At 44.2% G+C, this 41,398-nt stretch carries 41 protein-coding genes and 1 pseudogene (1 of these 42 running past the window's edge); 29 read left to right on the forward strand and 13 right to left on the reverse strand.

What is annotated here, in order from left to right; all coding sequences use genetic code 11:
- A pseudogene (gene cpdB, locus ACFFUV_RS19990) lies at window positions 1-480 on the reverse strand (2',3'-cyclic-nucleotide 2'-phosphodiesterase); it reaches 1,481 nt to the left of the window's first position.
- A gap of 263 nt (window positions 481-743) precedes the next feature.
- On the opposite strand from cpdB, the gene cobA reads away from it, so the two are divergent.
- Genes cobA through cysC form a run of 5 tightly spaced genes read left to right on the forward strand, consistent with a single transcriptional unit; the run spans window position 744 to window position 6,434 of the window.
- Window positions 744-1,607: a uroporphyrinogen-III C-methyltransferase gene (gene cobA / locus ACFFUV_RS19995; protein ID WP_390196560.1), complete on the forward strand. Its 864-nt coding sequence runs from the start codon at window positions 744-746 to the stop codon at window positions 1,605-1,607.
- A complete protein-coding gene (cysD, locus tag ACFFUV_RS20000; RefSeq protein WP_390196562.1) occupies window positions 1,562-2,581 on the forward strand; it encodes a sulfate adenylyltransferase subunit CysD in 1,020 nt (339 codons plus the stop codon). The genes cobA and cysD overlap by 46 nt, the downstream gene beginning before the upstream one ends.
- 18 nt (window positions 2,582-2,599) lie before the next feature.
- Window positions 2,600-4,027: a sulfate adenylyltransferase subunit CysN gene (cysN, locus tag ACFFUV_RS20005; protein ID WP_390196565.1), complete on the forward strand. Its 1,428-nt coding sequence runs from the start codon at window positions 2,600-2,602 to the stop codon at window positions 4,025-4,027.
- 59 nt (window positions 4,028-4,086) lie between these two features.
- Window positions 4,087-5,811, forward strand: a complete 1,725-nt coding sequence (locus ACFFUV_RS20010) for an SLC13 family permease (protein ID WP_390196568.1) — start codon at window positions 4,087-4,089, stop codon at window positions 5,809-5,811.
- 14 nt (window positions 5,812-5,825) lie between these two features.
- Complete coding sequence (cysC, locus tag ACFFUV_RS20015) at window positions 5,826-6,434, forward strand: adenylyl-sulfate kinase (RefSeq protein WP_390196572.1); 609 nt, start codon at window positions 5,826-5,828, stop codon at window positions 6,432-6,434.
- 82 nt (window positions 6,435-6,516) lie between these two features.
- Here cysC and ACFFUV_RS20020 read toward each other — a convergent pair whose 3' ends face one another.
- On the reverse strand, window positions 6,517-6,978 hold the full coding sequence (locus ACFFUV_RS20020) for a chemotaxis protein CheX (protein WP_390196576.1): 462 nt from the start codon (window positions 6,976-6,978) through the stop codon (window positions 6,517-6,519).
- Window positions 6,979-6,996: 18 nt separating this feature from the next.
- Window positions 6,997-7,455 carry a zinc uptake transcriptional repressor Zur gene (gene zur, locus ACFFUV_RS20025; RefSeq protein ID WP_390196579.1) on the reverse strand — a complete coding sequence of 153 codons (459 nt, stop codon included), beginning with the start codon at window positions 7,453-7,455 and terminating at the stop codon, window positions 6,997-6,999.
- Between the two features lie 881 nt (window positions 7,456-8,336).
- Between zur and repA the strand changes: the two genes are divergently transcribed.
- Both repA and ACFFUV_RS20035 read left to right on the forward strand, forming a co-directional pair.
- Window positions 8,337-9,305 carry a plasmid replication initiator RepA gene (repA, locus tag ACFFUV_RS20030; protein ID WP_103270986.1) on the forward strand — a complete coding sequence of 323 codons (969 nt, stop codon included), beginning with the start codon at window positions 8,337-8,339 and terminating at the stop codon, window positions 9,303-9,305.
- A gap of 663 nt (window positions 9,306-9,968) precedes the next feature.
- The gene (locus ACFFUV_RS20035; RefSeq protein ID WP_000351061.1) at window positions 9,969-10,214 is read left to right on the forward strand and encodes a pyocin activator PrtN family protein; all 246 of its coding nucleotides are present in this window, start codon (window positions 9,969-9,971) and stop codon (window positions 10,212-10,214) included.
- A gap of 1,201 nt (window positions 10,215-11,415) precedes the next feature.
- On the opposite strand, the gene ACFFUV_RS20040 is transcribed toward ACFFUV_RS20035, so the two are convergent.
- Window positions 11,416-11,985 carry a competence protein CoiA family protein gene (locus tag ACFFUV_RS20040; RefSeq protein WP_017788929.1) on the reverse strand — a complete coding sequence of 190 codons (570 nt, stop codon included), beginning with the start codon at window positions 11,983-11,985 and terminating at the stop codon, window positions 11,416-11,418.
- Between the two features lie 764 nt (window positions 11,986-12,749).
- Between ACFFUV_RS20040 and ACFFUV_RS20045 the strand changes: the two genes are divergently transcribed.
- Both ACFFUV_RS20045 and ACFFUV_RS20050 read left to right on the forward strand, forming a co-directional pair.
- On the forward strand, window positions 12,750-12,878 hold the full coding sequence (locus tag ACFFUV_RS20045; protein ID WP_017788943.1) for a hypothetical protein: 129 nt from the start codon (window positions 12,750-12,752) through the stop codon (window positions 12,876-12,878).
- Between the two features lie 116 nt (window positions 12,879-12,994).
- Window positions 12,995-13,960, forward strand: coding sequence for an integrase domain-containing protein (locus ACFFUV_RS20050; RefSeq protein ID WP_001203214.1), 966 nt, complete (start codon window positions 12,995-12,997; stop codon window positions 13,958-13,960).
- A 299-nt stretch (window positions 13,961-14,259) separates the two neighbouring features.
- On the opposite strand, the gene ACFFUV_RS20055 is transcribed toward ACFFUV_RS20050, so the two are convergent.
- On the reverse strand, window positions 14,260-14,736 hold the full coding sequence (locus ACFFUV_RS20055; RefSeq protein ID WP_017788946.1) for a hypothetical protein: 477 nt from the start codon (window positions 14,734-14,736) through the stop codon (window positions 14,260-14,262).
- A 362-nt stretch (window positions 14,737-15,098) separates the two neighbouring features.
- On the opposite strand from ACFFUV_RS20055, the gene ACFFUV_RS20060 reads away from it, so the two are divergent.
- The 3 genes from ACFFUV_RS20060 to ACFFUV_RS20070 all read left to right on the forward strand — a co-directional run bounded on the left by ACFFUV_RS20060 (window position 15,099) and on the right by ACFFUV_RS20070 (window position 16,011).
- On the forward strand, window positions 15,099-15,407 hold the full coding sequence (locus ACFFUV_RS20060; protein WP_017788947.1) for a hypothetical protein: 309 nt from the start codon (window positions 15,099-15,101) through the stop codon (window positions 15,405-15,407).
- Complete coding sequence (locus ACFFUV_RS20065) at window positions 15,407-15,661, forward strand: hypothetical protein (protein ID WP_017788948.1); 255 nt, start codon at window positions 15,407-15,409, stop codon at window positions 15,659-15,661. The genes ACFFUV_RS20060 and ACFFUV_RS20065 overlap by 1 nt, the downstream gene beginning before the upstream one ends.
- A 68-nt stretch (window positions 15,662-15,729) precedes the next feature.
- Window positions 15,730-16,011 (forward strand): hypothetical protein, encoded by a 282-nt coding sequence (locus ACFFUV_RS20070; RefSeq protein WP_017788949.1) that lies wholly within the window; start codon window positions 15,730-15,732, stop codon window positions 16,009-16,011.
- A gap of 42 nt (window positions 16,012-16,053) precedes the next feature.
- On the opposite strand, the gene ACFFUV_RS20075 is transcribed toward ACFFUV_RS20070, so the two are convergent.
- Window positions 16,054-16,767, reverse strand: coding sequence for a hypothetical protein (locus ACFFUV_RS20075; protein WP_039549270.1), 714 nt, complete (start codon window positions 16,765-16,767; stop codon window positions 16,054-16,056).
- Window positions 16,768-16,830: 63 nt separating this feature from the next.
- Window positions 16,831-17,688 (reverse strand): hypothetical protein, encoded by an 858-nt coding sequence (locus tag ACFFUV_RS20080; protein WP_017788951.1) that lies wholly within the window; start codon window positions 17,686-17,688, stop codon window positions 16,831-16,833.
- 222 nt (window positions 17,689-17,910) lie between these two features.
- On the opposite strand from ACFFUV_RS20080, the gene ACFFUV_RS20085 reads away from it, so the two are divergent.
- The gene (locus ACFFUV_RS20085) at window positions 17,911-19,281 is read left to right on the forward strand and encodes a conjugal transfer protein TraH (protein ID WP_390196589.1); all 1,371 of its coding nucleotides are present in this window, start codon (window positions 17,911-17,913) and stop codon (window positions 19,279-19,281) included.
- Window positions 19,278-22,736 (forward strand): conjugal transfer protein TraG N-terminal domain-containing protein, encoded by a 3,459-nt coding sequence (locus ACFFUV_RS20090; RefSeq protein ID WP_390196592.1) that lies wholly within the window; start codon window positions 19,278-19,280, stop codon window positions 22,734-22,736. The genes ACFFUV_RS20085 and ACFFUV_RS20090 overlap by 4 nt, the downstream gene beginning before the upstream one ends.
- On the opposite strand, the gene ACFFUV_RS20095 is transcribed toward ACFFUV_RS20090, so the two are convergent.
- Window positions 22,730-23,014, reverse strand: coding sequence for a hypothetical protein (locus ACFFUV_RS20095; RefSeq protein ID WP_023622879.1), 285 nt, complete (start codon window positions 23,012-23,014; stop codon window positions 22,730-22,732). The genes ACFFUV_RS20090 and ACFFUV_RS20095 overlap by 7 nt on opposite strands.
- An 83-nt stretch (window positions 23,015-23,097) precedes the next feature.
- Between ACFFUV_RS20095 and ACFFUV_RS20100 the strand changes: the two genes are divergently transcribed.
- The 7 genes from ACFFUV_RS20100 to ACFFUV_RS20130 all read left to right on the forward strand — a co-directional run bounded on the left by ACFFUV_RS20100 (window position 23,098) and on the right by ACFFUV_RS20130 (window position 29,042).
- Window positions 23,098-23,439: a hypothetical protein gene (locus tag ACFFUV_RS20100; protein ID WP_039549275.1), complete on the forward strand. Its 342-nt coding sequence runs from the start codon at window positions 23,098-23,100 to the stop codon at window positions 23,437-23,439.
- A 90-nt stretch (window positions 23,440-23,529) separates the two neighbouring features.
- Window positions 23,530-23,778 (forward strand): hypothetical protein, encoded by a 249-nt coding sequence (locus tag ACFFUV_RS20105; protein ID WP_077672958.1) that lies wholly within the window; start codon window positions 23,530-23,532, stop codon window positions 23,776-23,778.
- Window positions 23,779-23,928: 150 nt separating this feature from the next.
- Window positions 23,929-24,549, forward strand: coding sequence for a hypothetical protein (locus ACFFUV_RS20110; RefSeq protein WP_000128321.1), 621 nt, complete (start codon window positions 23,929-23,931; stop codon window positions 24,547-24,549).
- On the forward strand, window positions 24,539-25,096 hold the full coding sequence (locus ACFFUV_RS20115; RefSeq protein ID WP_001277754.1) for a FlhC family transcriptional regulator: 558 nt from the start codon (window positions 24,539-24,541) through the stop codon (window positions 25,094-25,096). Before ACFFUV_RS20110 ends, ACFFUV_RS20115 begins: the two co-directional genes overlap by 11 nt.
- A 90-nt stretch (window positions 25,097-25,186) precedes the next feature.
- Window positions 25,187-27,967, forward strand: coding sequence for a conjugal transfer mating pair stabilization protein TraN (traN, locus tag ACFFUV_RS20120; protein WP_017788967.1), 2,781 nt, complete (start codon window positions 25,187-25,189; stop codon window positions 27,965-27,967).
- Between the two features lie 18 nt (window positions 27,968-27,985).
- The gene (locus tag ACFFUV_RS20125; RefSeq protein ID WP_017788968.1) at window positions 27,986-28,285 is read left to right on the forward strand and encodes a hypothetical protein; all 300 of its coding nucleotides are present in this window, start codon (window positions 27,986-27,988) and stop codon (window positions 28,283-28,285) included.
- A 121-nt stretch (window positions 28,286-28,406) separates the two neighbouring features.
- Complete coding sequence (locus tag ACFFUV_RS20130) at window positions 28,407-29,042, forward strand: recombinase family protein (RefSeq protein ID WP_017788969.1); 636 nt, start codon at window positions 28,407-28,409, stop codon at window positions 29,040-29,042.
- A 50-nt stretch (window positions 29,043-29,092) separates the two neighbouring features.
- Here ACFFUV_RS20130 and ACFFUV_RS20135 read toward each other — a convergent pair whose 3' ends face one another.
- From ACFFUV_RS20135 to ACFFUV_RS20150, 4 genes are all read right to left on the reverse strand, one after another.
- Window positions 29,093-29,800, reverse strand: coding sequence for a PIN domain-containing protein (locus ACFFUV_RS20135; protein WP_023622873.1), 708 nt, complete (start codon window positions 29,798-29,800; stop codon window positions 29,093-29,095).
- Between the two features lie 3 nt (window positions 29,801-29,803).
- The gene (locus ACFFUV_RS20140; protein WP_023622872.1) at window positions 29,804-30,436 is read right to left on the reverse strand and encodes a hypothetical protein; all 633 of its coding nucleotides are present in this window, start codon (window positions 30,434-30,436) and stop codon (window positions 29,804-29,806) included.
- Between the two features lie 450 nt (window positions 30,437-30,886).
- Complete coding sequence (locus ACFFUV_RS20145) at window positions 30,887-31,135, reverse strand: hypothetical protein (protein ID WP_017789773.1); 249 nt, start codon at window positions 31,133-31,135, stop codon at window positions 30,887-30,889.
- 3 nt (window positions 31,136-31,138) lie between these two features.
- On the reverse strand, window positions 31,139-31,765 hold the full coding sequence (locus ACFFUV_RS20150) for a DUF8087 domain-containing protein (RefSeq protein WP_390196603.1): 627 nt from the start codon (window positions 31,763-31,765) through the stop codon (window positions 31,139-31,141).
- Window positions 31,766-32,170: 405 nt separating this feature from the next.
- Here ACFFUV_RS20150 and ACFFUV_RS20155 point away from each other — a divergent pair, with 405 nt between their 5' ends.
- Complete coding sequence (locus ACFFUV_RS20155; protein WP_390196605.1) at window positions 32,171-32,620, forward strand: hypothetical protein; 450 nt, start codon at window positions 32,171-32,173, stop codon at window positions 32,618-32,620.
- 65 nt (window positions 32,621-32,685) lie between these two features.
- On the opposite strand, the gene ACFFUV_RS20160 is transcribed toward ACFFUV_RS20155, so the two are convergent.
- Complete coding sequence (locus ACFFUV_RS20160) at window positions 32,686-33,783, reverse strand: tyrosine-type recombinase/integrase (RefSeq protein WP_023622870.1); 1,098 nt, start codon at window positions 33,781-33,783, stop codon at window positions 32,686-32,688.
- 97 nt (window positions 33,784-33,880) lie between these two features.
- Between ACFFUV_RS20160 and dusA the strand changes: the two genes are divergently transcribed.
- The 7 genes from dusA to ACFFUV_RS20195 all read left to right on the forward strand — a co-directional run bounded on the left by dusA (window position 33,881) and on the right by ACFFUV_RS20195 (window position 40,896).
- Window positions 33,881-34,924 carry a tRNA dihydrouridine(20/20a) synthase DusA gene (dusA, locus tag ACFFUV_RS20165; protein ID WP_390196608.1) on the forward strand — a complete coding sequence of 348 codons (1,044 nt, stop codon included), beginning with the start codon at window positions 33,881-33,883 and terminating at the stop codon, window positions 34,922-34,924.
- 164 nt (window positions 34,925-35,088) lie between these two features.
- Complete coding sequence (pspG, locus tag ACFFUV_RS20170; RefSeq protein ID WP_390196612.1) at window positions 35,089-35,301, forward strand: envelope stress response protein PspG; 213 nt, start codon at window positions 35,089-35,091, stop codon at window positions 35,299-35,301.
- A 97-nt stretch (window positions 35,302-35,398) separates the two neighbouring features.
- A complete protein-coding gene (locus ACFFUV_RS20175) occupies window positions 35,399-36,061 on the forward strand; it encodes a TIGR04219 family outer membrane beta-barrel protein (protein ID WP_390196614.1) in 663 nt (220 codons plus the stop codon).
- Window positions 36,062-36,216: 155 nt separating this feature from the next.
- The gene (locus ACFFUV_RS20180) at window positions 36,217-36,447 is read left to right on the forward strand and encodes a hypothetical protein (protein WP_390196617.1); all 231 of its coding nucleotides are present in this window, start codon (window positions 36,217-36,219) and stop codon (window positions 36,445-36,447) included.
- Window positions 36,448-36,570: 123 nt separating this feature from the next.
- Window positions 36,571-38,409, forward strand: coding sequence for an assimilatory sulfite reductase (NADPH) flavoprotein subunit (locus ACFFUV_RS20185; protein WP_390196619.1), 1,839 nt, complete (start codon window positions 36,571-36,573; stop codon window positions 38,407-38,409).
- Window positions 38,409-40,127, forward strand: a complete 1,719-nt coding sequence (gene cysI / locus ACFFUV_RS20190; RefSeq protein WP_390196622.1) for an assimilatory sulfite reductase (NADPH) hemoprotein subunit — start codon at window positions 38,409-38,411, stop codon at window positions 40,125-40,127. The genes ACFFUV_RS20185 and cysI overlap by 1 nt, the downstream gene beginning before the upstream one ends.
- Window positions 40,120-40,896, forward strand: a complete 777-nt coding sequence (locus tag ACFFUV_RS20195; RefSeq protein WP_390196625.1) for a phosphoadenylyl-sulfate reductase — start codon at window positions 40,120-40,122, stop codon at window positions 40,894-40,896. The genes cysI and ACFFUV_RS20195 overlap by 8 nt, the downstream gene beginning before the upstream one ends.
- Window positions 40,897-41,398 lie beyond the last annotated feature (502 nt).

Consider the following 41,398-nt stretch of genomic DNA (forward strand, 5'->3'; position numbering starts at 1 on the left):
AGGGCGTGAAATAGTGTTGACGGCTTTGCTGATCATAAACGTTAGCGTTCACATAGGGAAAATTGGCATCGTTTAGTGTTTCTTTAAGAAAATTTAAGCCGTAATTAAATTCGTGATTACCGATATTGCCGACGTCATAACCCAGTTGATTCATGGCTTTATAGACTGGATGAACATCGCCTGGCTGAATCCCTTTTGCCGCCATGTAGTCACCCATTGGGCTGCCTTGAATGAGATCGCCATTGTCCACCAAGACACTATTATCGACTTCCCCTTGTGCTTGTTTGACCAGTGTGGCAGCGCGGGTTAGGCCAATTTTTTTTGAGGCTTGATCCTTGTAGTAGTCATAGTCCATGACATTGGTTGGATGTCGGTGGTTTCGATGACTCGCAGTTTTAAAGTCTGCGCCATAAGACCGCTGGACATCGTCAACATAGAGCTGATGATCGCCAAAGTGAGTGGTTTCACTGCCAATTTCATTAGTTAACTCCGTTTTTTGTAAAACTCTGCTGCGAGTAATTTAACAAACTGCATGGAAATGCTAGTTTAATTAGACGGTGAACTGTGAGCTATTCCTCTCTTAATACCGATTATTCCTTTGTATATCTCAATTCTGCATTCGTTATTCCTCTTTGGTCTTTCCGTGCTTATCAGTATTTCGAATAAAAAATGAAATTTTAGAATTTCAGGTAATATGTTGTCAGCGCCATAATGCTTGCAAGCATTTGGGTTGGATCACACTAATGATAAGCAAGGACACTATCTCTCAATTCCCAACTGATCGTCAGAGCCAAGCTCGTTTGACGCCAGTTTCAGGCCCATTGAGACAAGGAACACAGCTAAATCGCGGCGAAGTTGCGCTGATTGGAGCAGGCCCGGGCGACCCGGATCTACTCACGGTGAAAGCCTTGCGTTACTTACAGCAAGCTGATGTTGTGCTTTATGACTACTTAGTGTCTGAAGACATCATGTCTTTAGTGCCATCCGATACCATTTTAGTGTGCGTTGGCAAGCGAGCGGGTCACCATAGTGTGCCGCAAGAAAAAACCAATCAACTCTTGGTGGACTTTGCGAAGCAAGGTCATCGAGTTGTGCGCATGAAAGGTGGCGATCCGTTTATTTTCGGACGTGGTGGGGAAGAACTGGAAGAGTTGTTTGATGCAGGCGTTTCTTTTCAAGTGGTTCCAGGAATCACTGCCGCCGCCGGGGCAACGGCTTACGCGGGGATTCCTCTCACGCATCGCGATCATGCGCAATCAGCGATGTTTATCACCGGCCACCTTAAAGCCGAAAGCGATGACCTCGATTGGTCGACGCTGGCTCGTGGTCAGCAAACATTAGTGATTTATATGGGGCTGATGAAGTCTGAGTACATTCAGCAACAGTTGATTGAACATGGACGCCACGCTTCAACTCCGATTGCGATCATTGAACGCGGTACCCAAAGCACACAGAAAGTTTTTAAAGGTCAGCTCTCACAACTGTCTGAACTGGCGAAAGATGCACAATCACCTTCATTGATTGTGGTCGGGGAAGTGGTTGCGCTGTCCGACAAATTGCAATGGTTTGGTGTCGAACCTCAAGATGCATCGCGCCAATACGCTTAACAAAATTGATAACGGTTAGCCAGCAGGCTCAGTGTTCTGAGTCAGAGCAGCAAAGGAAGCAAACAATGGATCAACAACGCTTAACGCACTTGAAAAAGCTCGAAGCGGAAAGTATTCACATTATTCGTGAAGTCGCTGCCGAGTTTGGTAATCCAGTCATGATGTACTCCATCGGTAAAGATTCATCGGTGATGCTGCACTTGGCTCGCAAAGCCTTTTACCCTGGAAAAATCCCTTTTCCACTTCTCCATGTCGATACCAACTGGAAATTCAAAGAGATGATTGAATTCCGTGATCGGACAGCAGAGAAATACGGCTTTGAGCTTTTGGTTCACAAGAACCCAGAAGGTCTGGCGATGGGGATTAATCCATTTGTTCACGGCTCATCAAAACATACCGACATCATGAAAACTCAAGGCTTGAAGCAAGCGTTGAATCAATACGGATTTGATGCAGCCTTTGGTGGTGCGCGTCGTGATGAAGAGAAGTCGCGCGCAAAAGAACGTGTCTACTCATTCCGTGACAAAAACCATACTTGGGATCCTAAAAACCAACGTCCAGAGCTTTGGCACACTTACAACAGCCAAATTAATAAAGGTGAGAGCATTCGTGTCTTCCCACTTTCAAACTGGACCGAGTTGGATATTTGGCAATACATCTATCTAGAGAATATTGAAATTGTACCGCTCTATCTCGCAGAAAAACGCCCTGTCGTTGAGCGTGATGGCATGCTGATTATGGTTGATGATGATCGCATGGAGTTACAGCCAGGTGAGAAAATCGAAGAGAAAAGCGTGCGTTTCCGTACTTTGGGTTGTTATCCATTAACGGGAGCGATCGAGTCAGAAGCCAATACGCTGACCGGCATCATTGAAGAGATGCTGATTGCAACATCGAGTGAACGTCAAGGTCGTGCGATCGACCATGATCAGTCCGGATCGATGGAATTGAAAAAGCGTCAAGGTTACTTCTAAGGATCGAAGGAAAGCAAAATGAATAGTGCAGTTGAAGCGCAACTGAATGAGTTGGGCATTGAAGGTTACTTGAAACAGCATCAATACAAATCGTTGCTTAGATTCTTAACCTGTGGGTCAGTTGATGACGGTAAAAGTACGTTAATCGGTCGTTTGCTCCATGACTCCAAACAAATTTATGAAGACCAACTAGCGGCCGTTCACTCTGACAGCCAGCGAGTGGGCACCACAGGCGAGCGCCCTGACTTAGCGCTACTGGTTGATGGTTTGCAAGCAGAACGCGAGCAAGGTATCACCATCGATGTGGCTTACCGTTATTTCTCCACTCAGAAACGTAAGTTCATCATTGCAGATACACCAGGACATGAGCAGTACACACGCAACATGGCGACGGGTGCCTCGACCTGTGACTTAGCGGTTATTTTGATTGATGCGCGTAAAGGTGTGCTGGATCAAACTCGCCGTCACTCATTTATTTCAGATCTACTGGGCATCAAACACTTTGTGGTTGCCGTCAACAAGATGGATTTGGTCGATTATTCTCAGCAACGCTTTGAAGAAATTCGTACTGAGTACCAAGAGTTTGCGAAAAACCTGCAAGGTGATATCAACATTCAAATCATCCCAATCTCTGCATTGGAAGGTGACAACGTGGTTGAACCAAGCCAAAAAATGGCATGGTTCCAAGGTTCGCCGCTGCTTGAAATGTTAGAAGATGTTGATGTTGACCAATTGCGTGGCACTGGCGAATTGCGTTTCCCTGTGCAATATGTGAATCGACCTAATCTCGACTTCCGTGGCTTTGCCGGTACGTTGGCATCCGGCGTAGTGAAAGTGGGCGACAGCATTAAAGCACTGCCTTCAGGTAAAACGTCAAAAGTAGCGCGTATCGTGACGTTTGATGGTGATCTTGAACAGGCTCAATCAGGTCAGGCGGTTACCATCACGTTGGAAGATGAAATCGATATTAGCCGCGGTGATTTAATTATTCACCAACAGGCCAATGTTGAAATCAGTAATCACGTACTCGCCGATGTGGTTTGGATGACCGAACAGCCATTGCAACCGGGGCGTGACTACGATATCAAAGTGGCAGGTAAGAAAACGGTAGGTCGTATCGAAGCCGTACGTCATCAATATGACATCAACAACCTATCGAGCTTTGACGCCAGTGAATTGCCGCTTAATGGGATTGGTTTATGTGAGTGGTCACTTAATGAATCGATTGCGGTAGATAAGTACACAGACTGTGCTGATACCGGTGGCTTTATCATTATTGACCGTTTAACCAATGTCACGGTTGGTGCTGGCTTGATTCGCGAAAGCCTCGCACAAGTGGCGCAGCAAACCGGTGATTTCTCGGCATTTGAATTAGAACTCAATGCGCTCGTGCGCAAGCACTTCCCTCACTGGGAAGCAAAAGATCTGAGTCAATTACTTAAGTAGATTGATTTTCAATCGGTCGAGGCGAGGGGGCGAAGGCCCCCTTTTATTAGGATTCGCATATGTGGCAGCAAGGTTTTGTGTTAGCGATTTTACTTGGTGTAATCGCAATGTTAGTGACGACTCGCATTAAACCAAGTTTCATTTTTGCTGGCGCGGCATTTATCGCTTTTTTGGGCGGCATGATTGAGCTCAATGAGGTTGCCACAAACTTTACTAACTCGTCATTACTGACCTTAGTGTTATTAATACTGGCATCGAGTGCACTAGAAAAAACGCGTCTTATCAGCTGGATCAGCCGCAGTTTATCCAGTGGACGATTAGCCAGTGTCGTTGCCAAGCTCGGGTTTTCAACCGCGCTTCTCTCGTCATTTACCAACAATACCGCAGTCGTGGTATCGTTAATTGGCGCAATCAAACGCAATCAAACTCATGCACCTTCCCGTTTGTTGATTCCATTGTCATACGCCGCTATTTTGGGCGGAACGTTGACTCTAATCGGAACCTCCACCAACTTGATCATCAACAGTTTCGTTGAAGATGCAGGTTTGCCAAGTTTGAACTTTTTTACCCCGACCTTAATCGGATTATCGGTGCTGGTGGGTGGAATGGCGATTCTTATTCCGCTCAGTTACTGGCTGCCCAACCATGAAGATGCAGGCCAAGAAGATTTGCCTTATTTTTTGGAAGCTCGCGTCGAGCCAGGTTCTCCGTTGGTTGGAAAAAGTATTGCCGAAAATAACCTGCGTGCCTTACGTAAGCTATTCCTCGCTGAAGTGATTCGGGAAGGACAAACGGTACCGTCGGTCAAACCAGACTTTGAACTGCAAGCGCGTGATCGACTTCTGTTTTGTGGTGACATAGAAAGTGTTGCGACCTTACAAGAGATCAAAGGCTTAACCCTGTTTGGCCAGCACCATTTAAATGGCCAGCATTTGATTGAAGTGGTGGTGAGCTCATCTGCCAGCATTTGTAACAGCACCTTGAAGTCTAGCCATTTTCGTGAACGCTTTGATGCGGTAGTGGTGGCAATCAGACGAGGACATGAACGCTTAGAGGGCGGTTTAGGTAACGTTGTCCTTAACGCTGGTGATACGCTGGTGTTGGTTCCGGGGAAGCGTTTTAATACCGAGCGCCGTGTCCATCGTAAAGAGTTTGTCCAAGTTAATGATTTAGACTCCAGCGCGAAATTAGACAGTCAAAAATCGATGGCAGTCATTGCGGGATTCATCGGAGTGATCGCCCTGTCGCTGCTGGATATCTTCCCTTTGATTAAAGGGTTATCGATTTATCTTATTGCTCTGCTTTTTACTGGAGTGGTGCAACTAAGCGAGCTCAGACGCCGCTTCCCTGTTGATATCGTTGTGATTGTAGGCTCGGCGTTATCCATTGCTCAACTGATGCTATCAACAGGCTTATCTGCGCGATTAGGCCAACTGTTTATGGAGACGTTCAACGGTTGGGGGGTGTATGGCGCACTATTAGCCACTTACTTACTGACCTTGATTCTAACTGAACTGATTACTAACAACGCGGCGGCGGCGCTAGCGTTCCCGATTGGATACAGTATGTCAATCAGCTACGGCGTTGATCCAATGCCGTTTATTATGGCGGTACTGTTTGGCGCCAGTGCGAGCTTTATTTCACCTTATGGCTATCAAACCAATTTGCTGGTTTTTAGCGTAGGAAATTACCAATTAAAAGATTATTTACGCATGGGGATTCCACTGTCGGTGGTGTATTCCGTCTTGGTAATGGCCTTGATTCCCCAGTTTTTCCCGTTTTAAAAGGATGAAGTGTTATGACATCTGAGAAAGATGAAAACGTCGTATGGCATCAGCATGTTATCGACAAAACCTATCGAGCGAAACTCAAGCATCAGCGACCCGCTGTGTTGTGGTTCACTGGTTTATCTGGCGCGGGAAAATCAACCATTGCTGGTGCGCTTGAGAATAAGCTTGCCGAAATGGGTTATCACACCTATTTACTGGATGGCGACAATGTGCGTCACGGCTTATGTAGTGATCTTGGCTTTTCAGAGCAAGACCGTCGTGAGAACATTCGCCGCATTGGTGAATTATCCAAACTGATGGCGGATGCGGGCCTAATTGTACTTTCAGCGTTTATTTCCCCGCATCGTGAAGAGCGAGCACTGGTTCGGAATATGTTGCCACAAGGCGAGTTCTTAGAAGTGTTTGTTAATACCTCGCTGGATGTCTGTGAGCAACGTGATCCGAAAGGTTTGTACAAAAAAGCGCGAGCAGGAGAAATCCCGAACTTTACCGGTATCGACTCTGAATATCAGGCTCCTCTTGAGCCTGAATTGGACCTTCCTGCGGGGCAAGCAAGCGTTGATGAACTTGTTGAGCTATGCTTGGTCGATCTTAAACAGCGTGGCATCATCAAATAAAATAATAACAACGTACGTTGGCTAAAATAAAAAAGCTTCCATGAAGGAAGCTTTTTTATTGGTCTCGGCTGAGAAAGCAGGTTTATTCGAAACAGATTTCAATAAACGCATTTCCCCACTGAGAGTTAAACGGCATGATGATAATCGCCCCTTCACATTTGTGGCGAATCGTATGGCCCTTACCAGAAACAACAACTGGGGTCGCCATATCGAAATCAAACCCACTTTCTGCGAGGATACGTTTGGCTCCACCTGTCACCATATTGGTAATTTCACCGACCATATCAGTGACTTCGTCATTCAGACCATTTGGTCTTTCACCCAACATGTTCTCCATGATTTCCAGCGCCAGGCTTTCATCAAAGGTAATCGACATCGACCCTTTGGTCTGTGGGCCAACTAAACCAATTAAGCCAGACACATCACCGCGGGCGATCTCATCTTTTTTGACTCTTGGTTTCTGTGGCTTCAAATCAAGAGAAGCCATGGTTTTTAGCACATTCATCAAAGAAGCTAAAAATGGGTTTACAAATTCAGCGCGCATAAATCTTCTTCTTTAGCTTTATTGTGTTTTCTCGGCGGAGCAGGTGGCACAGATGCCGTGAGATTCAATCACATGGTTGGTGATTTGAAATTGATGCTTCTCCGCATTTTCTTCTAGCAAGGCTACTAAGCTATCATTTTGTAGCTCAATTACGTTTGCACAGCGATCACAGATCAGTAAGTGCGAGTAATGCTTATGTGCATTACATGAACAGCAAGAGATAAAACTATTGGTTGATTCTACTCTATGAATAAACCCTTGCTCCATCAAAAAATCAAGTGCTCGATAAACCGTTGGTGGCTTAGCTTGAGGTTCACTCAATTTTAGCTCATCCAAAAGTTCGTAGGCACTAGAGGCTTTTTTGCTTGCGCATATCAGCTCAAAAACGCGTTTTCGTTGCGGTGTAAGCCGTACACCTCGTGCAACGCAGATATCTTCAATTTGCTTTATTAGCTGTTGGTCCAAACTAATCACCATCACCATTGGACTGCATTAATCATATACTATTTTCGAATGACAAGAGGTTTTGCCCATGTAATCAGTCACCAAAACCGCCATCCATCCCTACTGTACGCTAAAGCACCTTGCCTATCCAATACTATAAGCCACCAAAGCGTGATCGGAAACGAGTCACTGCTTTTTTGTTGTTTATTGCACCTATTTTTGTATCTAGGAGCTCAAAATAGTGGCCATACTTCCGAATTGATAGTACCTGAGCCGTTGAGTTTTTCAGGCAACCCAATGAGCTAAAAAACGAGAAGATGCTGTGTGTCTTAGTACTGCTATTTTTAATATTGCTTTTGACGTGCTACATGTATTGCGACCACTTTGCTTCATTCAAAAAATGTCATCGATGCGGCTTTGTTTTAAAACCGTACCTTTATCTGTGTATAATGCGCCCACTCTTTTTACTCTGTCGTTTTACAGCGGAGTTCGCGGCCTATGAGGTTCGCGAATTTTAGGGAAATTCCATGAGATTGACGGCAATAACTGAACAAAAAATATTGAGGTAAACCAGTGTCTAACCCCGATAAAACCAAGCAATTCGAACCTTGCCGCTTTTCCGTTGCACCCATGCTCGATGGGAGTGATTGTTTGATTAAAGCTCTGAAATGATTGTGTTTTTTATTTTTAAGGGACACATAGGGGGGCACGTTCACTTTCACATGTGAAAGTGGGACAGATAGTTACGCTAATCAAAAACTTGATGACAGATAAAACAAAACCCGCTGATAACGGAGTTGGCGCTCCTCGCGGGTTTAGTCTTTCATTCGAGGATTAGTGTAGCAAAATGTGGATTTTTAACAAGTCAAATTTGTTGAGATTGCACTACTTCTCCAGAGCGGAGAAGTGCCAAGGTGTATTCTAATAACGTAAAATTAGCAGGAAGGGGAGCGAGCTCTCACTCCAATGGCTTGTGTTGTAAAAGTACCAAACGCAAGAGAGGAACTCACAGCACCTGTTGCTTAAACCCAAAGCCCGTTTACGTCCGTCCTGCATCTTGGAAGAATTTACCGGGTGAGCTGGGTAAAACGTTCAACTTCTGTCGTAAGCGCGACATTTCCCGTGATCCTCACTTTGTCCACTTGCGTCAGGCCGCAGGCCGTCAGCGTGACTTCAAAGACGTGCGCCGTAACCTCATCAACCCGATGTTTCAAATGCTGCTTTCACGCCATGATCTGGCTACAGGTATCGTGGAACTCGATCTGGAAGATATGGCCGCCGAACTATCCAAAATGTGGGTAACAGACCCGGAAACAGGTGAGCAATACATCACTGAAAGCAAAGTAACCGTAAGCCGGATCAGCCGCTTCATTGATGAAGTCATGATCCCGTTTGGCCTTTGTTACGTTCACGCTGATGGTGATGAAGCCAACCCGAAAAGCGGCATGGTATGGGATCAGGCTAATGGCTTTTGGTTCCCTAAAGTTCTGGTGCTTACTAGCGAGTTTTACCGCCTTGCGGGGGCTGATTTAGATAAACTTTACACTCAGGCTGATGAGCAACTGGCTTTGCGTAATAGCGGACTCACTGAGGCGGGCGAGGTTATCACCCTAAGAGAAGCGCGTAACCGTAAGCGTAAACAAATTTTCAAACGTGCATGGGATGCCCGAAAGCAGAACGCTGGCGCTCAACGCCGCCGCAACAAGCTGGCATCCAAGAGCTTGGACGAACGCAAGCATGAAGTGGCTACGGCCCTTACCAAGTCTATGCCTGCCCATGAGCTTGCCCAGCTAAGCAGTAAGCAGTTCAATAAGCTAGTTTGGGAACGCCTGAACAGCATGGATATAGGCATTAGTCACCCGCCACCTGATACCATTCAATAAATCCAATCGGATTAAACCTAACCGGGCACATGCCCGGCATTTGTCGTTCCTGTAAGCCAAGATCCGGCAAGATCTCCCCACCTTTTAACCTTACCCCCTCTTATTATTGATGCGCTCAGGGGCTTTCTGCGGCCTTCCTTGTGGATTATTTTTGTTATCCACTCTTATCTGCAAGCGGGTAGATTAGTTTATCTGCGACCATAACGAAGTTATGCGCAAAACCCGCTCTTTCATATCTTTCTAATAAATACATATATATTTCTATATCTCACTTTCTGTGAGTTATGAGGAAAAGAAAATAATGCCTGGCCATTTCCTAGCTAAAGCTAGGGGCCAGTGATACCCCCCTCCGCCCCCCAAGGGGGGAACCCCTCGCCGCCGGGGACTCAGGAGGATGGCGCGGCCTTCGGCCTAAAGCCAACCTCCTAAGTCAAGGCTATTACGTTCCAATCCAGTCAAGGGGTGGCCGCTTTAGCTTATAGAGCGCGTTTAGTTCATTTTTCCATAGCAGCGCAAGGCTGGCGCTTTAAAGCCCGGAGAACGGCCACTGGAACCCTTGACAGGCTTTCCACTTAAAAAACGTCTCTAAGTGCCTAGAAAGGGCAGATCCGCGGTATGTCTCGCATGTTGAAATAAACGAAAATGATGGCGTTTAGTTGAGGAATGGATATTGGTCTTTCTATGAATACACTTTTTTTACTGATGGCGGAATTTAATACACCAGTTGTACCTTTAGGACAAATATGTGAGAAATATTTTGGCTTAGCGCCACGTACTGCGAAAGATCGCGCAACGGCAAATCGATTACCTATCCCAGCTTGGCGTGAGTCGCAAAAGGCGGAGTATTTAGTTAGCTTAATTGACTTAGCTAATTACATCGATGAAAAACGGAAAGAGGTAAACATGTGAATACGAAAACTAGATTGAAATTTTCTTTGATTACGAGGGATGAGGCTATTACAGAGACTCCAAATAAACAGTATTTTTCAACAAGCTTTAGTTCACTTTAAGAACTAGATATGTAGTACTTTTGTAAAGTGGTGCTGAATAATGTTGAAAGATGCTCCTGTATTGCATTTTGTTATCGAGAAGAAAAGCCACTCTTAGATGCTCCACATCACAGGTAGTTAGAATCGATCGTAGCCAACCAGCAAGCGAAGTATCTAATAGAGCGTCGCAGTTGGTAAACCAAACCCAAGTCGGTTGTTCATTGTTCCTGATGATATTTAAGATTTGTGACGCATTTCTATAATTCTCGCCTAAGGTAAGAAGGTCAATGTAAACCGTATTTACACCTATTCTATGATTAATTTCATTGTACGTTTCCTGGAGCGTTTCGCCACACTCATTGGTGAACGTATGGAGCCTCATAATGCTCAACAGCCAGCATCCATGTATTAAGCGTTCTGCCGAACCTACAGGCCACATATCAAGATTAGGGGGAAAAGACTGTCGAGTTGCGTTGTATTTCAAGCTATCACCTCTATCAATCATAGCCTGTGTAATAAATAGCAAATGGCTTCAAGGTTTCAATGACCTAAATTTTTATAAAATAGCTCATAATTGAGCTACTTGACTTGCTCTCTAGCTCAAGCTTTACCGTTAAAGAGTAAAGTCTGCGGCTTCATAAGTTATTTTCTTTAAGCATACAGCCCTTATTTTGACTGCATTCAGATTTATGCCCAATGGTATGTTTCTTAGTATTCTTTGGTAGCACTGTTTTCGTTGCTCATTTGTGGCTCCTGGCCAATTTCCTGCATTATAGCCATCAACTATCTTGTACGATGCTGTTTTTCCTTTTCCTTCTTTCGTTAAAAATCCAACACCTTCCCAAGCTCCTAATAGGGCTGCTGCTTGCGCTTGGCTTTTAGGGGTTCCTATCCCATTCATTAATCGCGATTTTTCTATTGACGATGTTGTAGCCCAGCATTGAAGTGTAGCAAATAGTAAGCGGTGAATGAGTGTATAAGAGAGCATTGTTTGATTCGGCATTCTTTGTCTATCCGCAGGGAGCATTGGGTAATTAAATTCGCTAAAATTTTCAATCGATAGCGACCACCAAAAGGAGGTGAAAAATTTAGGTTCAGAGCTTCCATATCTCACAGCTTTTTCACTTGGCTGAATGTTCGACCAGCTTTTCGTAATCAATGGTGTGGCACTCACCCAGTTTTTCGTAGCACCATTGGCGATTTTTCTGGGTATTTGCCTGCTTCCCAAGCCACCAAGTAACGTCAATTCCTGCTTTTCTGTAATCATTCGTTCTCTCCTCTAACTCATTGGGTGTGATCGCACTTAACTGAACTTCATGGGCAACAACCCATCCATTAGGGAAGATAAAAGCAACATCAATGATTCGCTTTATGGATTCAACAGGACATTCGAGCTCTACACGTGCATTGCTATACTCATCAAGATCTTTGGCTAAGTCCCTTGAAAGGAGCTCTTTAAAGAATAAGTGTTCGGGACTTTCTGGATGATGTTTGTATTCTCCTTTGCACTCATTTGATAGGTGCATGAAGTGTATTTTGGGTACGCTTATTCTAGAGTTTCCTCTGATCACCAATTCCTCTTTACAGTATCGACATACTATTTGACCTCGTTTAAATATTGCTCTCGGGTCTTCGTAGTTAAGGATGTTGACACGTTTGTCATTAATCGTGTCATGTCCAATAAACGGCATATGTATTTTCCTTCGCAGCGTAGCTTCATGTTTCTCATGTCAAAATACTATCTCAAGATAGTATTTTGATTAAGGCAACAGGTATGTTTGTATGTGTATGTTTGAGAGCCCTCGAAAAGTTGCTTTTGGATTAACAGTTGTGACGATAGGACTGAAAATTACGTCGAAAAGCAACCTAAAAAGCCTCTTTTGATAGCAGTTGACACACAGACTAACGAAACTATCATAAAAGATGGAATACCGCTCAAAGTCGGTCGTTGATAGCTAGTCATCGTTACCAAGAAATAGCATAAACCACTTCAAAATACTTACAGCCGAATGGCTATACATAGTTAACCCATCTGGGGGATGTGACCCCTGATAGGGCACTCCTCCGCCTGAAATCTAACAGAACGGAGGAAACATCATGTTTCTATTCTTATTGTTTGCAGCGTTGTGCTGCTGCATTGCTGTATGCGTTTTGCGCAGCACAATGCTTCTTACCTGCGATCAACCAAAGGTCTCAGCTTCTAGGCTCCCTCCTGAGCCAGTCAAAAGTGCTCGATCTCCTCCTGAGCAACAACCTGTAACTGATGTTGCTATTGCTGTGGAGCTGATGCTTCGCCCCCGTCTCTGTCTACCGTCAGGGAACAGAGACGGGGGGCTAGCCACCCGACGAAAGCCTTGCGCCTCAATGGCGCTAGGCTTTCGACCCGCGCGGGAAAACGCGCGAAAAATCCCGGCTTCGCCGGGTCCTTTCCAGTATTGGGAAGGAATCAGAGACGATGACATCAGCCGGATCTGCCGTCAGTTTGCCATTTCAGGCAGGCCAGACGGTTGAGAGCAGAGCCCCTGCCATAGCAATGTTTGGTCGTAATAAAGTAGACGTGGGCATCGTCTTATCTGCCCTTTGAAGCGGCGAGAACCGCTTAGCCAGCAGCACGCAGAGCTGCCATCAAAAACTGCATATCACTTAACACCAGTTAGGGGCATGGCTAATGAGGACAGAACAACTAAGAGGGGAGCATCAGTGCGATGTGAACGAACGAATCCGGATGCCAAAAACTTTGGCCTTAAAAGTCGTGACATGGGCTATGCCGGGTTAAATGCGCTGAAAGAAGAGTACAAGTCATTTGAGTCTATTAGCACGATCCATGACCGCTGGAATGTATTTTGCTCCTGGGTCAAAGCTGAACAGGGAATTAAAGATCTTAGAAAAGTTGAAGTTTCACACTTAATGCAGTACGCGGATCATTTAAGAGATCGTTTTGAAAATGGTGAGATAAAAGCATCAACTGCACAAAACTATTTAAGTGCGGTTAATAGAGTAATGGAAATCGCTCGTGGAGATAATAAGGTTCGTGTTGATCCAGTAAAACAAGGTGATTTACCTAAGCGGAGTGGCATTAGTGAAGGGGACAAAAGTATTTCTCAGGAGCGTCACGATAAAGCAACTTACATTGCAACTGAGCGAACTGGAGCATTGTTAAATTTGCAACGAGAACTAGGTCTCAGGTTTGAAGAGTCTGCAAAATTGAATGCAGATAAAGCTCTGGCTCAAGCCCAGAGTAAAGGATGTGTAGAAATAAGAGACGGAACGAAAGGAGGTCGCCCTCGTTTTGTTCCTATTTTTGAGCAATCACAAATTAAAGCGCTAGAACATGCCAGGGATATTCAAAATGGTCGCAGTATGATCCCAGCCGAACAGAGCTATAAAGAGTTTCGGCAGGATGCTTACAAAGAAGCGGCAAGATTGGGTGTTAAATTCCACGGTGAGCGTCATGCGTATGCTCAAAATAGGTATGAGAAATTATCTGGTGTGAAATGTCCAGTCAAAGCGGGAATAAAACATGGCAACGCACATCATAAATATATTTCCAGAGAAAAGGGAATTAGCGTTGAAACAGCAAAGTCTCTTGATCGTGAGGTCAGGATGCAAATAGCAAGAGAACTGGGTCACGGTCGTGTCGACGTGACAAATTCGTACTTGGGGTGAGCGGATATGGAAAAATGGATTAAAGAACGGTCGCATTCATATCTACGCCACGGTGGTAAGCAGACAAGGAGAGCTCAGATCCGGCTGCTGGTAAATGCGTGCAATGACATTGCGGCCAATGAACCAGGGGTGAGTACGCCACCTCAAATCGGTCGGGCACACATCCACCGATACTATGCCAGAAAGTCAGATCTGACACAGAAAACACTGGCGACTCACTTTTATGCTTTTCGTGTGCTCTGGCAGGTGCTGCTAAAGCGCCCCGGAGATCCACCGAGACCTCCGGAACTGTGAATTGATTACATGAAGTAGATGTCACGCTCACGGTTAAATTCACGAAGGATCGATGATGCTTCGGAAGGGTGTTCCATCGGTGTGATCAGAGTTTTCCAGAACTCTTCGTCAAACGAACGCTCCAGGTACAAGTAACGGCAAATCTTGATGAGGTCGACGCGATCCCATTCACTACCATAGCCACCGTGAACGCCTAGCTCATCTTCCAGGGCATAGAAAGTCAGTTCTTCTTTGGCGTCCCATGCTGTACATAAGCGATCAAATAGCCGTTGCACTTTGTCTTTTGGGGTCTTGAAGAACTCGGCATAGGGTTCATGAGGCATCCTGATCACACTGCCATCGGTGTCTTGTAGGAGCGGATAAGTGCCAGACTCCCAAGCGTGCAGGTAAGAGTCAGAAAACTCGTCATGATGCACGCCCAGATTCATGATTTGCAGGCGCTGCTGGATGAACAGTGCTTCCATTACTGTATTGTCGGTCATAGGTACTCCAGAGGTTAATTATCCCTATGTTATATGGAGGGTAAAGTTGCTGATTTCAATGACGGACTGGATTCACTTTCACATGTGAAAGTCGCTGTTCTGACTGAGCTGAGACGTAATTGGTGTTCAAATGGGGTTAATCGCTTTCTTGGGGGAGGGATGCTGAACAGTTTGTCGCCCCAAAAGGGCAGTTGGAGCGATTTGTCTAAGTAGAACAGCCTGTTATCTTGGAAGCTTATTCAGCTCTTGTAGCTGATAAGTGCGATAGCTGGTCGCCAAAAACAAACAGCAAATTAACTTTAAACCCACTCGGGAGCGAATCCCATGTGGGGATAGCTCCCTCAACAATATGAGGTGAAGCTATGTCTGCAACCACTTTCTTCTTAGTCATGATCGTTACCGTCGCACTATTTGCGGCTTCAGCAACCCTGCTTGCTCGCGGAATGCTGTATCTGCTCAAAACTGCGTTAGGTCTTTCTAAGAAGCGGCCTGTAAAGGCCGTCATGCCTACCCAAGTGAGTGACAACTCGGTTGTTGGTGAGTGGCTCAGCCGCGAGCCTAAAACTCACAAAACGCCTAGTGCTTTCATCGAGTCTGCGCCAATCGACGGCCAGATTGGTCGTGAGCCACGCCGCTTATCAGCGTTTAACCGCTGCCTAGAGGTATGCTAATGAGCCTGTTCGATGTGATCACTGAGGAAACTGCTCTGGATATGATGAAAACCACCTATCAACAAGCAACTGGAGACGAGATTGGCGCTTTGTTCAATCAAGTCTCTCCGCTTCCTGATAGTGATGGACGTCTGTTCTTGGGGATTTATGAAGATGAGTACGGCCTGCCTAAGCAGGTCACTGACCGTACTTATGACTCGTATATTGATGCAATGGCCGCTTTTGGCGCGTTGGTCGATAAAGTAATTTATTAAATCAAACAGCACCCTTGCCGGGAAAATCCCGGTGGGGATTCCCGGCCTAACCGTATTAGGAGACTGTTATGTCGGTACAAACTCAATGCGCTACGCGCAACTACGATGTTGTTGGCACCATATTTTACGCTTTCAACACTCACAAACATCAGGAACTGTTTTCAGAGACGATTTCAGCGACATCTCACGATGAAGCTGAAAACCGTTACCGAGAGCTGGTTGCTGAACAATGTGAAATGCGGTCGCTGGAACTGGATCGCATCGAGCTGGAATTCGTTATCGACCTAGATGCTGCTGAAAGTGGTGAATCCTGGGAGAAAGCGTTCGGTGTCGATGAAACTGTTCATTGATCTTGAAAAAGCCGGGGAAACCCGGCTTTTTTCGTTTCTGGTCTAGCGTTTGTAGGCGGTAACGAGTGTTCTGGTGCCCTGATCGTTCAGTACTAGGAAGTGGAACTCACTGCTCGGGTGCCCCCACTCCTCCACGTTATCAGCAGTGCCATATTTCTTGGCTTTACGACGGCGCTCTCGTTCCGCAAGAGGGTAAATGCGAAGCTCCGGGTTCTGGATGCGTTTGACCAGTGACAGCCACGGGGCTTTGGGTTTACCTGAGGTGATCCGTTGACTGTATCGTGATACAGCGTGATCTGTTACCAAGACCGTGCCCATTGCAGGTGTTTCGATAGCATCAAAGGTGCCTGCGTAGCGTTTACGTTCAGCAAGCAGTTGCTCTGTTGCCTCCTTTTCGGTGTCGGCCATGAACTCCGTTTTAGTAGAGACCTCGATCAGCACTCCAGCCAAGCGAGATTGCAGGAAGGCGGCAAACTTTTGGGCGTACTTCTTGTCGGATCTTCCTCGTGCCAGCTTTTTAATTGCACCTTTTGATACAACCAGTTTGTAGCCCTTTCCTGTACCTGGCACACGGCCAAACACTTGGCTCTCAATTAGTAAGTGGCGGATAGCACATAGCTCGCAGAGTAAGGCGCTATCGTCGTTTTCAAAATCGAGGGTGACATTGAGTATGCCTTTTCGTTGGGTACCCACACGCCAAAATACTCGGCTCTGGGTACTACTGAGTTGTTCTGATACGGTCGTTAATGTCATCATAGTTTTGTTTCCATCGAGGAACTGGTATGCATCGTCGCCAGTTCCGCCCTTATATGGTTTCAGTTAGCTTTGAGGAGTTACGAACATAAGCTGTTGACCATGTTCATAAAGCACCGGGTAAGGTAGTGTTTGCCCATCCTTAAAGACGGTATTGGGAGGAAAGTACATAGCTGACCATGCAGGGAGGCTGGCACTTAACTGCCGATAGAATTCATCGACCGGAAAGGAAACCTTTTCAGTTGTCTGCTGGAAAATAATTCGGCTGTATTGACTAGGGTGATTAGAATCTAGAATAAAACTTGCACCTGGCCCAGAAGTGATAAATTCAGGTGTTTGCCAATCATTTATCCGAGCAACGTGAGTTGCAATTACGCAATGCTCAGGTTTGCAGCCGAACTGAGGCGCATCCACTGTCCATATATTGATATCCCAGCCATTCAGTTTTGGCATCGTAATACCTTTGTCGGCCAGTTTTTCAACGATTATTCCCATATTCTGGGCTGTATTTATTAGGCTTGCATCCACAAGTTCCTCGAATTTGATACGTGCATTATCTTTATTACTAGCTTCTGTTTTGGGCATCCAGGCCATTAACGATGGGCGAGCGGACGGGTTATCAGGTGTCGCCATGATATTTCCTGCATTGAATGCTAGAGTCTGAGCGCCAGTCATCCCAGACAATGGCGCATCGAGTGAAGTTAGTAGGGCTGTTGCATTTAGTGCGCGAAGCAAAAGTGATTTTTTGTAGGAGTTAGTACCATCTGAGGAGTCTTGTAAATCTTGATCGTAAATCCCGCCAGCTCTAGCAATGTTTAGTGCTCTACTCTGTTGTGTATCGTATTGCTTTGGTGATACAGCGCAGCCGTTTAAAAAAAGGCTGCAAATGATAGTTGATAATAACAGTGTCAATTTTTGGTTCATTCGTCATTCTCCATTTGGTGAGATTTGTTTCATATATAACATCTCATGGAAAACCATAAACGCAAGTCTAAGAAAGTGGCTTTTTCAAATGTTTTTAACCTGTCACGAAAGAACAATTTAAAGTTAATCCCGATTACTCCCAAAGTGGGCAATTAGAGCGCTAAGGAATAGCGCTAATGATTGAGAAAATAGAAACTCAAAGTCGGATGGAGAGTTTCTATTATGCGGAAAACAATTTTGGCGGCGATTATCGCTGCATCGACAGTAACCGCCCCGGTTTCCGCCGGGGGACTACAGTCTGAAATGGATCGCTTATTCAATGAAATGAGCAATACCACTTTGCCTGGTGTTCATGAGTCACAGCGTCGCGGAGTCTTCACTGGGGGGCGCTATACAGTTAAGTCACGCATCTATGAGCAGAACCTTGTTTCCTTTACTCCACCATCCTGGAAGGCGGGATGTGGTGGGGTTGATATGTTTGGCGGGTCGTTCTCATTTATTAACGCTGAGCAGCTAGTCACGATGATGCGAGCAGTTGCGGCCAACGCAAAAGGTTATGCGTTCCAGTTGGCTCTGGATAACGTTTTCCCGGATGGAGCGAAGTGGATGGAGAACTTTCAGAAAAAGGTTCAAGCATTAAACCAGCACTTAGCGAATAGCTGCCAATTGGCGCAAGGGATTGTTAATGACGCGACGTCAGCATTTGATATTCAGCATAAAACCAAGGCATCTATTAAGGCAACGGGGGCTGGGCTTTATGACGATATGTTCGGTTCGGTACAAGAACAAGACGGGGAAACTCCACTACGGAAATTGAAGAATAACGATCCAGCCAAATATCAAGAAATGATCGGTAATATTGTTTGGAAGCAACTGAAAGCTAACTCTGTAAGTACCTGGTTTCAATATGGTGACACTGCCCTGCTTGAGGCGATGCTTTCACTTACTGGTTCGGTGATTGTTGGCGATTTGGTGGCAGATGCCAGTGGAGGTGATACCAACCCTGTCTCACGCCTCCCAGGAGGCTTAGTCTCCCTTTCAGATCTTGTAGGCGGCGGTCAAGTTAAAATCTATGACTGTGACGATGATTGCTTGGCTCCAGCGAGACAAACTGTCACCTTAACTAGCGTTCGTCAAAAAATTTATGAAGCGCTCACAGGAACAGATTCTCGACCAGGAATCATTTTCAAGTATAGAAGTAATATTGGTCCAATCACTTCCGATGAGCAAGCACTGATCACAAACCTTCCAGCCTCAGTAGGCACAATTATTCGTAACTTGGCTGCTCTTTCTGACAGTGTTGCTAATTCATTTGCAGATGAAAATGCTACTGTTATTGCCAATGCGATCGTGTACGACCTAGCGACACAGATGATTTCCGCGGCAGAATTAGCAGTATCTAATGCCGACTCACCGCATAAAAATGAGGTAATGGGTCAGTTAGAGCGAGCGCGTATAAACATCGAGAACGAACATCGGCAGATGGTCGAGCAGTACGGTTCAGTCAGTGAGATTGTGACTCGCTACAACCAAATCATAAAAAATGTTCAGGCGCAACGTCTCAGCCTCACCAGCTCTAGGGGAGGTGCATGATGCCTGAGTTTACGATTTATAGCATCGGTGATTCGGAACTACTAGAGCAGGTACTGATTGCCGTTGCGATGATCACTGGGACGAATGACTTCACTAAAATGGCTTCCATCGGTCTTCTGGTGTCCGTGGTTATTGTGTGCGTTAAGGGGGTAGTACAGGGAGGGCGTGGTATTGAGATCCAGCAGGTGCTTATCGGCTGGATTGTATATGCAATGTTTTTCGGGGCATCAGCTCTGGTCAAAATCGAGGATGCCTACACTGGTGATGTCCGTGTTGTTGCCAACGTACCCTTGGGACCAGCCGCGATTGGGGGAATGATCTCGAATATCGGCTATGTCCTGACCGACAAGTTCGAGACCGGGTTTGCGACTATTACACCTCAGATAACGCGGAAAGGGTTTCTGTCCTCATTAGAGTTGATCAGTGCGCAACGCCAGCTTGCGGGAAATGCCGCACTCTGGGCTAGCTGGGATAGTGCTGTCGGAGGTGGCTCAGCAGACATGCAGCGTAGCTGGCGAAACTACGTTGCTGACTGTACCGCTATCCGTTATCAGTTGGCTGACGTATCCGAATCGAATTTGAAGAATCTGACCTGGCGCGAGGCATTGCGCTTTTCGTCAACGGTCTATGGTACTGAGATTTTTGTGTCACCTAGTGGGTCGACAACTCCAAATTGTACTGACGCCTGGACTGATCTAATGGTTGCCACGGATACGGCATTCGACTCTGGAACTTCTCATGAATCGATCAATTACCTACTGGGTCTGACTGTCGCTGGTACAAGTGGCGTTAATCCTGTGGCGGAAACAAACAACGCGCTTAATGACCTGTCGGCAACAGGAATCATTAGCTCTGACATGCTTAAGGCAGCGATCCTAACCCCGGTGCTAACCGAGGGCATGGGGCAATATTACGAGTCCATACAGCAAGGCACTGCCTCACTGATGATTGAGCAGGCGGTGCAGCAGCGAAATACTCAGTGGACTGCGGAGCAATCGGTATTTGCTACTGTTGTCAGGCCGATGCTGACATTTATCGAAGCTCTGGTATACGCCATTGTGCCGCTAATGGGGCTGCTCATCGTGCTGGGAATGATGGGGATTCAACTGGTCTTTAAATACTTTATGACGTTGATCTGGATTCAGCTATGGATGCCCGTTTTGGCAGTGGTGAATCTCTTTATCTATAATCGCAGCACTGCCTCCTTACAGGACTACATCACTTCTGGCGGTGATCCAACAAGCTTCGAGGGGATTCTTCACGTAACGGATATGATGAGCAATGATCTTGCTGTAGGTGGAATGATGGCTTCTGCCATACCAGTCCTTACTTTGTTCATTGTTTCTGGGTCAATTTACTCACTGAACTCTCTGGCTGGCCGCATGAGTGGTGGTGATCATATCAATGAGAAGATCTCTTCCCCTGACTTACTGCAACCTGCGCCGTTAGCCCAACAAATGCCAGCCCACGCTTTCAATGCTCTTCAGGGCGGCTTACAGGGAGGTGCTAATGGCCTAATTGATAAAATGAATTTCTCTAAAATGTCTTCTGAAATGGTAAGCAGTGGACATGCAAGAGCTGCGGTTGCCCAAGACGCTTTTCAGAATCAGCTCTCGAACTCATTCTTCTCTGGGAATAGTGCTGACAAGTCCTATCAACGACTCCAGAGTTTTGGGCAGATGCTGAGGGCATCTGATAGCAGTCAAGCCAAAGCGATAGTGAATGCTGGTCAACAGTACGCTAAAGAGCATGGCCTTGATGGATCTCAGACCAACGCAGTTATTGGTGCGATTGGTGCCAGAATGAGTGCTGGCGTGGATGCAGGAAAGTTGGTTTCAACTTTAATGGGGCCAGCTGGTTCGGTTGCCAGAAAAGCTGCTAAAGCGGCTGGAGCAGAAAATCCTGTAGATATGAGAGGAGACCTCAGTGCAAATGCTGAAACCCGCTCAACTGCCGCAAGAACTCAAATGACGAAGGATTTGGATCGAATTGCTAATGACATTGGATTCTCCAAGGATGATACAGCAGCACTGACCAATGATGTTGCTAATCAGATTAGTGACGATAAAACGCAGCGGTTTACTGAGTCTGTTGGTGAGGATCAGCGTCGTGGACTGACTCATACTGCCTCCCAGATGCTGACTGCTCAGGATACCTATCAGCGATTAGCAAGTGCTCAAGAAGTGCTGGGCAGTGTGACGTCAGCAGACATGCAAGCTATTGCTGGATCGGTTTTGAGTGATCAGGCGTCAATGGCGAATTTGAGCCAATACATGCGGCAGGCTCCTAGTGAGTTACGCCAGGCCGCAACTAATCGAGCACGACATTATAAAGGTCTTGGTATGGACGGAGACCGGGCTTCAGTGGGTGGGGCTCTGTATGCGATGCTTAACTCAGAAGATTTGCAACATAGAACTCAGGCAGCGGAAATTGTTGCAGGAACAATTGGAGCTAAAAACCCGATTGCAAATGCCAGTGAGGCGCAAAGGCACAGCCATTTAGATAACGGGGCTCCCCAAATAGATAGCACACTAATCACCCAAGGGGAGAAAAACTTGAACGCCCCTAAATTGATGACAGCTGAGCAGAAAGCCAAACCTAAAACGGATCTTCCCGGAGGAGATAGCGATGTTTATGCCGCTCACGGTGAGAACCTGGATAACGTAAACGCGCAACACGGTCAAAATCGGAGCGATTTTACAGGGCAACGTTTAGGGGAGCTACGCAACCGCATTATGGCTAATGATGTTGCTCCCTCAACTTCATCTCAGGTTTTCGCTACAGCCGAAGGAGCTGGCCGATTTATCGAGAAATTATTTGGTGGAGCAGGAGCTGCTGTAGATGGCTTCTCTGATAATTTTGTAAGCTCAATGGGTCGTCTTGCCAGTATGACCTCTGAGCAGCGTGATCAATTCATTGAAGATGCTAAGCGTGGTGATGAATACGTTGAGCAGGAATGGGGGGTTGCAGGTAAGGCATTAACAGGAATGGCTTCCCTTGGTCGCGGTATTATGGGAGCGGGCGTATCAGGATACAACGCAGCTAAAGAGTGGCTGACTGGTGAATCGGATCTCTCCGAAGCAGCTAAAGGAATGAGTCTCCAGGAGAGAGGGATGTTTTTTGCGTCAGCATTGGCTGCTGCTAGTGAACACAGTGTTGAAGCTGCGGAACAGTTTGTTGAGCAATATGGTGATGAGTTTAGGAGTATGGCTACGGTTGCCGGGGCCGAAGCCGGGCTCAATCAAACAGGTGCTCAGTTGTTCGCGGCTTCATTGACAGGGGATGATCAGCAAGTCGCCAACTTGAGGGAGCAGATGCGAACTGAGGTTGGCGACACTGAACTTGCTGACCGTATGAGCGACATCATCCAGACTTCCGCAGACGCGGGTAAAGATCAAACTGCTGGGTATCTTAATCCAGTGGCGCGATATATGAGTGTAAGCAGAGGTCAGTAGGTTCGTTCAACCGAGCTAATGTGCGGATCGTATGGGTGCTCATTCGGTCCGTAACAGTAGCTTGATGAGTAGGATTGAGTGTCTCTAAGCTTGTTTGTTGTGTCTCTATCTTCAACATTATTGATATTCAGTGTTGAAGATGGGGAGCGGCCATTGAGCCATTGGGCATAGAAGCACACGGCAATGATTAAAACAATCAGACCAAAAATTCCGGCTACTTTGACACAAAAGAACAAAGCGGCCATGAAGGCTGAAAACTTAATTGTTTCTCTGAACATTACTGATCCCCTATTAATTTAGATGTCCCTAATTGACATTTAACATGGAATTTATTTTTGTCAATGCGAGTGGAGGAATTTAGATGATGAATAAAAATAGAGATTTAGGTTATTTACTTGAAGAACTTAAAATACAAATGATTAGGGGGAGAGGTCCTTGGCTTGTAGGAAGAGTATCGCTTGAATATGAGGGAAAAGTGATTGTGGCAAGCGGGAAAGCCCTAGAGCTTATGTTGGAAAAAACAGAGTCTATATTGTCGATGATACATGTTCGGGCGACTATCATCGCTGGACAAAGACGGAATCCTTTTCTCTTGTATTCAAAGGAGTATGAGAAATTATTTCTCATCATAGTGAAAGAGAATGAAGAATGCTTAGCTTTAAGAGACAAAATAAGGTCAGACTATAAAATTAAAAGACCATAAAATGATTTCATGAAAAAATATCATGTGTGTTTTTTGATTCCCCCACTTGACCCCCAAACGGGAAGGTATAAATTTATATTTAGGTTGTTTATGAAACATGTTGATTTATTAAAAATGTTCCGTCAGAACAAAGTTGAAATTGTAATTCTGAGGGAAGTCAGAAAAAACTATTTTCAGATTGAAGTTAACGCTGAGATTCTTATTTCAAAAAGAGGAGGTAGGCGCGAATTGAAAATTGAGACAGCTAAAAAATATTTGGAACAGCTAGGGTGTGAAAAATTTGTCGTATTACTAAAGGATGAAAATAATGAAGAGGTTAATTTATTGGGTAGGAGTTAGCTATACGCTGGGTGTAGCAGCAACTGTAACATTCAGCGGTATTGAGACAAAGCAATGGTTATATGCACTAGCGTTTCCGGCCGTTGTTACAGCACTGTTTATTGCTCGTCCTAGCTTAGTCAGAAAAAACTGATAGAGGAGAGCGTTTCAATGACATGTAATAGCAGCTCCTTGATTCCGAAAATGATAGATCATGCTCAAAAGAGTTTTGGTGTAGCCCGATTTAATGAAAACGTATTTGAATTTGATCTGTGCCTATGGACGCTTTTGAAAAGCCTGTCTAGCCTTTATCCGAAAGAAGTCTCCGAGCAATTTTCTCTTCCATTGGATACTGTGGCCGCTTTGGCTTCGGCAAGCGAAAGTCAACTCAAACTGTTGTCATCTGGTGCCATAATCTCCTTCAAACTCTCTGGTTGTGAAAAGGACTACATCGAGTACCTAGAAGGTCACTATGATCACGTCAGTCTTATAAATAATCAGGATGCTGGGCTCAGCTCCGCCTATTGGCTGCTCATGGGCCGAATAGCACATGACAATACGGACATAGCAGCCCAGATATTTGATGTAACTACATCCCTAACCAAATCGGTGGCCGCAGCCACCGACAACCAGCTTCGTAGCTTAGCCTGTGACAAGGATATGCCATTTGTAATCCGTTTCTCTCCCGAACTGGTGAAAGAAATTCTGGAGAGTGACGAATGCCACGTTACTCATCTCATCTTAAAAAAACATCAACAATCTTTAAGCACTGGAGGCAGATATGAGCTGTAACAGTAACTTGTCACGATGGGGCATAGCTAGGAATATGGCACTCATAGGCTACATAAGCCAAATTATCATGATCGAAACCGGGCTCACTTATAAGCAGATTCGCAGATTATACAAAGAACTCAAAGATGAAGGACTTACGATCCGTAGGAAGAGCCACAAAGTTCGTGGTGGTGCAACAATTATCCATAGTCACACCTCAAAGATAGAAGCATCACTGCTAATGCAGCTCTATTTTAATATCACAGGAAAAGCAGCATTGCGATCTATCAACATCAATACTCTTCATTCTGCGTATAAACTTTACAGCGCAGTCAGAAGTGAAACGCTTGGTATGCATGGAGCGCGCTGGCAGATGCTAGATATTACAGACGCATGGTGTTTAGCCCAAGAGCTGCGGTCTGGTGAAGCGATGATAGAGACATGTCCTAGCTGTAAGTGCAATTACTTTACATCAGTGAATCAACGAACATCTGTGAATTGCCCTTTCTGCTTAAGCTCACCACAAGCTAGTAGCACAAAAAAAGAAGCAACGATTACGACAGTTTGATGCCAAATACACCCCAAATGGGCAATTACAGGTGCGTAAGAATTTTAAATACTGAAATAGCATGAACCATTGAAAACGGAGGTATCGTCTATGGTTCATCACCCCACATCAAGGTTTATCTCGTGTGTGCTTATTGTCACAATGTCACTGTTGCCAACCCACGGATATACAAATCAACCAACAAATCCTGCTAAGACTGGTCGAGAAGCTCAAAATTTTGGTCTTGAAATGGCCGCAGAGTTTGAGCAGCCCTCATATGAGGCTGGCAATGTTCACTTTAGCGGCGGTGAAGCCATCAATGTGAATGATCTTTTCCCTGGCACATCAGGCCAGAACGATGATCCGTTAAGTGACTATTTTGCAGACGGTACACAACCTAATGTGGACGCGCTGAAAAATATCTGGGACTCCAGTGATGGGATGGATGATGTAGGGAGCAACACTAAAAGCTCCCTGTGGCATGATGCTAACAGCGATAACCCTTCGGTTTCTGGAGCTGCTTATAAGGTTCTCCTCGATGCCACGAACCAGTCCAAGCCCGATTTCAGCAATGATCCGTTGATGAATCTTAGCCGAGAGACCTACGACAATATCGACATAATAGCCGAGGGGTTTGGGGATTGTTCGGCTGAAACCATTATCAAAGATAAAACCATTAAGTCACATGTGCCTGATTATTATACATGTGACCGACTGTATAAGCCTAAAGGTAACTGTGCTATCACTCATACGATAGAGATTGCCGCAGAGCCAGCTGATATTGTCTTTCTTATTGATAATTCGGGTTCAATGGGTGGGGTCATTCACGATTTAAGGAACAACGTAGGGGCTTTTGCTCAATTGCTAACACAAGATGGTAGTGATGATTTAAGGCTTGGAGGTGCTGTTTACAGGCACAGTGATTATATCTTTAATCGTGTGGAATTGACTCCGGATTTTAACGCTTTTAAAACTTGGCTAGATGGCGTGAATGCAGCTAGCGCACCTACTTACCCATTTGATGCTATTACATGGGCTGCGAATCATTACCAATGGCGTGGAGGGGATATTCGAAAGGTTCTTGTGTTAGTGGGGAACGATGATTCCGCTGGAAATAAGTCAGCAGCAATCTCTGCACTAGCTTCAAATCAAGTAGAGCTTTTTTCTTTTCACAACAGTGGGGAAGTAAAGAGCATTGGTACACCATTAGCTGATTACTTCTCAGGGCCTTTACTTTTAAAGTTTGCGCAGAATCTTACCGTTGTCTCCGATAGATGGACGCCTCAAAGTTGCATTGAGAATGGGATTGCTTCATTAGAGGAGTTCTGTACGGGTTCTTATAGTGCTTCACCATCTAATGATGATACGTGCGTAATGCTTTCTGGCTTCCAAGTATGTAAAGGCGATCCTGTTTATAATTTACTTGGTGAACCGCCTTTGCCCAATGTACCGAAGTTAGCTGCACGAGTAGATGTCTCACAATTAGAATGTTCATTTAACCAGGGGCAAGGAACTTGTTGGTTCGATAAAGATGGCAACGAGCAATGTCTGGAAAATTACCAAGATATTGAGCAGTGTAAAAAATATGAAGATAACCCCCAATGTGGTTTCATTAGCTCAGAGTGTGTTGATGGAGCGAGAGGCTCACAAGGTAACTGTTATGTACATGAAGAGAAATATGATTGTGGTTACGATGTAGAAGTACCTAGCTTAGAAAAAGAAACCGAGTATTCATGTGGTGGGCCAATCCGATGTATGGGGGATGATTGCCTTGATATAAACAAAACTCAGAGTGCTGATTTTGCAAGAGCTTCTGCATTGTTAAATGCGGCACAGTTCATGACTCAGGATATGAGCTGTGAAGATATTACAGGAGAGAACAACACATATTGTAAAGCGTTTAGCGGTGATCAAGGCGAGTGTAAGGTAGCGGTTGGCGGCGCTCAGGATTGTTGTGAAAAGCCTAGCGGCTTATCGATGGGGGATTATCTCACACTTATCATGTCAGTGCCGAAACTGGACGGTGCAATTCTTTCTCTTCAAGATGGCAGTGCAATAAAAGGTGCATATCAGGCTATCCGTGATCCTGCTATAAGTGGGTGGACAGAGATAACGAAACCTTTCACGTCTTATATGGAAAATATTACAGGTGCTATTGATAACTTTACTAAGCCAATAACCGACTTAGCTAAAGAGGCTATCCAAGCGTTAAAGGATGAAATCGCCAAAATTACAGGTAAGGCTCTTGGTAATGCATCTGCTACGGGGAGCACAGGTGTTGCTGTTGATGCACCCGAGGGGATGATGGAACAAATAGTCGGAGAACAAGCGGCGAGTATGCTCAGCGGCATTATGGCCGCATATACCGCTTACGTCGTGGCAATGATGATCATTCAGATTGTGTGGAAATGTGAAGAAGAAGAATTTGAGCTTAATGCAAAAAGAGCTTTGAATAGTTGCCATCAGGTTGGGTCATATTGCAAAACAAAAGTGCTTGGTGCTTGTATCGAGAAGCGCCAAACTTACTGTTGTTTCAGTTCGCCATTATCAAAAATTATCCAGCAACAAATCAGACCGCAGTTGGGGTTGAGTTGGGGTTCTGCGAAGACTCCTCAATGTGACGGCATTCCTTTGAACCGTTTGGCTGAGGTTGACTGGGAGCAAGTAAACCTCGATGAATGGTTAGGATTGTTACAGGCGAATGGTAAGTTTCCAGAGTCATCTGCGATTGACCTTGATAGCTTAACTGGTGCTGGGAGTATTTTTAATACCGATGGCACTCGTTTGAATGCGGTAGAGAGAACACACAAAAGGCTTGATGGGGTCGATTTAGAACGTATTCGACGAGAGAGTACTAGTTCAATTTTGATTGATACTGGAGCAAGTAATTAGAGTTCGGGGAGAGGGATTATGGAACTTTGGATTTGGTTCATGGGTTTGTTAACTGTGATCGCTATTGTTGGAGGGATCTTCTTATATACAAAGCGTATTTATGACAAATCCCGTTCAGAGTGGAGGGTAGGCACTATGGGTAAGCAGAAGGCTCGCTATCGTGTAGCCGTTCAATACTTAGAGACAGGCGATGCATTTATTGAGTTGCCAAACGATTTATTGAAGCAAGTTGGTTGGGGGGAAGGAGACGAACTGGAATGGAAAGCGCTGGAAAATGGTTCATTTGAGTTGGGGAAAATCACAAAGTTAGAAGATTAATAATGTGACATTTAGGTATACTCTATGGTCACAGGTGAAAAGTGGCAGTTTTGATATATTCGTCATAACCTATATGTCACACCACATTAGATCATAACTTAAATGTCACTTAGGGCAGATTATGTATATATTTGGCTACCTTAGAGCATCAACAAGTGACCAAAATGCAAAACGAGCGCAGAGTACCTTACAGAAGTTTGTACAGGATAAGGGATTTCGTATCGCTGGATGGTACATCGAAAATGAATCAGGAGCTTCGCTGCAAAGACCTGAACTTCTTCGTTTACTTGATGATGCTGCGAAAGGCGATGCAATCATCATTGAACAGATAGACAGGCTTTCTCGTCTGGATGAGAAAAGCTGGTTCACATTAAAAGAAATGCTGCACGAAAAACAGCTCAAAGTGATTAGCCTGGATTTGCCAACTAGCCATATTGCATTCTCTCCCCAAATCACTGATGAATTTACCGGATCGATGATCAAAGCGATAAATAGCATGATGATGGATATGCTCGCCGCTATCGCGAGAAAAGATTATCAAGATCGCCGCCGCCGTCAGGCTGAAGGAATTCATAAGGCGAAAGAGGAAGGGAAATACCGAGGACGACAGGCTGACGCAGATCTACACGAAAGCATCTATCAGCTAAGAGTCATCAACAAGCTGAGTATTCGTGATACGGCCAAACTGACTAATGTGTCAGATCGTACGGTAATTCGGGTTGCTAAGAAGTTGGCAAGTGAGCGAGCAGTGGGGTAAGAAGCTTAATGCATGCTCTCGTTCCATTGGGCTCCAGACCCCGATATTTATTATGCTTGCCCTTTTGCTATTGCAAGTACATGTTCCACACTATTGATCAATATTGCCTGATGAGAAGAAAATTGAGTATCAAGTGGTGATTTCAGATTGTTGTATGTCCCAAAATCATCTTTATTCGCAGTGACAAATATAATTTTTTCATTGAAACCAGCCGCCCTTAACTCTTGACATAATTCTAAAAAGCACTCAACAATCTCGCAGTCTTTTGGTTCAAGTTTTCCTTTCCTAGCTGGAGCTTCTAGTTTGCGAACCCTTTGCATAGCTTTCAGTGTATGATCATTAGTTCTCTCAATACTGCGACAAGATTTTAGAAAATGCTCAGATAAAGATCTTATTTTGCTAGATATGCTTAGATCTGAAAATTTTGGTGGCATAGAGTGATTGGTATTTAACACCAAGTTTGTCACATTAATTATCGAACTTATACTACGGTCTAATTTTTTTATTTCTTTGTCCATGGTAGAGAGAACAACTTCAATATTATCCGCCCACTCCTCGTTAACGTTTTGGCAGGATATTAACCAACATGACTTTTCATTTATTTTTATGAGTTCAAGCATATTGCTTGCGTAAGAATCTGGCAATCCATGTAAATGAAGAGAGTTTAAAATATCTAATATTGAACATGTGTCGAAGAATAACACTGGTTGTTCATTTTCCAACAATTCATCTTTAACTTTTCTTGTTGATAAATACATGAATCATTGCTCCATGTACGTTATTAAATCTCTTGCAAATTCATACTCTATCACCAGCTTTTGTGCTGAATTTTCACTCCAACCTTGTTCGCATAACACTCGGGCTAGATCAGAAGAATTTACATATTTATTCTGTTTACATGTTTCCAAAATAAAGGCGAACCACCTTTTTTGATCACTAGGATGTGAGCTTCCTGTTGACTTGTTTGCTAAAGATGAAAATTGTTCTAGTAAATTTCCTGCTTTAGTCCCTACAACATCTTCTGCTGTTAAGGAATCCGAAGTTATTTCGACATCAATATCTAACTCTAACGCAACTGGTGTTAAGCATGAGTTATAGAAATCTGTAATTATTGCGTTATATTCGTCATAGCTTAGTTGTCCTTTTTCTAAAGGTACAACGTTAGGAATATACCAAGTATTATTTTCTTTCTGAAAAATGCTTAGGCCGGCATCAGGTAAAATACTATCCCCTGACCTTTTAAAGCTAAAAGCTATTTCACCTAAATATTTAGAGTTTTCTTCACTTTCATATGAGCGACTCCAATAAGATTTCACGTTATCAGTGACTTTTGAAATAAAATCAACTATTGATTTATCATCAAGCTTTATAAATACATCTTTAAATGTTTGCATTTTCTCTCCGAATATGAATTAACTCACAGAAGGTATTACAATATCTTAATAATCTTTAAGAAAACACAGACATTGAGTTCTTAATGCTGTTGTAACTAGAGTTTATAATTCAACAGCTTACAGCGAATGTCTGTGTAAACCTTTCTGGCCAACTAGTCTCATAATCTGCTATTAGGTTCAGGCGGTCAAGAACTGACGTGAGAAAGTGGTTAGTAACGTTAGTTTGAACGATTTTAGGTACTGTTAAGCTAGGATCTTACTTCTACTAGACAGAAAAGGCAGAGTCATACAACTCTGCCTTTTCTGTCTAATCTGATGACTGCATATTAAAGTTATATAAAGTTTTTCTAATGTAAAGATTGCAATAAAAAGTCACTTCAGAATACAAAACCATAGCGGGGCCTGTCAGCGCTCGAATTTAAAGGCTACTGATGGTGCTGGCAAATCCAACTAAAGGTAGCTATTAAGACATTCCATAAATAAAACAAATAACTGAGGTTCTACATCTTTGTCATTAGCTATGTTAGCAATTGAGCGAGGGCAATAACCCGATTTACCAATTTGTGTCCAGACTCTCTGAACATCCTTTGAAGTGATCGGAGGTGCAAATTTTTCCGTGGCACTCATACCAAGAATTGCTTTTCTTAACCGAGTCGGACGATCCAAATCTCCGTCTATAACGACAAAAGATGCTGACATAAATTACTCCGAAACTAAAGAATATTTCTCAACTAAGTGAGTCCATTCTGATGCTGTTAACTCATCTCCAGCAGCATCCATATTGTGTTTATTTTCTTCATCGATGAGTATCACTAGATAAAAATCATCGTCTTCCTCACCAATAACATCTTCTACGTAAAAACGCATTCCTTTTGGTGTTGTAGATACATATGTTGTTTCAGGTAACGGTCGTTCAGTTTTGACGGTAAGCATTTCGTTACTATGCGTTTGTGGTGTGCTTTCTTTCTCTAAAGCATTATTTAGGCGTATGGTGAAATCCGGATTTGCAGCAAGAATATAAGTCATTTCTTTGATGTCATCGGTCGTAAACTTATCGTGTAGCCCCCAACAAAGGTAAGTCGCAGATATTGTAACTGCTTGTTCAGTATATAGATTTTTTCCGAACTGCGCTTTTGCAAAATTAACGATAGGTACTATATATTCAAAGTCATCATTCGGAAGTGGTAGAGATTTAAATAGCGATAGCATCGGTTCTTGAATGTAAACGAAGTCTGCATAATTTTTTTCATCTCGTACTTTCTGTTTACTTAGTCGAGCTTGTTTAGCTTTTTGCTTTGCTCGTTTTTGACGTTTGTCTTGCTTCGCCATCGTTCACCTTACCCTATATACGTTAGATTTGCTCATGTGCTTAGAGTAACCTGCAAAAGCAAAGCATTCAATTATTTTGCTGTATAAATAAACACTAATCTTGAGGCATATCTCTAACAGTATTTCGATGATATGCCCAGGGAGGTAGGCGACAAGTGAACAGAGACTCTGAGCATAGATACCCTATGTGATGATTGTGAGATCCAGTTAATATTCAAGTGTGAGCATATTGTCGGACTCTATAAGCTTCAAGTTGCGCGCTGTGATGATGCATAACTTTCTGTTTGATAATAAATTATGTGCTTTTCTTGTTCGCTCATTATTGATGCCTTGACTTTTTAAGTTATTTGATTTGAGAATGAACTCAGAATTTTATGCAGGTGAATGAATATGATGGAGGTAAGAATGATGAAAAAAGTAGGGATTGTTCTAGCAACTGTAGCTGCGTTTTCTGTTCAAGCTAGCGTGTTTCCAAGAACAGAAGTAGATGCATATTTGCTAGCAATGAACTCAATGGCTCCGGTAAACGGCAAATACACAATTCAGTATAAAGCAGCTGTGGAAAGTAGTTGTAAAACAAAATTGACGATTGAGCAGTTAAACTCACGGGGCTTCACTAACGTTGTTCAGGCACTTGTTAGTAGTGAAACAGTCGATAAGTTGGGACTAGATGCTAGTGGTGGTTCACTTTCTGATACGCTTCAATTGATAGGGGCTAATATCAGCTGTTCTGACCTTAGTGCTCCGTACAAGGCTGTATTGAACAGCACTGAGTTTAATAAAAAGCATCAGCACTTATCGAAGGTATTGCATACTTGGGATGAAGTGGTTTCTCAGAGCGAAGCAATCCAATAAAGGCTAATCCAAAGGCTAAATTTCCGTGAAGCAAAGGAGGTTAGGTGTAATGCTCGATTGTAGCATTAAAGCTCTTGATCCATTTGTTTTAGCCTTTGGAGTGAATTGAATTTTTCATGCACGCGATTTGGAAAAAGCTCAGTGTAAATTTGCCAAAGGGTGTTTAGATTCCTATGACCAGTCACTTGAGCTACTTCCTCAATGGAAAAGCCTTGTTCAAATAAACGGCTTGCTCCCTCCCTCCTAAGATCATGATATCTAAGGTCTTGGATTCCTAGTGAGCTTCTTACACGTTGGAAGCCAGCGGAAACACTTTTGCTGTTGTAGGGAAAGATACGGTCGCAGGTCTTCGGCTGTCTATTCAGGATTTCCCAGGCCTCTCCTAAAAGTGGAACCCACATATGATTCCCTTCTTTTTTACGAGGGTCTTTACGATCTCGTACCTTAACAGCTCTAGTTCCTTCGTCTACGTCTTCCCATAGAATTTTGCACACTTCACCAATCCGCATACAGCTCAAAATAGAAAAATCCAAAATATCTAAAAACGGGATATGAGCAGCACGATGTTCTTGTCTTTTCCGAAGTTCTACCTTGATTCTGTTCAACTCCGACGTATCAGGGCGTCGGCTTCTTCGGTTTGATTTGGCAATTAGATTGTGTTGATAAAGAGTATAGTAAGCTTCCTGTACGACAGAATCGTTAACATCTATACCAAAAATTGGCTTTGCTGCTCTAAGAACACTGCGAAGATATGAAATATCACCGGACACTGTTTGAGGGCTTGTTCCCGCGTCATTACGATCTTTACAGTGCTGAACAAGGTTGGCTACGGTCAACTTGTTCGCTTGAATTTTCGCTAATTCTGTATCGATTAGCATGTTAAGACCATAACGTTTTGAACGACCAATACCTTTCGCAATGTGAGGTTCATTTAAGTACATGATGATCAGCTCTCGAAGAGTAACTTCCGGGGTTTTACCTGGTAGGCCATGCGTTTCGAGTTTAGATACAAGCGCCGTCCCCCAAGCTTTTGCGTCGGCTTTTTTCCCGAAAGTACGAGATTCACGATATACTACGTCATTACCTTTTTTTAATCGAACAACACATCTATATCGCAGTACCCCTTTGCTGGTTTTACGTTTCTCCAATGTAAAGCTGGCCATCTATGGTTCCTTGATAGTTGTTCGAATGCGTGCCCCATATGATACTGGGATACATATGGGGCACGCAATAGCGAAAAATGATTGAGAATAATTGAAAATGAACCGAGAACAGAAAACAGATAATTCTTTGCAAAATATAGACTTGTCTAGTAATATTGATGTGTCAAAGAGTGGGAGATTTAGCGTAGCACCCATGCTCGATTGGACGGATCGTCATTGCCGTTATTTTCACCGTTTGCTCTCTCAGCAAACACTGCTTTATACCGAGATGGTGACGACGGGAGCGATCATTCATGGTAAAGGTGATTTCCTGGCTTACAACCAACAAGAGCATCCGCTGGCACTGCAGCTTGGAGGATCGAATCCACAGGATTTAGCACGCTGTGCAAAATTGGCTGAGGAGCGCGGCTATGATGAGGTTAACCTCAATGTTGGTTGTCCGTCTGATCGCGTACAAAATGGGCGTTTCGGTGCGTGCTTAATGGCTGAGCCTGAGCTGGTGGCTGAGTGCGTTGCTGAGATGAAAGCGGTGGTGAATATACCCGTGACGGTCAAAACACGCATCGGTATTGATGAGCAAGATTCATATGAGTTTCTGACCGCATTTGTTTCAACTGTGGCGGAAAAGGGTGGATGTGAGCAATTTACCATTCATGCCCGTAAAGCTTGGCTCTCTGGGTTAAGTCCGAAGCAGAACCGCGAAATTCCACCGCTCGATTATCCACGCGCTTATCAGATTAAAAAAGATTTTCCCGATTTGGTGATTGCAGTGAATGGTGGGATTAAAACGCTAGAAGAAGCAAAGCTGCATCTTGAACACCTAGATGGTGTCATGGTGGGTCGTGAGGCGTATCAAAATCCGTATATTTTGGCGGAAGTTGACCAACAGTTATTCTGCTCCAAGGCGCCAGTGAAAAAGCGTCGCCAAATTGTGGAAGAGATGTACCCATATATCGAGCAGCAATTATCACAGGGTTCGTATCTTGGTCATATCACACGTCATATGTTGGGGTTATTCCAAAATATGCCCGGTGCGCGTCAATGGCGTCGTTATATTAGTGAAAATGCGCATAAGCCGGGCTCCGGCATTGAAGTGGTGCAAGCTGCATTGGCAAAAATTCCTCAAGAGTTAGATGTGTAATTTTCGCCAAATACTGGTGATTTTTACCAGTTAAATTGGAGTGACAAACGGGGCTCATCATAATGGCTCCGTTTTTTTATTTTATATTCAAAGGGTTGTGTTGTTTTCTGAGTTGGCGCGCTTTCTGCTTTATCAATAAGGATAACTTTAAGGAGAACGCGAGAATGTTTGAAGTCATTTTTGTTTTAGTGTTTGTCGCAACGTTAATGGTAACAGGGGTAACGTTTGTGACTCTCATTGCTGCTGCCGGTTTTGCATTTGTTGTGATGTCATTGGTTGGCATGCTTGGCTTAGCATTGAAACTGTTACCATGGATTTTAGTGGTCATGGTGGGCGTATGGTTTTTCAAAAACTATGTATATCAACCCAGAGGTTAAACTCGTTCGATTGTAAGATGTGAGAATATAAGTAGTGCTACTATAGTCATCGTAAAGACATACCCTGAGATCGTTTTTCTTCTAGGTAGGAGCGCAGATGAAAATCAAAGTGGCACACCTTATTGCGAGCGGCTTCGGAGCGTTGCTTGCTTGTTCCGCGTCAGCTGAGCCGATGTTGCAGGCTCATGTTGGTGTCGACATGTGGTTTGGGGACAGCAAAATTAACGACATTCGACGCGAAGATGAAGCGCTTCCCAGCGGTTACCTTACCATTGAAAATCAGCTTCCGTATCTTCCACATCTAAGGCTACGTTACACCACATTTGACACTCATTACCTCTCATTTGATAAATACGACCTCACTTTTTATTACCATGTACTTGAGCATGATCTGATGCACTTTGATGCGGGTATCGCTTTACTCAATTTTTCAGACACTCAATATCGTGATGGAGCGACGAATCAAACCAACGATTTTGATAAAACGGCGATGACATGGTTTCTCGCCGCGGAGCTCAATATTCCAAGTACTCCAGCGGATATCCTCGGTGAGGTTAGCTTTTCAGATAATGATGGTTTCAAAACCACCGATTTTATTGCCGGTGTTCAATACCGTATCCCAACAGGGGAAAATGAGTTAGCACTTAGAACGGGCTACCGAGTCATTGATCTTGAATCCTCAAGTAAGTTTTCTTCATCTTTAGGGGATGATTACGTCTTTATAGATGGCTGGTTCCTCGGCATGCGTTACCAATTTTAATACTTTCTCATTCGATTATTGACCGATGGATTAAAACGTCACGATCTAAAGTGGCGTTTTTTTATACATATTGCTTATATAGAAGCAAATTTAACAGCAAGTCGGCGTAGATTGACCATGCTTAATAAGCAGAGATCGAAACAGGACTGGACTCTATGACGATCAACGAATTGAGAAATTTATATCGTGAAAACCAGCTGGTGGAAGCGATAATTGAACCCTCTGCTCTCGAAGGGAGTTGGATTGTTGAGTTTCGACACTCTAAAGGGGGCTTTGTTTTACTCACAGATTCGCAGGGAGAAGAGTGTCAGTATATCGACCTAGATCTTGCCTCAAGATCAGCTATGGCGGTCGGTTTCAAACAAGTAAGAGTGGAAAGCAAGTAGTTGCTGTTCACTCTTACCCCGCTTTTTAATTCGAATTGTTATAAAACATTCTCTTCTATTCTTTCTTGTTATTAGTTGAAGTGGTTAATCTATCGTCACGCAATGAAGAGGGATGTCGTGACCATGTCTTCCAACGGAAACACGAAATTACAAGAAATGCCGGTGCTAGCTAGCCCGCTTAATGACCAGCAGCTTAATCAGCTGCAACAAACGGTTTCTCAATTATCTCCACAGCAGCTTGCATGGGTAAGCGGCTATTTTTGGGGGATTAGTCAAGCTCAACCTGCGGGTAGTGCAGTGGCTGGTGCGCAAGCCGTTCCCGCTGCAGCCGCGCAGCCAGCAGGTAAGCTCACCATTATTTATGCTTCTCAAACCGGTAATGCAAAAGGTGTTGCGGAAGCGTTAGAGCAACAAGCTAAATCGTCAGGTATTGACGCGCAGTTGTTTGATGCCAGTGATTACAAAGGTAAGGACTTAGCGAAAGAAACACACGTGATCATCGTTGCATCAACCAATGGTGAAGGGGAAGCCCCTGACAACGCGTTGGAACTTCATGAGTTTCTTCAATCAAAGAAGGCGCCAAAGCTGCCTGAATTGCAATATGGTGTTATTGGTCTTGGTGATTCTAGTTATGAATTTTTCTGCCAAACCGGTAAAGACTTTGATGCATTCTTGGCGAAACAAGGTGCGACGCCATTCATCGATCGTGTTGATTGCGATGTTGATTACGAAGCGGATGTTGAGCAGTGGTCTAAAGCTGCGTTAGAAAAAGTTAAAGATGCGCTTTCTGCAAACAATGCAGAAGTAGTACAGCTGCCTGTTGGCCAAGTCCCTAATGCTCAAGGTGAGCAATATACTAAGCAGAATCCATATACCGCTACACTACTAACCAATCAGAAGATTACTGGTCGCGATTCAGGTAAAGATGTACGTCATATCGAAATTGACCTTGATGGCTCTGGTATTTCTTATCAACCAGGCGACGCGCTGGGAGTCTGGTATGAAAACAGTTCAGAACTTGCCAATCAAATTCTAAACCGTGTTGGTTTGTCGGGAGTGGAAAGCCTTGAGGTTGATGGTGAGAGCATCTCGATTCATAGCGCATTAGTGAGCAAGTATGAAATCACTGCCGCAAACCCACAATTGGTGACTAAATTTGCAGAGCTATCTGGTAGTAAGAAACTGCAGAAGCTAGTGGAAGATAAAGACGCGCTCCGTGAGTATGCCGCTAAAACGCAAGTCGTTGACGTACTAAGCGAGAAGAAAACACAGCTTACCGCTGAGCAACTGGTTGGTTTACTTCGCCGTTTGACGCCGCGTTTATACTCAATTGCTTCTTCACAAGCTGAAGTTGAGGACGAAGTGCACTTAACTCTTGCTTTGGTGGAATACCAGCAAGGAGAAGAATCACGTTATGGTGGCGCTTCTAGCTACCTTTCACATCGTGTAGAAGAAGGTGATGAAGTCAAAGTGTTCATTGAGCACAACAATAACTTCAAATTGCCAGCGGATGACAATACACCGGTGATCATGATTGGACCAGGTACAGGGATTGCGCCATTCCGCAGCTTTATCCAAGAGCGCGAAAACCGCGATGCCGAAGGTAAAAACTGGTTGTTCTTTGGTGATCGTACCTTTACACAAGATTTCTTATACCAAGTTGAATGGCAGAAATACCTTAAGTCAGGCATTTTGAGTCAACTGGACGTGGCCTTCAGCCGCGATCAAAAAGAAAAAGTGTATGTACAACACCGTATCCTAGAAAACGCAGAACAAGTTTGGCAGTGGATACAAGATGGGGCATACATCTACGTATGTGGTGATGCTACTCATATGGCAAAAGACGTACATGAAGCATTGATTGAAGTGGCAGTAAACCATGGCAATCTCGCTCGTGAAGACGCAGAAGAATTTATTAACAACCTACGTAAAGAAAAACGTTATCAAAGGGATGTGTACTAATGAGTGAACAGCAAGAAGTATTAGGTCAAGTGCTCGGTCCACTTTCGGATAACGAACGCCTAAAGAAAGAAAGCAATTTTTTGCGTGGTACGATCGAGCAAGATCTGCAAGATCGCATTACTGGCGGCTTTACAGCAGATAACTTCCAGTTGATCCGTTTCCACGGTATGTATCAACAAGATGACCGTGATATTCGAGCCGAGCGTACAAAACAGAAACTGGAACCGCTGCATAACGTGATGTTACGTGCACGTATGCCAGGCGGAATCATTAAGCCAGAACAATGGTTAGCAATTGATAAGTTTGCAACCGAACATTCTTTATATGGCAGTATTCGCCTGACCACACGTCAAACTTTCCAGTTTCACGGTGTGTTAAAGCCGGATGTGAAGTTGATGCACCAAACGCTAAATAGCATTGGGATTGATTCTATCGCGACAGCTGGTGACGTTAACCGTAACGTTTTATGTACTTCAAACCCTGTCGAGTCTGAATTGCATCAAGAGGCTTACGAGTGGGCGACTAAAATTAGTGAGCACCTGCTTCCTAAAACTCGAGCTTATGCCGAAATTTGGCTTGATGGCGAAAAAGTCGAAACCACAGACGAAGAACCGATTCTAGGTAGTACTTATCTACCTCGTAAGTTTAAAACCACAGTTGTGATTCCACCGCACAATGATATTGATGTGCATGCGAACGATCTTAACTTCGTCGCGATTGCGGATAACGGTAAGCTGGTGGGCTTTAACGTGTTAGTCGGTGGTGGGCTTGCAATGACACACGGTGACACTTCGACTTACCCACGTCGCGCTGATGATTTTGGTTTTATTCCATTGGATAAAACACTGGATATCGCAGCAGCGGTCGTTACAACTCAACGTGATTGGGGTAACCGTTCAAACCGTAAAAATGCCAAAACTAAGTATACGCTTGACCGTGTCGGTATCGATGTCTTTAAAGCTGAAGTCGAAAAGCGTGCGGGCATTGCGTTTGAAGCCTCTCGTCCTTATGAGTTCACTAGCCGTGGTGACCGTATCGGTTGGGTAGAAGGTATTGATGGTAAGCATCATCTGGCTTTATTCATCGAGAATGGACGCCTACTCGATTATCCAGGTAAACCCCTAAAAACAGGCGTAGCGGAAATAGCGAAAATTCACCAAGGGGATTTTCGCATGACGGCAAACCAGAACTTAATTGTGGCGGGTGTACCTGCTGAACAAAAACAAGCGATTGAAAAAATCGCACGTGACCATGGTCTGATGGACGATGGTGTGAGCGAACAGCGTAAAAACTCAATGGCGTGTGTGGCGTTCCCAACGTGTCCTCTTGCCATGGCGGAAGCTGAACGTTTTCTGCCGCAATTTGTTACTGATGTAGAACAAATCTTAGAGAAACATGACCTGCCAAAAGAAGAGAACATTATTCTTCGTGTCACAGGGTGTCCTAACGGGTGTGGCCGTGCCATGTTGGCCGAAATTGGTCTCGTGGGTAAAGCTCCAGGGCGTTACAACCTTCATCTAGGAGGTAACCGAGCTGGAACGCGCGTGCCAAAAATGTACAAAGAGAACATCACTGATGCTCAGATCTTAGAAGAGATCGATCAATTGGTTGGACGCTGGGCGACAGAACGTCAACCAGGCGAAGCGTTTGGTGATTTCACTATCAGAACAGGGATCATTGAAGAAGTCGTGATCTCTAGAAGGGATTTCCATGCATAATTCTGTAGCTGTAAAACCTCAGCTTCAAGAGTTGCTTTCAATGACCAAGACGGAGCAAATCCTCCGTCTTGCGGAAATAAACTCTGAACTTGAGAAAATGACAGCCCATGAGCGTGTCGAATGGGCTGTAGAAAACTTGCAAGGCGAACATGCGGTTTCAAGTAGTTTTGGAATTCAAGCCGCTGTTATGCTTCATTTGGTCACGCAAGTGAAACCTGACACGCCAGTGATTTTGACAGATACTGGATATTTGTTTCCTGAAACCTATCGCTTCATTGATGAGTTGACTGAAAAACTCAACCTGAATCTTAAAATTTATCGTGCTGAGCAGAGTGCTAACTGGCAAGAAGCTCGTTACGGTAAATTATGGGAGCAAGGTATAGAAGGTATCGAGAAGTACAACAAACTTAATAAAGTTGAACCAATGCGTCGTGCATTGAAAGAGTTAGATGTGCATACGTGGTTCTCCGGATTACGCCGCGAGCAGTCGAAGTCGCGTCAAAACCTACCTGTACTCTCGATTCAAAATGGCGTGTTTAAGTTTTTGCCAGTGATCGATTGGACCAATAAAGATGTGCACTACTATTTAGAAGAGCACGGGTTGTCTTATCATCCACTCTGGGATCAAGGTTACCTATCTGTTGGTGATACCCACACAACGAAGAAGTGGGAACCGGGTATGTCAGAAGAAGAAACACGCTTCTTTGGATTAAAACGGGAATGTGGTCTTCATGAAGATGATGGAGAACAGGATGGATCTGGAATCTAATTCAATTTGGATCCTCTCTATTTAAGACAAAAGGTCGCGAATTTATGCGACCTTTTCTATTTTTATGCCTTTCTGTGGGTAAGTCTGTGTATATCTTGTTGTGAAGTTTTGGGTAAAGTTGGATAAATAAGGCTTTGTGCGCTTATTGTTCACTTAACCTCTATTTTTGCAATTTTTCTAAAATAACACTTGCTAATGTGAAGCCGATCTCTATAATGCCTCCTCGTCGACAGGGCAAGGGCTCACAAGAGTTCAAAGCCAGTTAGACAGGCTAAAGAGAAATAAAATAATCCAATTGCTTTTCTTTTGAAAAATGAAAAATAAAAGCAAAAAGTGTTTGACACCACGGATTAACTCGCTAGAATAGCCGCCTCTTCCAAAGTGACTTCGGTCACAAAAGAAGAGAAGCTCTTTAACAATATAAACCTATCAATCTGTGTGGGCACTCGTTGATGATAATCAAAGATGATTCTAAAGAATCAACTGAGGTTTCAATGAACTG

Source organism: Vibrio olivae, assembly GCF_042428525.1.
Lineage (GTDB): Bacteria > Pseudomonadota > Gammaproteobacteria > Enterobacterales > Vibrionaceae > Vibrio > Vibrio olivae.

Excerpts from the sequence above, each read along its gene's own strand:
- cysC (WP_390196572.1), top strand. The coding sequence starts at position 5,826 with ATGACATCTGAGAAAGATGAAAACGTCGTATGGCATCAGCATGTTATC.
- ACFFUV_RS20185 (WP_390196619.1), top strand. The coding sequence starts at position 36,571 with ATGTCTTCCAACGGAAACACGAAATTACAAGAAATGCCGGTGCTAGCT.
- ACFFUV_RS20020 (WP_390196576.1), bottom strand. The coding sequence starts at position 6,978 with ATGCGCGCTGAATTTGTAAACCCATTTTTAGCTTCTTTGATGAATGTG.
- ACFFUV_RS20010 (WP_390196568.1), top strand. The coding sequence starts at position 4,087 with ATGTGGCAGCAAGGTTTTGTGTTAGCGATTTTACTTGGTGTAATCGCA.
- cysN (WP_390196565.1), top strand. The coding sequence starts at position 2,600 with ATGAATAGTGCAGTTGAAGCGCAACTGAATGAGTTGGGCATTGAAGGT.
- cysI (WP_390196622.1), top strand. The coding sequence starts at position 38,409 with ATGAGTGAACAGCAAGAAGTATTAGGTCAAGTGCTCGGTCCACTTTCG.
- zur (WP_390196579.1), bottom strand. The coding sequence starts at position 7,455 with ATGGTGATTAGTTTGGACCAACAGCTAATAAAGCAAATTGAAGATATC.
- ACFFUV_RS20045 (WP_017788943.1), top strand. The coding sequence starts at position 12,750 with ATGACATCAGCCGGATCTGCCGTCAGTTTGCCATTTCAGGCAGGCCAG.
- ACFFUV_RS20070 (WP_017788949.1), top strand. The coding sequence starts at position 15,730 with ATGTCGGTACAAACTCAATGCGCTACGCGCAACTACGATGTTGTTGGC.
- ACFFUV_RS20140 (WP_023622872.1), bottom strand. The coding sequence starts at position 30,436 with ATGCAAACATTTAAAGATGTATTTATAAAGCTTGATGATAAATCAATA.
- ACFFUV_RS20035 (WP_000351061.1), top strand. The coding sequence starts at position 9,969 with ATGGATATTGGTCTTTCTATGAATACACTTTTTTTACTGATGGCGGAA.
- ACFFUV_RS20125 (WP_017788968.1), top strand. The coding sequence starts at position 27,986 with ATGGAACTTTGGATTTGGTTCATGGGTTTGTTAACTGTGATCGCTATT.
- ACFFUV_RS20085 (WP_390196589.1), top strand. The coding sequence starts at position 17,911 with ATGCGGAAAACAATTTTGGCGGCGATTATCGCTGCATCGACAGTAACC.
- ACFFUV_RS20145 (WP_017789773.1), bottom strand. The coding sequence starts at position 31,135 with ATGTCAGCATCTTTTGTCGTTATAGACGGAGATTTGGATCGTCCGACT.
- ACFFUV_RS20065 (WP_017788948.1), top strand. The coding sequence starts at position 15,407 with ATGAGCCTGTTCGATGTGATCACTGAGGAAACTGCTCTGGATATGATG.
- ACFFUV_RS20175 (WP_390196614.1), top strand. The coding sequence starts at position 35,399 with ATGAAAATCAAAGTGGCACACCTTATTGCGAGCGGCTTCGGAGCGTTG.
- traN (WP_017788967.1), top strand. The coding sequence starts at position 25,187 with ATGGTTCATCACCCCACATCAAGGTTTATCTCGTGTGTGCTTATTGTC.
- ACFFUV_RS20180 (WP_390196617.1), top strand. The coding sequence starts at position 36,217 with ATGACGATCAACGAATTGAGAAATTTATATCGTGAAAACCAGCTGGTG.
- ACFFUV_RS20095 (WP_023622879.1), bottom strand. The coding sequence starts at position 23,014 with ATGTTCAGAGAAACAATTAAGTTTTCAGCCTTCATGGCCGCTTTGTTC.
- ACFFUV_RS20060 (WP_017788947.1), top strand. The coding sequence starts at position 15,099 with ATGTCTGCAACCACTTTCTTCTTAGTCATGATCGTTACCGTCGCACTA.
- ACFFUV_RS20090 (WP_390196592.1), top strand. The coding sequence starts at position 19,278 with ATGATGCCTGAGTTTACGATTTATAGCATCGGTGATTCGGAACTACTA.
- ACFFUV_RS20195 (WP_390196625.1), top strand. The coding sequence starts at position 40,120 with ATGCATAATTCTGTAGCTGTAAAACCTCAGCTTCAAGAGTTGCTTTCA.
- ACFFUV_RS20160 (WP_023622870.1), bottom strand. The coding sequence starts at position 33,783 with ATGGCCAGCTTTACATTGGAGAAACGTAAAACCAGCAAAGGGGTACTG.
- ACFFUV_RS20150 (WP_390196603.1), bottom strand. The coding sequence starts at position 31,765 with ATGGCGAAGCAAGACAAACGTCAAAAACGAGCAAAGCAAAAAGCTAAA.
- ACFFUV_RS20100 (WP_039549275.1), top strand. The coding sequence starts at position 23,098 with ATGATGAATAAAAATAGAGATTTAGGTTATTTACTTGAAGAACTTAAA.
- ACFFUV_RS20155 (WP_390196605.1), top strand. The coding sequence starts at position 32,171 with ATGATGAAAAAAGTAGGGATTGTTCTAGCAACTGTAGCTGCGTTTTCT.
- ACFFUV_RS20075 (WP_039549270.1), bottom strand. The coding sequence starts at position 16,767 with ATGATGACATTAACGACCGTATCAGAACAACTCAGTAGTACCCAGAGC.
- cysD (WP_390196562.1), top strand. The coding sequence starts at position 1,562 with ATGGTTTGGTGTCGAACCTCAAGATGCATCGCGCCAATACGCTTAACA.
- ACFFUV_RS20115 (WP_001277754.1), top strand. The coding sequence starts at position 24,539 with ATGAGCTGTAACAGTAACTTGTCACGATGGGGCATAGCTAGGAATATG.
- ACFFUV_RS20080 (WP_017788951.1), bottom strand. The coding sequence starts at position 17,688 with ATGAACCAAAAATTGACACTGTTATTATCAACTATCATTTGCAGCCTT.
- ACFFUV_RS20135 (WP_023622873.1), bottom strand. The coding sequence starts at position 29,800 with ATGTATTTATCAACAAGAAAAGTTAAAGATGAATTGTTGGAAAATGAA.
- dusA (WP_390196608.1), top strand. The coding sequence starts at position 33,881 with ATGAACCGAGAACAGAAAACAGATAATTCTTTGCAAAATATAGACTTG.
- ACFFUV_RS20040 (WP_017788929.1), bottom strand. The coding sequence starts at position 11,985 with ATGCCGTTTATTGGACATGACACGATTAATGACAAACGTGTCAACATC.
- ACFFUV_RS20105 (WP_077672958.1), top strand. The coding sequence starts at position 23,530 with ATGAAACATGTTGATTTATTAAAAATGTTCCGTCAGAACAAAGTTGAA.
- cobA (WP_390196560.1), top strand. The coding sequence starts at position 744 with ATGATAAGCAAGGACACTATCTCTCAATTCCCAACTGATCGTCAGAGC.
- pspG (WP_390196612.1), top strand. The coding sequence starts at position 35,089 with ATGTTTGAAGTCATTTTTGTTTTAGTGTTTGTCGCAACGTTAATGGTA.
- ACFFUV_RS20110 (WP_000128321.1), top strand. The coding sequence starts at position 23,929 with ATGACATGTAATAGCAGCTCCTTGATTCCGAAAATGATAGATCATGCT.
- ACFFUV_RS20130 (WP_017788969.1), top strand. The coding sequence starts at position 28,407 with ATGTATATATTTGGCTACCTTAGAGCATCAACAAGTGACCAAAATGCA.
- ACFFUV_RS20055 (WP_017788946.1), bottom strand. The coding sequence starts at position 14,736 with ATGACCGACAATACAGTAATGGAAGCACTGTTCATCCAGCAGCGCCTG.